We start from the raw sequence: 54645 nt of genomic DNA, 5'->3' as shown, positions 1-54645 counted from the left end.
CGGCGCCCTCGCGCACCAGCAGCAGGGCGCTTTCGAACTTGCCATAGCGCACCGCCATCATCAGGGGCGTGGTGCCGTTGGGGCTGGCCGCGTCGATGAATGCATGCTGCCTGAGCAGCAGGGCCACCATTTCGGGCGCTTCGTCGGTGATGCACGAGGCGGCGTAGTGCAGCGGCGTCCAGCCCTCCTGGTTCACGTCGGCATCGCGGGCGATCAGGGCGCGGGCGGCCTCCAGGTTGCCGCGCAGCGCGGCCATCATCAGGGCCGTCTCGCCCTTGGCGTTACGGGCGTTCACCTTCAGGCCGCGCGCGCCGATCAGCAGCTGCGCCGACTGGGGCGACTCGCCATGCAGGGCCAGCACCAGCGCCGGCTGGCCGCGCGTGTCGCGCGCGTTGGGGTCGAACCCGCGGCGCAGCAGGGCTGACACGGCCTGCACGTTGTCCACCTCGATCGCACGGAAGAAATCGGCGTGGGCGCCGCCGGCCGCGCAGGCCGCCGTGGGGCCGGCCAACACCAGCGCTGAAAGAAGGGTGCGACGCGCGATCATGGGGCGGTTCCATTCAAGAAAAGTTGCTCGAAGTTGCGGCTGGTTGCATCTGCCACCTGCTCCAGCGGCAGCCCCTTGACCTGGGCGACCTGCTGCGCGACGAAGGGCACGTAAGCCGGGCTGTTGACCTTGCCGCGATACGGCACGGGGGCAAGATAGGGGCTGTCGGTTTCGATCAGCAGGCGCTCCAGCGGCACGAAGGCCGCCACGTCGCGCAGGTCCTGGGCGTTCTTGAAGGTGAGGATGCCGGAGAACGAGACGTAGTAACCCAGGTCGAGCGCCGCGCGCGCCACCTCGGCCGTTTCGGTGAAGCAGTGAAACACCCCGCCCGCCCGGTTGCCGGCGCCGTCCTCGCCCTCTTCGCGCAGGATGGCCAGGGTGTCGGCGGCGGCGCTGCGCGTGTGGATCACCAGCGGCCGCGCCGTCTCACGGGCCGCGCGGATGTGCGTGCGAAAACGCTCGCGCTGCCACTGCAGGTCGGCGATGCTGCGCCCGCCCTTGCGGTCCTCCATGCCGTAGTAATCGAGCCCGGTCTCGCCGATGGCGACCACGCGCGGCAGGCGGGCGCGGCGCACCAGGTCCTCGACCGTAGGCTCGGCCATGCCTTCGTTGTCGGGGTGCACGCCCACGGTGGCCCAGAAGTTGTCATGCGCCAGGGCCAGGGCGTGGACGTCGTCGAACTCCTCCAGCGTGGTGCAGATGCACAGGGCGCGGTCCACCTGCGCCTGCGCCATGGCCTCGCGGATCTCCGGCACGCGTGCGCGCAGCTCGGGAAAGTTCAGGTGGCAATGCGAATCGACGAACATGGGTGCTTGAACAATGAAATGTGGCTCCGCGGCGGCCGCCCGGCGAGGCGGATGGGTGCGCGCGGGACGCGGCACGTAGCCAGGTCAGATGGTCTGCGTGGGCCGCTCTGACTGCAGGCTGCTGCCCAGGATCTCCTCGATGCGGCGGCGCAGCTGGCGCGACGCCTCGTCCCGCGGAAACTGCACCCCCACGCCCTGCGTGCGGTTGCCCGCCGCGCGTGCCGGCGTGATCCAGGCCACCTGCCCCGCGACGGGGTAGCGGCCCTCATCCTCGGGTAGGGTCAGCAGCAGGTAGACATCATCGCCCAGGCGGTATTCGCGCGTGGTCGGCACAAAGATGCCACCCTGCTCGAAGAACGGAATGTAGGCGGCGTACAGCGCGGCTTTTTCCCGGATATTCAGCTGGATGACGCCCGGGCGCGGGGGGGTCTGCTCGGTGCTGGTGGCCATGGCTGCCTTTCGTTTCAGCGCCGTCAGCGGCGCGGCGCCAGGGCCTGCTGCGCCTGCGCGGCCAGCGCCTCGCGCATCAGCCCGGCGTTGAAGGGGTGCTCGGCCGTGCGCGCGTGCTGCACCAGCGCCCGCGACCAGCGCGTGAGCACGGCAAACCCGGGCAGACCCTCGGCCGGCGGCAGGTCCTGCGGCGCGAAGTAGCGCGGCGCGGCGCCCGCCCTCACGGCCAGCGCGTCGTGGCAGACTTTTTGCAGCACCTGCACCGCCTCGGCCGGCTCGAATTCGGCCAGGGCAGCGGCGTCGCCCTGCGCCACAGCCCGCGGGATCAGCGCCCAGGCGGCGGGGCTGCGGCCCGCGCGCGCCAGGGCCAGCGCCTCGTGCGGGCGCCCGCCCGCGGCGCGCAGCAGCGCGTCGGCCGCCTTGGCGTCCACCCCCTGCTGCTGCAGCCAGGGCTGCATCTGGCCCTGCGCCGGCCAAGCCATGGTGTGCGCCAGGCAGCGGCTGCGGATCGTCGGCAACAGCTCGTGCGCGGCCTCGGTGGCCAGCACGAAGCGCGCGTCGCCCGGCGGCTCCTCCAGCGTCTTGAGCAGGGCGTTGGCGGTGATGTGGTTCATCTGCTCGGCCGGATAGACCAGCACCGCCTTGCCCCGGCCGCGGCTGCTGGTGCGCTGCGTGAACTCCACGGCATCGCGCATGGCGTCCACACGGATTTCGCGGCTCGGCTTGCGCTTCTTGTCGTCGATCTCGGTCTGGGCCTTCTCCGGCAGCGGCCAGCCCAGCGCGAGCATGCGCGTCTCGGGCATCAGCACGTACAGGTCAGGGTGGGTGCGCACGGCGATGCCGTGGCAGCTCGCGCAGGCGCCGCACGCGCCCGGCGCGCCCGGGTGGTCGCACAGCCAGGCGCGCACCAGCTCCAGTGCCAGCTCGTACTGCCCCAGGCCCGAGGGGCCCTGCAGCAGCCAGGCATGGCCGCGCTGGGCCAGCAGCCGGGCGCGCTGCGCGGCGATCCAGGGCGCTGCGGACTCAGCCATGCACACCGCCCCCACCACCGAGCCAGCCGCGCGCGGCAACCTGCGCCAGCACCTCGGCGGCGACCTGCTCGCGTGCCCGGGCCGCGTCGATGCGGGCAAAGCGCGCCGGCGCCTCGGCCATGCGCTGGGCGTAGCCGCCCGCCACGCGGCGAAAAAATTCGACCGGCTGGGCCTCGAACCGGTCGGGCGCGCGGGCGGCGGCCAGGCGCGCGGCCGCCACCTCGGGGGCCACGTCGAACCACAGCGTCAGGTCGGGGTTGCGGACCGAATCGGGGTTTTGCCCAGATCCCGCCTGGACAGTGTGCTCCAATTGCGATAGCAAACCGGCATCGACGCCGCGCCCCGCGCCCTGGTAGGCAAAGGTCGCGTCGGTGAAGCGATCACACAGCACCACCTCGCCGCGCGCCAGCGCCGGCTCGATGACGCAGCGCAGGTGGTCGCGCCGCCCGGCAAAGGCCAGCAGTGCCTCGGTCAGCGCGTCCATGGGCTGGTGCAGCAGCAGCTCGCGCAGCCGCTCGGCCAGCGGCGTGCCACCGGGCTCGCGCGTGAGCGTCACGGTGCGCCCGGCGGCGCCAAAGGCCTGGGCCAGCGCCTCGATGTGCGAGGACTTGCCCGCGCCGTCGATGCCCTCGAAGGTGATGAACAGGCCGTGCTGCATGGTCGCCGCCGTCATTTCTGGCCGCGCTGGTAGCGGTTGACCGCGCGGTTGTGCTCGTCGAGCGTGCTGCTGAAGTGGCTGGAGCCGTCGCCGCGCGCCACGAAGTACAGCGATTGGGTTTCGGCCGGCTGCACGGCCGCCAGCAGCGAGGCCTTGCCGGGCATGGCGATCGGCGTGGGCGGCAGGCCGGCGCGGGTGTAGGTGTTGAAGGGCGTGTCGGTGGTCAGGTCGCGCCGGCGCAGGTTGCCGTCGAACTTCTCGCCCAGGCCGTAGATCACCGTGGGGTCGGTCTGCAGCAGCATGCCCACGCGCAGGCGGTTGGCAAAGACGCCGGCCACCAGGGCGCGGTCCTCGGCGCGGCCGGTCTCCTTCTCGACGATGCTCGCCAGGATCAGCGCCTCGTCGGCGCTCTTGAGCGGCGTGCGCGCGTCGCGCTGCGCCCAGGCGGCCTCCAGGCGCCGGTCCATGGCGTGCAGGGCCCGGCGCAGCACGGCCAGGTCACTGCTGCCCTTGGCGTAGGTGTAGGTGTCGGGGAAGAACCGCCCCTCGGCGGGCACGCCCGCGCGGCCCAGCGCCGCCATGATGGCCTCGTCGCTCTGGCCCGCGGTGTCGGCGCGCAGCTGCTCGGCGCGCGCCAGCGCCTGGCGCACCTGGCGAAAATTCCAGCCCTCGACCAGGGTGACGGCGCGCAGCGCCTCTTCGCCGCGCACCAGTTTTTGCAGCAGCGCCTGCGGCGTGGTGCCGGGCGGGATCTCGTAGTTGCCGGCGCGGATGCCCCGGTCCTGGCCCGAGAGCCGGAACCACCAGTACAGCAGGTCGGCATTCACGTCCAAGCCCGCCTGCACGGCCGCGCGGGCCACGCCGCGCGGCGTGGTGCCCGGCTCGATGGCCAGCTCCAGCGGCTGGCCGGCCAGCGCCGCGCCGGGGCGCTGCGGCAGTGGCGCCTGCAGCCACCAGGCGGCGGCCGCACCCGCGGCGACCACGAGGACGAGCAACAGGAGAAAGAGACGACGCACGGGCGATAAAGGCAGCAGCGGCAGGGCGGAAAGAAGCCGGCCATGATAATTCACGCATGACCGATTCCACGCCTTTCCCCACCGGGCCGGAGAGCCGCCCGCCCCTGCCGTCCGGCGCCGCCGCCCTGGCCCACCTGGGCGTCATCCGCGTGGCGGGCGAGGACGCCGCCACCTTCCTGCATGGCCAGCTAAGCCAGGATTTTGCCCTGCTGGACCCGCACCATGCGCGCCTGGCCGCCCTGCTCAACCCCAAGGGGCGCATGCTGGCCAGCTTCATCGGCTTCAAGCGCGGCGACGCCGAGGTGCTGCTGCTGTGTTCGCGCGACCTGCTGGCGCCCACGCTCAGGCGCCTGTCCATGTTCGTGCTGCGCGCCAAGGCGCGGCTCACGGACGCCAGCGCCGACTACCAGCTGCACGGCCTGCTGGGCGAGGCTGCTGAAGCCGCCCTGCCCGCCGACGCCGCGCCCTGGACGCTGGCGCAGCAGGGCGAGGCCAGCGTGGTCGCCCTGTACCCGGCCGACGGCCAGCCGCGCGCGCTGCGCATCGCACCCGCCGGCAGCCTGCCGCCCGAGGCGCCGGCGCTTGCGCCCGCGCTGTGGGACTGGAGCGAGGTGCGCAGCGGCGTGGCCACGCTCACCGCGCCGCTGGCCGAGGCCTTCGTGCCGCAGATGCTCAACTACGAATCGGTGGGCGGCGTGAACTTCAAGAAGGGCTGCTATCCGGGCCAGGAGGTGGTGGCGCGCAGCCAGTTCCGCGGCGCCATCAAGCGGCGCACCTTCCTGGCACACGCGCCCGCGTCCGTGGCGCCCGGCGCGGAAGTCTTTGCCCAGGACGACGCCGAGCAGCCCGTGGGCCTGGTGGTGCAGGCGGCGCCGGCGCCGGGCGGCGGCGTGGACGCGCTGGTGTCGCTGCAGATCGCGGCCGCGGGTGGCGCGTTGCAGGTGGCGGGCGTACCGCTGGAGCTGCAGCCGCTGCCCTATGCCTTGCTGGAAGACATTTGAGCCAGCACCTCAAAAAACACGCCAAAAACGGGTTTTGGCGTTGCCAGTCATGGGCCTACAGCTATCGATACGATAGTCAATCGAGCGGCTGGCGCATGGCGATGTGCGCGATGCCTGCCTCTTCGAACGGCTCGCCCTCGGCCGTGAAGCCGGCGCGGCGGTAGAAATCCTCCGCGCTGCGCTGGGCGTGCAGGCTCACGCAGCGTGCGCCGCGCTCGCGGGCCGCACGCACCAGCGCGTCGAGCACCTGCCGGCCCAGGCGCTGGCCGCGCAGGCTGCGCTGCACCGCCATGCGGCCAATGCGCAGCTCATCCTGCGCGGCGCCGGCCAGCAGCCGGCCGGTGGCCACGGGCAGGCCCAGGCGGTTGTAGGCAACGGCGTGCAGGGCGCCGGCGTCGTGCTCGTCGATTTCGATCTGCGGGTCGATGCGCTGCTCCTCGACGAAGACCGCCATGCGCAGCGCCGAGGCATCGCCCTGCAGCGCAGACCAGTCACCGGTGCGCAGCTCGACCATCTCGCCGCCCGCCTCGAAGTGCTCGATCACGGCGCGCAGCGCGGGCGGCACACTCTTCTTGGCCTGCGCGGCGGGGTCGGCAAAGACGTAGAGCAGCGCCACCGAGGCCAGCAGCCGATCGCCCGCGAAGATGCCGCACTCGAACGCCATGGAGCTGTCACCGAATCCCGTGCAGCGCAGGCCCACGTCCAGCAGGTCGTCGAGGCGGGCCGGGGCGTGGTATTGCACCTCGGCCTTTTTCAGGAAGACGTCGCCGCCCAGCACGCGCATGCTGTCCTCGTAGGGCAGCGCCAGCGCGCGCCAGTAGTCGGCCATGGCGCAGTCGGCATAGGTCAGGTAGTGGGCGTTGAAGACGATCTTCTGCGGGTCCACCTCGGACCAGCGCACGCGCAGGCGCGTGCGGCTGCGGAAATCGGAAAGTTGCATGGTGCCTGTCAATCCAGCGGGAAAAGGGCCGCGCGCAAGGCGGCGGCCGCGTCGTGGTGGAACTGGCGCGCCTCGGGGATGGCACGGCCCATCTTGATGAATTCGTGCGTCACGCCCCGGTAGATCTCCAGCTGCACCGGCACGCCCGCCATGCGCAGGCGGTCGGCATAGGCGATGCCTTCGTCCACCAGCGGATCGCACTCGGCCAGGCCCACCCACGCGGGGGCCACGCCCTCCAGGTCGGGAGCGAGCAGCGGGGCAAAGCGCCAGTCCTCGCGCGCCGGCCCGGGGGCGATGTACTGGTCGAAGAACCAGGCGATGGCGCTGGCCTCCAGCACCAGTCCCTGGCCGTAGCGCTGGTGCGAGGGCGTGTCCTGGTGGGCCGTGGTGCCGGGGTAGATCAGCAGCTGCAGCGCCAGCGCCAGACCGGCGTCGCGCGCCTGCAGCGCCGCCACGGCGGCCAGCGTGCCGCCGGCGCTGTCGCCGCCCACGGCCAGGCGCGCGGGGTCGGCGCCCAGGCTCGCCGCATGCTCGGCCAGCCACTGCAGCGCATCCCAGGTGTCGTGCACCGCCGTCGGAAAGCAGTGTTCGGGCGCAAGCCGGTAGCCGAGCGAGACAACCATGCAGCCCGCAAGCCGCGCCAGCTCGCGGCACAGTACATCGTGGGTGTCGATGCTGCCGATGGTGAAGCCCCCGCCGTGCAGATACAAAAGCAGCGGCAGGCCGGCGTCCCGGGTGGGCGCGTACAGGCGCGCGGGCAGGCACTCGCCGTCCCGCGCGGGCAGCTGCAGCTCCTGCACGCGCGCCAGCTCGGCGCGCGGCACCTCCAGCACGTCGGCGCCGGCGGCGTAGAGTGCGCGCGCCTCGCCAGGCGTCAGGGTATGCAGGGCGGGCCGCGCGGCGCGGGCCATGCGTTCGAGCACGCCTGCCATCTGCGGCGTCAGCCGCGCGTGGGAGTGAAAGGGTGGGTTGGCTGTCATGGCGGGTGGGGTGCCCCGTGCGGCTGCCCGGCTGTCGCCCGGGCGACGCACGGCGGCGCCGGATGCGGGTTGGCTGTCTGGTCAGGGGCTGCGCGCCGTTGTAGGGTGGCGGTCGATCGTAACGGCAACCTCTGCAACCCGCTCGCATGGCCCTCATCCAGTACCTCACCCAGATCCAGTTCGACTTTGGCGCCGTGCGCCTGCTGGCGCAGGAATGCGCGCGCGTGGGCATCACGCGGCCGCTGGTCGTCACCGATGCGGGCGTTCGCGCCGCGGGCGTGCTGCAGCCGGCGCTGCAGGCGCTGGCGCCCCTGCCGGTGGCGGTGTTCGACCAGACGCCGGCCAACCCGACCGAGGCCGCGGTGCGCGCCGCCGTGGCGCTGTACCGCGAGCACGGCTGCGACGGCCTGGTCGCCGTGGGCGGTGGCTCGGCCATCGACTGCGCCAAGGGCATCGCCATTGCCGCGACCCACGCCGGGCCGCTCACCACCTACGCCACCATTGAGGGCGGCTCGCCGCGGATCACCGAAGCGGTGGCGCCGCTGATCGCCGTGCCGACCACCAGCGGCACGGGCAGCGAGGTGGCGCGCGGGGCCATCCTGATCGTCGAGGACGGACGCAAACTGGGCTTTCATTCCTGGCACCTGATGCCGCGCGCCGCGCTGTGCGACCCCGAGCTGACCCTGGGCCTGCCGCCGCAGCTCACCGCGGCCACCGGCATGGACGCCATCGCCCACTGCATGGAGACCTTCATGTCGGCGGCCTTCAACCCGCCGGCCGACGGCATCGCGCTCGACGGCCTGGAGCGCGGCTGGCGCCACATCGAGGCGGCCACGCGCGACGGCGGCGACCGCAACGCGCGCCTGCACATGATGAGCGCCAGCATGCAGGGCGCCATGGCCTTCCAGAAAGGGCTGGGTTGCGTGCACTCGCTCAGCCACAGCCTCGGCGGCCTGGCGCCGCGGCTGCACCACGGCACGCTGAACGCCATCTTCCTGCCGGCGGTGATCCGCTTCAACGCCGAGGCCGAGTCCATGCAGGCCGAGCGCCGCCTGGAGCGCATGGCCCGCGCCATGGGCCTGGCCAGCGGCGACGAGGTGGCCCCGGCCGTGCACGCCCTGAGCGAGCGCCTGGGCCTGCCAACCGGTCTGGCCGCGCTGGGCGTGGACGCCTCGCTGTTCGACGCCGTGATCCGGGGCGCCTTGGCCGACCACTGCCACAAGACCAATCCGCGCCAGGCCAGCGCCGAGGACTACCGGCGCATGCTGGCCGAATCGATGTGAGGGCCGCTCAGGCGCCGCTTTTGAGGTGGCGCTGGAAGGTCTTGCGGAATTTCTCCACCTTGGGGGCGATCACGAAGGCGCAATAACCCTGCTGCGGGTTGGCGGTGTAGTAGTCCTCGTGGTAGGCCTCGGCCGGCCAGAAGCTGCGCAGCGGCGCAAGCTCGGTGACCAGGGGCGCGCCGAACATCCGTTCCTGCTCCATGCTGTGCATCAGCTCCTCGGCCGCCTCGCGGTGCTCGGGGCGGCTGTAGTAGATGGCGCTGCGGTACTGCGGGCCGACGTCGTTGCCCTGGCGGTCGGGCGTGGTCGGGTCGTGCGTGGCAAAGAAGATCTCCAGGATTTCGCGCACGTCGATCTCCTCAGGGTCGAACTCCACGCGCACCACCTCGGCGTGCCCGGTGCTGCCCGTGCAGACCTGCTGGTAGGTGGGCTGCGGCACATGCCCGTTGGCATAGCCGCTCTGCACCGCGGTGACGCCGCGCACGCGGCGGAAAATGGCGTCGACGCACCAGAAGCACCCCCCGCCCAGGACGATGGTTTCGGTGTTCGCTTCGGCATTGCTCATGAAAGTTTCTCCCGCCCGACGGGTGTGATCGCGGGCCGCCGCCATCATAGGAAGGGCCGAGGCACCCCCCTTGCCGGACAACAGCGCCAGTGCACCGTGCGGGCGGCCTAAAATCGGCCGTTTTGTCCGTCTTCACCGCGTCCCGCACCGGAGTGCTTCATGAATCTGCCCCTGAACACGCTTGCCAACGTGCAAGACCCCATCGCGCATGCGCGCTTCAACATGATCGAGCAGCAGATCCGCCCCTGGAATGTGCTCGATGACGGGGTGCTGGACACGCTGGCCGCCGTGCGGCGCGAGGCTTTCGTGCCGCAGGCCTGCCAGGGCATGGCCTTTGCCGACGTGGAAATCCCCCTGACCGAGCCCGTCGAGGAGGCCAGCCGCCTGGGGCAGATCATGCTCGCGCCGCGCGTGGAGGCGCGCATGCTGCAGGACCTGCAGGTGCGCCCGACCGACCGGGTGCTGGAGATCGGTGCCGGCTCGGGCTACATGGCGGCGCTGCTGGCCTACCAGGCCGAGCATGTGGTGTCGCTGGAGATCGTGCCCGGCCTGGTCGAATTCGCGCGCGAGAACCTGAAGGCCGCCGGGGTGCGCAACGCCGACGTGCGCCAGGCCGACGGCGCCCTCGATCCCATCAACGACGGGCCGTTCGACGTCATCGTGCTCAGCGGCTCGGTGGCCGAAGTGCCGCACCGCCTGCTGGGCCTGCTGCGCGACGGCGGCCGCCTGGGTGCCATCGTCGGGGTCGAGCCCATGATGCGCGCGACCATCGTGCGCAAGGTGGGCCATGGCCTGGAGACCACCCAGCCCTGGGACGTGATCGCCCCGCGCCTGCGCAACTTCCCCGAGCCCTCGCCTTTCCGCTTCTGACGCATGTTCGAACAGCTGCGGCCCTCCGAGCTGGACGCCTGGCTGCAGGAACACGCCGGCGAACGGCCCATGGTGCTGGACGTGCGCGAGCCCTGGGAGCTGCAGGTGGCCAGCGTGCGCCCAGCGCCTGCCTTCGAGCTGGTGGCCATCCCCATGGGCGAAGTGCCTGCGCGCCTGAACGAACTGGAGCCCGAGCGCCCGGTGGCCTGCCTGTGCCACCACGGCGCGCGCAGCCTGCGCGTGGCGGCCTACCTGGCGCAACAGGGCTTTGGCGCCGTAGCCAACGTGGCGGGCGGCATCGACGCCTGGTCGGCCGAGCGCGACCCGGCCGTGCCGCGCTACTAGCCGCCGGCGGCTACAGCAGCGTTCCGCTCAGCAGCAGCGCCGCGACCGAGAAATAGATCACCAGGCCCAGCACATCCACCAGCGTCGCCACCAGCGGCGCCGAGGCGCTGGCCGGGTCCAGCCCCACGCGCTGCAGCAGGAACGGCAGCATGGAGCCGATGCTGGAGCCGAAGCAGACGATGCCGACCAGTGACAGCCAGATGGTGAAGGCGATCAGCAGGTAGTGCTCGCCGTAGTCGTAGAAGCCCGCGTGCTGCCACACCAGGATGCGGGTAAAGCCGATGGCCCCCAGGCCGGCGCCCAGCACGAGGCTGGTGGGCAGTTCGCGCAGGATGACGCGCCACCAGTCGCGCAACCGCACCTCGCCCAGCGCCAGGCCGCGGATCAGCAGCGACGTAGCCTGCGAGCCCGAGTTGCCGCCTGAGCTCATGATGAGCGGAATGAACATGGCCAGCACCACGGCCTTTTCCAGCTGCATCTCATAGTGCTGCATGGCGCTGGCGGTGAGCATCTCGCCGAGAAACAGAATGGCCAGCCAGCCGCCGCGCTTCTTGAGCATGGTGCCGAAGCCCACCTCCAGGTAGGGCGCGCCCATGTGTTCGCCGCCGCCGAAGCGGCCGATGTCCTCCTGGGCCTCCTCGATCAGGGCGTCGATGACGTCGTCCACGGTGACGATGCCGAGCACCCGCCGCTCCTCGTCAACCACCGGCAGCGCGAGGAAGTCGTGGCGCCGGATGATGCGGGCCACTTCCTCGCGGTCCACCTCGGGCGCGACGGTGATGGCCTCGCTGCCGCCCCACAGCGCCTCCAGCGGCTGGGCCGGCTCGGCGCAGACCAGCTGGCGCAGTGACAGCACGAAGCGCAGACGCTGTGCGTCGTCCACCACGTAGATGGCGTACACGGTCTCGTGCATGCCCTCGGTCTCGCGGATGTGCTGCAGCGTGCGCGCCACCGTCCAGGCCAGGGGCACCTGCAGGAACTCCGTGGTCATGATGCTGCCGGCCGTGCCCTGCGGGTAGGCCATCAGCCGCTGCACCGAGGTGCGGGATGCGGGGGTCAGCAGGCGCAGCGCCTGGTCGCGTTCTTCCGGGTGCAGATTGCTCAGCAGGTCGGCCAGGCGGTCCTCGGCCATGTGTTCGAGCACTTCGCCGCGGCCGGCCGCGGCGGCCTTTTCGATGAACAGCGGGCCGCAGCGCAGGTCCGGGCTTTCCAGCAGGCGGACGAGATCGTTCGCTGCCAGCTTCTCGGTCAGCCCTAGGGCAGTATCGAGTTCGAGCGAATTGACGTGGCTGACGGCATCGGCCAGGTGGCCGTGCGACAGCAATTTCTGCAGGGTGTCCTTCATGCGGGCTTCCTCACGAGCGCGCGCGATTGTGCGGCAAAGAGCGCTGCTCCACCGCCAGTGCGCGCGCCTTCAGCCGGCGCGGGCGGCGTCAGCCAGCTGCTGTGCGCAGCGATTGGCCAGGGCGGCGTCGCGCGCCTCGACCATCACCCGCAAGAGCGGCTCGGTGCCGCTGGCGCGCACCAGCACGCGGCCGCCATCGCCCAGAGTGTCCTGCACCGCGCGGGTAGCCTCGGCCAGCCGGGTGTTGCGCTGCCAGTCCTGCTGCGGGCCCAGGCGCACGTTGAGCAGCACCTGCGGGAACAGCTCCATGCCCTGCAGCAGCTGGGCCAGTGTCTTGCCGCTGCCCACGCAGGCCTGCAGCACCTGCAGGGCGCTGACCAGGCCGTCGCCGGTGGTGTGCCGGTCCAGCGCCAGCAGATGGCCCGAGCCCTCGCCGCCGAGCAGCCAGCGGCGCCGCGTCAGCTCTTCGAGCACGTAGCGGTCACCCACCTTGGCGCGCACGAACTGCACGCCGCGGCGCGACAGGGCCTCCTCGACCGCCAGGTTGGTCATGAGCGTGCCCACCGCGCCGGGCACCTGCTCTCCGCGCGCCAGGCGGTCGGCGACCATGAGGTAGAGCAGCTCGTCGCCGTTGTAGAGGCGCCCGGCGCCGTCCACGATTTGCAGGCGGTCGGCGTCCCCGTCCAGCGCGATGCCGAAGTCGGCGTGGTTGGCGCGCACGGCGCGCACCAGGGCCTCGGGGTGGGTCGCGCCCACCTCGTGGTTGATGTTCAGGCCGTCGGGCGCGCAGCCGATGGCGATGACGTCGGCGCCCAGCTCATGGAAGACCTTGGGCGCGATGTGGTAGGCCGCGCCGTGGGCGGCATCCACCACGATGCGCAGGCCGCGCAGCGACAGCTCGTGCGCGAAGGTGCTCTTGCAGAACTCGATGTAGCGGCCGGCCGCGTCGTCCAGGCGCTGGGCGCGGCCCAGGCTGGCAGAATCGGCCCACTGCGGCGGCTGGGCGAGCGCCTGCTCCACCTCTTCCTCCCAGGCGTCGGACAGCTTGCTGCCCTGGGCGCTGAAGAACTTGATGCCGTTGTCGGGGTAAGGGTTGTGGCTGGCGCTGATGACCACGCCCAGGCTGGCGCGCTGCGCGCGCGTCAGGTAGGCCACGCCCGGCGTAGGCAGCGGCCCGAGCAGCACCACATCGACGCCGGCGGAGTTCAGCCCGGACTCCAGCGCGCTCTCCAGCATGTAGCCCGAGATGCGCGTGTCCTTGCCGATCAGCACCGTGGGGCGGTCCTCGGTACGGCGCAGCACGCGCCCGACGGCATGGCCGAGCTGCAGGACGAAGTCGGGGGTGATGGGGGCCTGGCCCACGGTGCCGCGGATGCCGTCGGTGCCGAAATACTTGCGCGTCATGGAGCGTCTTGTCGAAGTGGAGGAGAAAGGTTGGGTTGCGGCCGCGCCAGAGCGCCCTGCCGTTCGGCCGCCATGGCCGACCAGACCGCCAGCGCCGCCACGGTCTCGCGCACGTCGTGCACGCGCACAATGCGTGCGCCCTGCTCCACCGCCAGCACGGCGGCCGTGGTGCTGGGCACGAGGCGCCCGTCCACCGGCAGGCCGGTGACCGAGCCGAGCGAGGACTTGCGCGACCAGCCGGCCAGCAGCGGCAGGCCCGTGGCCAGCAGTTCGCCCTGGCGGGCCAGCAGCGCGAAATTCTGCGCCACGGTCTTGCCAAAGCCGATGCCGGGGTCGATCACGATGCGGCTCTTTTGCACGCCCAGCCCTTGCAGGGCAATGGATGTTTGCTGCAAAAATTGAAACACCTGCGGCACGGCGTCGCCCGCCATGGGGGTGGCCTGCATGGTGGCGGGCTCGCCGTGCATATGCATCAGGCAGACGCCGCAGCGCCCGTGCCCGGCCACCACCGCGGCGGCGCCCGGCTGGCGCAGCGCCCAGATGTCGTTGACGATGTCGGCGCCCAGGTCCAGCGCTGCCTGCATGACCTCGGCCTTGCAGGTATCGACCGAGACGGGCACGCCCAGGCGCACAGCGCCCCGCACCACGGGCAGGACGCGGGCAAGCTCTTCTTGCAGCGGCACCTGGGGGCTGCCCGGGCGGGTGGACTCGCCACCGATGTCCAGCAGGTCGGCACCCTCCTTCAGAAGCTGCTCGCAGTGGCGCAGCGCCTGCGCAGCGCTGGCGTGGCGCCCGCCGTCGGAGAACGAGTCCGGTGTGGCGTTGACGATGCCCATGACCTGCGGGCGGGACAGGTCAACGGCAAAGCGGGTGGTCTGCCAAAGCATGGGGCGAGAAAAAGCGGCTGGCGCGGGATGTGAAAAAGCGGGGCGCTCGCGCCCCGCTCTGGTCTCTGGTCTTTCGCCGCTCAGGCCGCCGAAGGGGCCGGGTCGGGATTGACGGCCGGCGTGCCGCCGGAGCCGTCACCCCCCGAGGGTGGGCGGCGCGGCGTCCAGTCCTTGGGCGGACGGGGTTCGCGCCCGGCCATGATGTCGTCGAGCTGCTCGGCGTCGATGGTCTCCCACTCGAGCATGGCGCGGGCCATGGCGTGCATCTTGTCCTGGTTCTCCTCGATGAGGTTGCGCGCCAGGGCGTATTGCTCGTCGATGATGCGGCGCACCTCGGCATCGACCTTCTGCATGGTCTCCTCCGAGATGTTGGTGGTCTTGGTGACCGAGCGGCCCAGGAACACCTCGCCTTCGTTCTCCGCATAGACCATGGGGCCCAGCGCCTCGCTCATGCCATAGCGCATGACCATGTCGCGCGCGATCGACGTGGCGCGCTCGAAGTCGTTGGAGGCGCCGGTGGTCATCTGGTTCATGAACACCTCCTCCGCGATGCGGCCGCCGAACAGCATGGCGATCTGGTTCAGCATGTACTCCTTGTCATAGGAGTAGCGGTCCTTCTCGGGCAGGCTCATGGTCACGCCCAGAGCGCGGCCGCGCGGGATGATGGTGACCTTGTGCACCGGGTCGCACTTGGGCAGCAGCTTGCCGATCAGCGCGTGGCCGGCCTCGTGATAGGCGGTGTTGCGCCGCTCCTCCTCGGGCATGACCATGGACTTGCGCTCGGGGCCCATCAGGATCTTGTCCTTGGCCTTCTCGAAGTCCTGCATCTCGACCACACGCGCGTTGCGACGCGCGGCCATCAGCGCGGCCTCGTTGCACAGGTTGGCCAGGTCGGCGCCGCTCATGCCGGGCGTGCCGCGGGCGATGATCGCCGGGTTGACGTCCTGCCCTGCGGGGATCTTGCGCATGTGCACGTTCAGGATCTGCTCGCGGCCGCGGATGTCGGGCAGCGTCACGTAGACCTGGCGGTCGAAGCGGCCCGGGCGCAGCAGGGCCGCGTCCAGGATGTCGGGGCGGTTGGTGGCGGCGACCACGATCACGCCCAGATTGGTCTCGAAGCCGTCCATCTCGACCAGCATCTGGTTCAGCGTCTGTTCGCGCTCGTCGTTGCCGCCGCCCAGGCCCGCGCCACGCTGGCGACCCACGGCGTCGATTTCGTCGATGAAGATGATGCAGGGGGCGTTCTTCTTGGCGTTCTCGAACATGTCGCGCACACGCGCCGCGCCCACACCGACGAACATCTCGACGAAGTCGGAGCCGGAGATGCTGAAGAACGGCACCTTGGCCTCGCCGGCGATCGACTTGGCCAGCAGCGTCTTGCCGGTGCCGGGCGGGCCGACCAGCAGCAGGCCGCGCGGGATGCGACCGCCGAGTTTCTGGAACTTGTTTGGGTCCTTCAGGAAGTCCACCACTTCCTTGACCTCTTCCTTGGCCTCGTCGCAGCCGGCCACGTCGGCAAACGTGACGGTGTTGTTGTTCTCGTCGAGCATGCGCGCCTTGGACTTGCCGAAGCTGAACGCCCCGCCCTTGCCGCCGCCCTGCATCTGCCGCATGAAGTACACCCACACGCCGATCAGCAGCAGCATCGGGCCCCAGCTGACCAGCAGCGTCATGAGGAGCGAGCCCTCCTCGCGCGGCTTGACGTCGAACTTGACGTTGTTGTTGATCAGGTCGCCCACCAGGCCGCGGTCGAGGTAGGTGGCGGTGGTGCGCACCTTGCGCTCATCGTTGGTCAAGGCCACGATTTCGGTGCCGCCGGGGCCCTCCTGAATGGTGGCGCTCTTGATGCGGCCGCCACGCACGTCCTCCAGGAAGGCGGAGTAGCCGATGGTGCCTGCGCTCGCGCCGGCCCGGGTGTCAAACTGTTTGAACACCGTGAACAGCACCATGGCGATGACCAGCCAGACGGCGACTTTAGAAAACCACTGATTGTTCAAGCGGAACTCCAGATACGGAAAAAAGAGGGACGGCCGCATCCGGGTTCGGAGGCCGTCCAGGCGCATGTGGGGCGGATTTTAGGCGTTTCAACCCGGCGCGCCGACGCATTAACCCCGCCCTGCCACAAGGTCACCGCCGCGTCAGCGCAACCCAGGCTTGGGCCGCAGGCCGACGAGGAAGGTCTCGGACGAGCGGTCGCGCGAGGCCTTGGGCTTGACTGTCTTGACGACCTGGAAGGTGTCGCGAAACAGCTGCACCAGCTGGGTGTAGCCGCTGCCGTGAAAGAGCTTGACCACCAGCGCGCCCTCGGGCCTGAGGTGCTGCAAGGCAAAGTCCACCGCCAGCTCGATCAGGTGGGCGATACGCACGGCATCGACCGACTCCACGCCCGACAGGTTGGGCGCCATGTCCGAGACCACCACGTCCACCGCCCGGCCACCCAGCGCCTGCTGCAGCCGTTCGAGCACGTCCTCCTCTCGAAAGTCTCCCTGCAGGAACAGCACGCCCTCGATGGGCTCCATGGGCAGAAGATCCAGCGAAACGATGGTGCCGGCCAGCTGCCCCGTGGCCGCCCCCTGCGGCGCCAGCCGGCGGCGCACATACTGGCTCCAGGCGCCGGGGGCGCTGCCCAGGTCCACCACCACCTGGCCGGGCCGGATCAGGCCCAGCTGCTCGTCGATCTCCTTGAGCTTGTAGGCGGCGCGCGCCCGGTAGCCCTCCTTTTGCGCGAGCTTGACGTACGGGTCGTTGACGTGGTCGTTCAACCACGCCTTGTTGACCTTCTTGCTTTTGGTCTGGGCTTTCATGCCTTGAAGAATAATACGGACCCATGCCCCAGATTGAACTGACGCCCGCCGAGCGGCGCGAACACCGCGCCAACGCGCACCACCTGCAACCCGTCGTGATGGTCGGCTCCGACGGCCTGACCGCCGGCGTGAAGAAAGAGGTCGACGCCGCCCTGTCGGCCCACGGCCTGATCAAGGTGCGCGTCTTCAGCGACGACCGCGCCACGCGCGAAGCCATCTACCACGAGCTGGCTGCCGAGCTGGGCGCCGCGCCCATCCAGCACATCGGCAAGCTGCTGGTGCTGTGGCGCCCGCTGCCGCGCAAGGACAAGGCGCTGGACGAAGACCGCAAGCCCGGCCCGCGCGACGTCAAGGTGCTCAAGTACGGCCGGCCCGGCCAGCGCCCCGAGGTCAAGCAGCTGCGCGTGCTGGGCAACCAGCGCCTGACGGCCGGCGGCCAGCTCAAGCGCGCCAAGCCCAAGCAGCAGTCGGTGAAGAAGCGCCAGGGCGGCTGATGGCGCCGCCGGCGGCGCCCGCGCGCCACATCCTGTGCATGAAGTGGGGCAGCAAGTACGGCCCCGAGTACGTCAACCGGCTCTACGCCATGGTGCGCCGGCACCTGAGCGGCGACTTCACCTTCGTCTGCCTGACCGACGACGTCACCGGCATCCGGGCGGAGGTGCTGTGCCGGCCCATCCCGGCGCTGCAGCTGCCCGCGGGCATTCCCGAGCGCGGCTGGAACAAGCTGGCCACCTTCAGCGCCGACCTGCACGGGCTGCGCGGCACGGCGCTGTTTCTCGACGTGGACGTGGTGGTGGTGGGGCCGCTGGATGATTTCTTCACCCAGCCGGGTGAATTTCTCATCATCCACGACTACAAGCGGCCGTGGCGCATCACCGGCAACTCCTCGGTCTATCGCTTCGAACTGGGCGCGCACGCCGACGTGCTGGAGCACTTTCGCAGCCATGTCGAGGAGGTGCGGCGGCGCTTTCGCAACGAGCAGGCCTATCTGTCGGACTTCATGCATGCCCAGGGCCGGCTGGCCTACTGGCCGGCCGCCTGGTGCCCGAGCTTCAAGTACCACAGCATCCCGCGCTGGCCGAGCAACTACTGGCGCGCGCCCTTCATTCCGCCGGACGCGCGCGTCGTCGTCTTCCACGGCGAATGCAATCCGCCGGACGCACTGGCCGGCCGGCGCAACCGGCGTTTTCGCCACATCGAGCCCGCCACCTGGGTGGCCGAGCACTGGCGCGAGTGAGCTTCAGCGCCGCGCCGTGCGCCACAGCACGGCCAGCGCGCACAGCCACTGCAGGGCGTACATCACGCTGCCCAGACCGTGCCAGAGCCTGAGGTTCTGCCGCGCCACGATGCGCGGCGCCACGCCGAACTGGACCAGCAGCGCGAGCAGCATGCCGCCCAGTATGAAAACCGTAGCACTGCGTCCCCATGCCGTCTGGGTTTCGGCATGTTTGTCCTTAGAAAGGACCAACAGGCCAAGACCACACGCTATTGAAATAATAGCTTGCGCCTCGAACAGCCGCGCCGCCGTGTTGCCCGCCAGCGCCGGGCTGGGCAGGTGCATGAACAAGAGTGGCACGGCCACGAAGCCGATGGTGCCAAGGCTGCCCCACCACAGCGCAGCCAGCAGCACGGGCAGACGTTCGCGCATGGTGGCGCTCAGAGATAGCTGACGGTGACGATCTCGTAGCGGCGCACGCCGCCCGGGGCCTGCACCTCGGCGGTGTCGCCCTCTTCCTTGCCGATCAGCGCGCGCGCGATGGGGCTGCCCACGTTGATCAGGCCCAGCTTCAGGTCGGCCTCGTCCTCGCCGACGATCTGGTACTTGACGGGCTCGCCCGAGTCCTCATCCTCCAGCTCCACCGTGGCACCGAAGACCACGCGCCCGCCGGCGTCCAGGCTCGCGGGGTCGATGACCTGGGCCGCAGCCAGCTTGCCCTCGACCTCGGCGATGCGCCCTTCGATGAAGCCCTGGCGGTCCTTGGCAGCCTCGTACTCGGCGTTCTCGCTCAGGTCGCCCTGGGCGCGCGCCTCGGCGATGGCGTTGATCACCGCGGGCCGCTCGATGGTCTTCAGGCGGTGCAACTCGGCCTTCAGCTGCTCGGCGCCGCGCTTGGTGATGGGGATGGTGGCCATGGGTCGTTCAGTCTCCGTGGAAGCTCAAACAAAAAAGACAAAAAGCAAACCGCCGCGCGTTGCCGCGCGGCGGTCTCGTGACAGGTCAGCGCCGATTATGCCGCCTTTGCGGCGCGGCGCATCAGGCCTGCTGGTTCAGCTGCGCGTGCATCTCCTGCACCGAGATGACGCCCAGCTGGTCCATGAACTTCAGCCCCTCGACGGCGGCTTCGGCGCCGAAGATGGTGGTGAAGGTGGTGACGCGGGCGGCCAGCGAGCTGGTGCGGATGGCGCGCGAGTCGGCGATGGCGTTGCGGCGCTCTTCCACCGTGTTGATGACCATGGCGATTTCCTCGTTCTTGATCATGTCCACGATGTGCGGGCGCCCTTCGGTGACCTTGTTGACCACCTGCACCTTGACGCCAGCCTCGGCGATCGCCGCGGCCGTACCCTTGGTGGCCAGCAGCTCGAAACCCATGGCCGCCAGGTCGCGCGCGACCGGCACCACGCGCGACTTGTCGGCGTTCTTCACCGTGAGGAAGACCTTGCCCGAGCGTGGCAGGCGCGTGCCGGCGCCCAGCTGGCTCTTGACGAAAGCCTCGCCAAAGGTCTTGCCCACGCCCATGACCTCGCCCGTGGACTTCATCTCGGGGCCGAGGATGGTGTCCACGCCGGGGAACTTGACGAAGGGGAAGACGGCCTCCTTGACGCTGAAGTACGGCGGGGTGACTTCGCGCGTCACGCCCTGCTGCGCCAGCGTCTGGCCGGCCATGCAGCGCGCCGCGACCTTGGCCAGCTGGATGCCGGTGGCCTTGGACACGAACGGCACGGTGCGGCTGGCGCGCGGGTTCACCTCCAGCACGTAGATCACGTCGCGCTTGTCCGCGCCCTCGCCCACTTCCTGGATGGCGAACTGCACGTTCATCAGGCCGACCACGTTCAGGCCTTCGGCCATGGCAGCCGTCTGGCGCTTGATCTCGGCCACCGTCTCGGCCGACAGGTAGTACGGCGGCAGCGAGCAGGCCGAGTCGCCCGAGTGCACGCCCGCCTGCTCGATGTGCTCCATCACGCCGCCGATGAAGACGGCGCCGGTGTGGTCACGCACGCAGTCCACGTCGCACTCGATGGCGTTGGACAGGAAGCGGTCCAGCAGCACGGGCGAGTCGTTGGAGACCTTCACGGCCTCGCGCATGTAGCGCTCCAGGTCGCGCTGCTCGTGTACGATCTCCATGGCGCGCCCGCCCAGCACGTAGCTCGGGCGCACGACCAGCGGATAGCCGAGGGTGGCGGCCTTCTCCAGCGCCTCGGCCTCGGTGCGGGCGGTGGCATTGGGCGGCTGGCGCAGCTTGAGCTCACCCAGCAGCTTCTGGAAGCGCTCGCGGTCTTCGGCCGCGTCGATCATGTCGGGGCTGGTGCCGATGATGGGCACGCCTTCCCGCTCCAGGCCCAGCGCAAGTTTGAGCGGCGTCTGGCCGCCGTACTGCACGATCACGCCCTCGGGCTTTTCCAGGTCGACGATCTCCAGCACGTCCTCCAGCGTCAGCGGCTCGAAATACAGGCGGTCGGAGGTGTCGTAGTCGGTCGAGACCGTCTCGGGATTGCAGTTGACCATGATGGTCTCGTAGCCGTCCTCGCGCATGGCCAGCGCCGCGTGCACGCAGCAGTAGTCGAACTCGATGCCCTGGCCGATGCGGTTGGGCCCGCCGCCCAGCACCATGATCTTTTTGCGGTCCGTGGGACGCGCCTCGCACTCTTCCTCATAGGTCGAATACATGTAGGCGGTGTCGGTCGGAAACTCGGCGGCGCAGGTGTCCACGCGCTTGTAGACCGGGCGCACGCCGGCGGCGCGGCGCGCCTCGCGCACGGCCTTCTCGTTCGTCTTGAGCAGCTTGGCCAGGCGTCGGTCGGAAAAGCCCTTCCTCTTGAGTTCGAGCAGCGTGGCCTTGTCCAGGCTGGCCAGCGCCTGCTCGCCCTTGTCGGCAGTGAGCTGGTCCAGCTCCAGCTCGATCTTGACGATCTGCTCGATCTGCACCAGGAACCACCGGTCGATCTTCGTGAGGTCGTGCACCTCGTCCACGGTCAGGCCCATGGCGAAGGCGTCGCCCACGTACCAGATGCGCTCGGGGCCGGGTTCGCCCAGCTCCTTTTCCAGAAGCTCGCGGTCCTGGGTCTTCTCGTTCATGCCGTCCACACCCACTTCCAGGCCGCGCAGGGCCTTCTGGAAGGACTCCTGGAAGGTGCGGCCCATGGCCATGACCTCGCCCACGCTCTTCATCTGCGTGGTCAGGCGCGAGTCGGCCATGGGGAACTTTTCGAACGCAAAGCGCGGGATCTTGGTGACCACGTAGTCGATGGTCGGCTCGAAGCTGGCCGGCGTGGCGCCACCGGTGATCTCGTTCTTGAGCTCGTCGAGCGTGTAGCCCACGGCCAGCTTGGCGGCTATTTTTGCGATCGGGAAGCCCGTGGCCTTGGAGGCCAGCGCCGAGGAGCGCGACACGCGCGGGTTCATCTCGATCACGATCATGCGGCCGTCGGCAGGGTTGACGGCGAACTGCACGTTGGAGCCGCCCGTGTCCACGCCGATCTCGCGCAGCACCGCCAGGCTGGCGTTGCGCATGATCTGGTATTCCTTGTCGGTCAGCGTCTGCGCCGGCGCCACGGTGATGGAATCGCCCGTATGTACGCCCATGGGGTCCAGGTTCTCGATGGAGCACACGATGATGCAGTTGTCCGCCTTGTCGCGGATGACCTCCATCTCGAACTCCTTCCAGCCCAGCAGCGACTCCTCGATCAGCAGTTCGCTGGTGGGTGAAGCCTCCAGGCCGCGCTTGGCGATGGTCTCGAACTCCTCGGAGTTGTAGGCGATGCCACCACCCGTGCCGCCCAGCGTAAAGCTGGGGCGAATGACGGTGGGAAAGCCCACGCGCTTTTGCACGGCCCAGGCTTCGTCCATGCTGTGGGCAATGCCCGAACGCGCCGACTCCAGGCCGATGCGCGTCATCGCGTCCTTGAACTTCAGGCGGTCCTCGGCCTTGTCGATGGCCTCGGGCTTGGCGCCGATCAGCTCCACGCGGTACTTGTTGAGCACGCCGTGCTTCCACAGGTCCAGCGCGCAGTTCAGCGCGGTCTGGCCGCCCATGGTGGGCAGGATGGCGTCGGGGCGCTCCTTGGCGATGATCTTCTCGACAGTCTGCCAGGTGATGGGCTCGATGTAGGTGACGTCGGCCGTGGCCGGGTCGGTCATGATCGTCGCGGGGTTGCTGTTGATCAGGATGACGCGGTAGCCCTCCTCGCGCAGCGCCTTGCAGGCCTGCACGCCGGAGTAGTCGAATTCGCAGGCCTGCCCAATGATGATGGGGCCGGCGCCGATGATGAGGATGCTTTTGAGATCTGTGCGTTTTGGCATGGTGTGTGCGTGGGCGGGGGCCCGCTCAGGCGGCGGCTTTCTGCGCCTGGGCGGCGTGCATCAGCTCGGTGAAGCGGTCGAACAGGTGGGCGATGTCGTGCGGGCCGGACGAGGCCTCGGGGTGGCCCTGGAAGGAGAACGCCGGCTTGTCGGTGAACTCCAGGCCCTGCAGCGTGCCGTCGAACAGGCTCAGGTGCGTGGCGCGCAGGTGGTCCGGCATGGTGCCCAGGTCCACCGCGAAGCCGTGGTTCTGGCTGGTGATGCTGACGCGCCCGCTGTCCACGCCCTTGACCGGGTGGTTACAGCCGTGGTGGCTGTTGTCCATCTTGAAGGTGCTGGCGCCGGCGGCCAGCGCCATGATCTGGTGGCCCAGGCAGATGCCGAAGGTGGGCACGCCCGCGTCCACGATCTCGCGCACCGCGGCAATGGCGTAGTCGCAGGCGGCCGGGTCGCCCGGGCCGTTGGACAGGAAGACCCCGTCCGGCTTCATGGCCAGCACCTCGGCGGCGGGCGTGTCGGCCGGCACCACGGTGAGCTTGCAGCCGCGGCTGGCCAGCATGCGCAGGATGTTGCGCTTGACGCCGAAGTCATAGGCCACGACGTGGAACTGCGGCGCATCGAGCCTGCCGAAGCCCCGGCCCAGTTCCCACTCGGTCTCGTCCCAGGTGTAGGGCGCGCGCGTGCTGACGACGCGTGCCAGGTCCAGGCCCTGCATGGCGGGCGCGCCACGCGCGGCCGCCAGGGCCTCGTCGATGCGCTGCTGCGTCACCTCTTCGCCCTCGGCCAGGGCGACGATGGCGCCGTTCTGCGCGCCTCCGCCCTGCAGCAGGCGCGTGAGGCGGCGCGTGTCCACGTCGGCGATGGCCACGCAGCCCTGGGCCTTCAGATAGGCCGACAGGTCCTGGGTGCTGCGGAAGTTGCTCGTGGTGAGCGGCAGGTCGCGGATGACGAGGCCGGCGGCATGGACCCTGTCGGCCTCTACGTCCTCGTCGTTGACGCCATAGTTGCCGATGTGCGGATACGTGAGCGTCACGATCTGCTGGCAATAGCTGGGGTCGGTGAGGATTTCCTGGTAGCCGGTCAGCGAGGTGTTGAAGACCACCTCGCCCACCGTGGTGCCGCTGGCACCGATGGACTGGCCGATAAGGACTGTGCCGTCTGCCAGCGCCAGGATGGCGGGCGGGAAGGATCCCTTGAGAGACAAGAGCACTGGGTTCTCCGAAAAAATGCGGGTCGCCCGGTAGCCTGCAGGAGGGCGCTCGGTGAAGCGTCCTGCGGGCTGCTGCTCAGGGGGGAAATGCTTTGTTGCGGCCGGGCGACAATTTGGCGGGAAAGCCCTGCATTGTAGCGCGAGGGCTTGCGCTGCACGGGCGCGCGGGCCACGTTTTTGTTGCAGCGCGCGCCCCGGCGGAGCGTCGTCAGCGCCGGCGCGCCGAGCGCACGCCGGGCACGCCGGCGACGATGGCCAGCACCTTGTTCAGGCGCCCGGCGTCGGCGATCTCCACGGTGAAGGTCATCCAGGCCGTGCCGCGCACGGACTGCGTCTGCACGCCGACGACGTTGGTCTTCTCGCGCGCGAAGACGTCGGAGATGTCGCGCAGCAGGCCCTGGCGGTCGGTGGCCTCCACGGCCACGTCCACCGGATAGACGGCGGCCTTGCCCGGACGCACCGCGGCCTCGCCCCACTGCACTTCGATCACGCGCTCGGCGTTCCTGGCCATCATTTCGCGGAAGTTGCGGCAATCGCTGCGGTGCACGCTCACGCCCTTGCCGCGCGTGACGAAGCCGCTGATGGGGTCGGGCGGCGCAGGGCGGCAGCACTTGGCCAGCTGCGTCATGAGCGAGTCGATGCCCACCACCAGCACCGCGCCCTTGTGTCCGCCCTCGGCGGCGCGCGGCTTCTTAAGGGCCAGCTCGGGCTCGGCCGGCGCAGCCTCGGCGGGCGGGCGCAGCAGCGTCTCGATGGAGCGCAGGGAAAACTCGTCCTTGCCCACCACCTCGAACAGGGCGTCGGCCGTCTTGAAGCCCAGCTGCGCCGCCAGCTCGTCGAGCTTGACGGCGGTCTTACCCTCGCGCTGCAGCAGCTTTTCCACCGCCTCGCGGCCGCGGGCCACGGTGGCGTGCGTGGCCTGGGCGTTGAACCAGGCGCGCACCTTGGCGCGGGCGCGGCTGCTGTTCAGGTAGCCCAGCTCGGGGTTGAGCCAGTCGCGCGAGGGCCGGCCCTCCTTGACGGTGCTGATCTCCACCGTCTGGCCGTTGTGCAGCGGCGTGTTGAGCGGCACCATCACCCCGTCGACCCGCGCGCCCCGGCAGCGGTGGCCGACATTGGTGTGCACGGCATAGGCGAAATCCAGCGGCGTCGCGCCCTGGGGCAGCTCGACCACGGCCGCGCCCGGCGTCAGCACGTAGATGCGGTCTTCAAACAGGCCCCGGCCGGCGGCGCCCGACAGGTCGCGCTCCCACTCCAGCAGCTGGCGCAGCACGGCTATCTTTGCGTCGTACTCGCTGCTGGCGGACACGCCGGCGTAGCCCTTGGCGCCCGCCTCCTTGTAGGCCCAGTGCGCCGCCACGCCGCTTTCGGCGTGGTCGTGCATGGCCTGGGTGCGGATCTGGATCTCGATGGCACGCCCGGCCTCGTCGCGCACCACGGTGTGCAGCGACTGGTAGCCGTTGGGCTTGGGCCGGGCGATGTAGTCGTCGAACTCGGCCTGGATGGGCTCGAACTGGCTGTGCACCCAGCTGAGCGCCGCATAGCAGTCCTTGACGCTGGGCACGATGACGCGCAGCGCGCGGATATCGAAGACCTGGTCGAAAGGCAGCGACTTGCCGCGCATCTTCTTGACGATGCTGTAGATGTGCTTGGGCCGGCCCGACACCGTGGCGCTGATGCTGTGCGCGCGCAGTGCGGATTCGAGCCGGCTGCGCAGCTGCTGCATGTAGTGCTCGCGCTCGGTGCGCTTCTCGTCGAGCAGCCGAGCGATCTCGCGGTAGGTCTCGGGCTCGAGGAAGCGGAACGCCAGGTCTTCCAGCTCCCACTTGATCTGCCAGATGCCCAGGCGGTTGGCCAGCGGCGCGAAGACCTGCAGCGCCTCGCGCGCCAGCGCCGGCGAGACGGGCCGCTTGCTCGCGGCGTAGTAGCGCAACGTTTGCAGGCGCGACGCCAGGCGCAGCATGACCACGCGCAGGTCGCGCGAGAAGGCCAGCAGCATCTTGCGCACGTTCTCGGTCTGCGTCGCCGCGTCGTCCGTGGGATGGCCGGCGACCTGCGCGTCGCGCGCCTGGCGCTGCACCAGCATGAGCTTGGTGGTCTCCATCGCCAGCGCCGCCAGGCTGTCGCCAAAGGCCTTGGCGATCACCTCCTGGGGCCGGTTCAGGTGCGAGCAGGCCAGCACCAGGTAGGCGGCCGCCTGCATGATCTCCGAGCCACCCAGGTGGCGCAGGATGGCGCACACGCCATGGGCGTGGACCAGCGCGTTCTCGCCCGTCTCCATGGTCTCGCCGGCCAGCAGGGGTTCGGCGAAGACCCGCGCGCGCTCCAGCGCCCCGACCTGCCCGGGCGGCACCTGGGCCGTGGCGGCCAGCACCTGGGGCACGCCCTCGGGCCGCACAGCCGCGGACTGCGCCGGCAGGGCGGCGGGCGTGTTGCTCTTCATGGACGGGCGGCGTCGCCGAGGAGAAAGTCCGTGACCGCCGCGACCTGCGCACCATCCACCAGCGTGGGCGCGTGGCCCACGCCGGCGAACTCGACCAGGCGCGCACGCGGGCCGCGCTCGCCCATCTGCCGCGCCGTCTCGCGCGACAGCAGGTCCGAGTCCTGTCCGCGCAGCAGCAGCACCTCGGCGCCGATCTGGTCGTAGAGCTGCCACAGCTGGGCCGCGCCCGCCTCGGCCTGCTCGCGCGTCAGCCCGCGCAGCGGCTGGGCGATGGCCGGGTCGTAGTGCAGCATGAAGCCGCCGCCGGGGGCTGGCCGCAGCATCGGGCGCGACAGCGCCAGCCATTCCTGCTCGCTGTGCGGGCCGAAGCTCGACGAGATCTCCCACAACGCCCGCGCGCCCTGCTCCACGCTGTCGAAGCGCAGGGGCTGGCCCACGTAGCGGCCGATACGCTCGAGCGCCTGCCACTCCAGGGCCGGGCCCACGTCGTTGAGCACCATGCGCCGCACGGGCGCGGGCAGCGCCAGCAGGTCCTGCCCGGCCACGGCCATGCCGATCAGCCCGCCCATGCTGGTGCCGACCCAGTCGAGCCGCCGGATCGGCTCCTCGCCGTGCAGCTGCGCCAGCAGGGCCAGCATGTCGGCGGCATAGACGGGGACCTGGTAGAGCGCCGGGTTGGCCAGCCAGTCGCTGTGGCCGCGGCCGGCCACGTCGGGGCAGACCACGCGCGCGTGTGGCGCCAGTGCACGCGCCAGCACGTCGAAGTCGCGCCCCTGGCGCGACAGGCCGTGCACGCAGACGACGACGTGGCCGCGCGCTGCGGCATCGCCCGGCCCCCATTCCCAGTAGGCCATGCGGTGGCCGGACGCCCCCTGCTGCGCGCCGCCGGCAGCGGGCACCCCGGGGCACGGTACGTAGTTCAGCGTAGGTTCAATCATGGAATCGGCCGGGCCGGCGGCCTCGGATAATGTCTGCGTTGCATCGTAATTCATTCGGAGACCCCCTCATGCTCAACGGCAAGACCGCCCTCGTCACCGGCTCCACCAGCGGCATCGGCCTTGGCATCGCCAAGGCCCTGGCGCGCCAGGGCGCCCATATCGTGCTCAACGGCTTCGGCGACGTGGACAGCCCGCGCGCCGAGGTGCTGGCCGCAGGCCGGCATGCCGGCGTGCGCGTGAGCCACCACGGCGCCGACATGAGCCGCCCGGCCGAGATCGAGGCCCTGATGGCGCACGCGGCGGCGGAGTTCGGCCGCGTGGACATCCTGGTCAACAACGCCGGCATCCAGCACGTGGCGCCGGTGCAGGACTTCCCGCCCGAGAAGTGGGATGCCATCCTGGCCATCAACCTGACCAGCGCCTTCCACACCACGCGCCTGGCGCTGCCGGCCATGCTGGAGGCGAACTGGGGCCGCGTCATCAACGTAGCCTCGGTGCATGGCCTGGTGGCGTCAGCGCAGAAGTCGGCCTACGTGGCGGCCAAGCACGGCATCGTGGGCCTGACCAAGGTCACGGCGCTGGAGACCGCCACCACCGGCGTGACCTGCAACGCCATCTGCCCGGGCTGGGTGCTCACGCCCCTGGTGCAGAAGCAGGTGGACGCCCGGGCCGAGCAGCACGGCGTGTCCGATGAAGAAGCCCGTCGCCTGCTGCTGGGCGAGAAGGAGCCCTCCATGCAGTTCACCACGCCCGAGGAGCTGGGCGAGCTGGCGGTGTTCTTCTGCTCGCCCGCCGGCAACAACGTGCGCGGCGTGGCCTGGAACATGGACGGCGGCTGGGTCGCGCAATAACTTCGCGATAAATTTTTTTGATAGCATAACCTCCAGCACCAGCCAGGGCTGGAGGGCCAAAACACCAAAAACCCTGGCCGTTCAGCGCAGCTGCACCGAACCCGAGATGGTCACCACCACCTGGGTCTTGCCCGCCTCCACCGGCACCGGCTCGGCCTCGAGGTTGTCGGCGCGCGCGGCCATGGCCATCATGCGCGGCCGCGGGCCGGGGCCTGCCTCGTGGCTGTTGACGCTGACCTCGCGCAGGGCGTAGCCGCCAAAGCCGAACCCGCGCGCGAGCTGCGTTGCCCGTGCCTTGAAGGCCTCCACCGCCTGCGCCTGGGCTTCGGCCTCGACCCGCGTGCGCGCCTCGCGCGACAGATCGAATGCCACGCGTGAGACCGTCAGCGCCTGGATGCGCCCTGCCGCGGCGCTGATGCGCGCGAAGTCGCGGCCCTGCAGGATCAGCTCGGCGCGGCCCTGCCAGCCGCTGATCCGGCCCTCCTTGGCGTAGCGCGGCTGGATGCTGAAGGCGCCCGTGCTCACGTCCATGCGGCCGGGCTCGGCATTGCGCCGGGCCTCGGGCAGCGCGCTGTCAAGAGCCTGGCGCAGCTCGGCCTGCACCGAGGCGGCGTCCGCGCCCTCGCGCGTGGTGGCCAGGGTCATGACCAGCAGGTCCTGCTGCACCTCCACCTGGCCCGTGGCCGACAGCTGCAGCACGTTGTGCGGTGTCTCAGGCCCGGAATTTTGGGCAAAAGCGCCGATAGCCGTTGCCATGAGGGCACCTGCAGCTATGATTTTAATAGTGTTTCGCATGAATTTCCTTTCCGTTGGAAGCCGTGGCACAGCCGTTTGCGCTGTTCTCCGACAGAGAAACTAACCGGCCCGTGGCAGCTGAAACATGAATCGCCGGTAATGTCATTGCACACCGCCGAAAAACTTGTAACAGTTGGTCAGACCGTTGCGGCGGCCGCGGTTTTCCGGGGCCAAGCTGGTCAGAATCCCCCTCTGTTACAAATTTCGGCCTGGAGAAGAAAGTATGGCTTCCACAACCAACCGGACGGACAAGGTACTCGTGGTGGACGACGACGCGCGCATCCGAGACCTGCTGCGCCGCTATCTCACGCAGGAAGGCTTCGAAGTCATGGTTGCGGAAGATGGCAAGGCGCTCAACCGCATCCTGCTGCGCGAGACCGTGGACCTCATCGTGCTCGACCTGATGATGCCCGGCGAGGACGGCCTGTCCATCTGCCGGCGCCTGCGCGCCGCCAACGACCGCACACCCATCATCATGCTCACCGCCAAGGGCGAGGACGTGGACCGCATCGTCGGCCTGGAGGTCGGCGCGGACGACTATCTGGGCAAGCCCTTCAACCCGCGCGAGCTGCTGGCGCGCATCCACGCCGTGCTGCGCCGCCGCCCGCCGCAAGAGGCACCGGGCGCACCCTCGGGCGACAACGAGGTGGTCACCTTCGGCCCCTTCACCTTCGACCTGGGCACCCGTGCGCTGCAAAGGAACGGCGAGGAGCTGCCGCTGACCACCGGCGAATTCGCCATGCTCAAGGCCCTGGTGCGCCACCCGCGCCAGCCGCTGTCGCGCGAAAAGCTCGCTCTGCTGGCGCGCGGGCGCGAGTTCGAGCCCTTCGACCGCAGCCTGGACGTGCAGATCTCGCGCCTGCGCAAGCTGGTGGAGGTGGACGCCGCCCAGCCGCGCTACATCCAGACCGTCTGGGGTGTAGGCTACGTGTTCGTGCCGGACGGAGCGAACTGAGGTTCCTCAAGCGTGTCCCGCCCCGGATACGCCTCCAGCACGCCGAAGGCCGGCGTGCCTGGGGCCTGCCGCCCTCCCCTCGGGCCTTTGCCGCGATGCGCCGCGCGGCGCCTGCGATCCGACGTTCATGAGTGACCTTCCCCCAGACCCGCGCAGCGCGAGCAGCTCCCCGCGCTCCGCCGGCGCCCGGGCCCGACACCGGGCGCCTCGCGCGCGGGTCGGCCTCAATCTTTTCTGGCGCACCTTCTTCCTGCTGTCGCTGCTGCTGCTGGGCAGCATCCTGGCGTGGCTGCAGACCCTGCGCACGCTGGAGTTCGAGCCGCGCACGCTGCAGTCGGCGCAGCAGATCGCCTCGCTGGTCAACCTGAGCCGCGCGGCACTGGTGCATGCCGACGCCATCGCGCGCGTGTCGCTCCTGAAGACCATGGCCGACCAGGAAGGGGTGCGCATCCTGCCGCGCGAGCCGGCCGACCGGTTCGAGCCGCTGGCACCCTCGGCACTGGGCGCGCGCCTGACGCAGGAGCTCACCCAACGACTGGGCCCGGGCACCATCGTGGCCGGCAGCGTCAACGGCGAGCCGGGGCTGTGGATCGGCTTCACCATCAGCGGCGACAGCAACTGGCTGCGCATGGACCGCTCGCGCCTGGACAGCGCCAGCGGCGCGACCTGGCTGATCTGGCTGCTGATGGCCGCTGCCCTGTCGCTGGCCGGCGCGGCGGCGATCGCGCGGCTCATCAACCGGCCGCTCAAGCAGCTGTCGTACGCGGCCAACCGCGTGCGCGACGGCGACTTCGCGGCCAGCCAGCTCGACGAGGGCGTGGTGACCAACGAGATCCGCGAGGTCAACATCGGCTTCAACCGCATGGCGCAAAAGCTCGCCAAGCTGGAGCAGGACCGCGCCGTCATGCTGGCCGGCATCTCGCACGACCTGCGCACCCCGCTGGCGCGCCTGCGCCTGGAGACCGAGATGAGCGTGCTCGACGACGTGGCGCGCCAGCACATGGTGGCCGACATCGTGCAGCTGGACGCCACCATCGACAAGTTCCTCGACTACGCCCGCCCCGAGGCCGTGGCGCTCACGCCGGTCAACCTGCACGCCGTGGTGTCCTCGTGCGTCTATGCCGTGCAGGACCACCGCGAGCTGGCCATCACCATGCAGGTGCCCGAGGACCTCAACGCCCTGGCCGACGAGGTGGAGCTGGCGCGCGTCATCTCCAACCTGCTGGAGAACGCGCGCCGCTACGCCAAGGACCCGCAGACGGGCATCACCACGGTGGACATCACCGCGCGCGGCAACGCGCAGTGGGTGGTGCTCAGGCTGCACGACCACGGGCCGGGCGCCCCGGCCGACCAGCTGTCCAGCCTGACCAAGCCGTTCTTTCGCGGCGACGCCGCCCGCACGGCAGCCGCCGGCGCGGGCCTGGGCCTGTCCATCGTGGATAAGACCATCCAGCGCCTGGGGGGCTCGTTCACGCTGGCCAACGCGCCCGACGGCGGCCTGGTGGCCCATGTGCAGCTGCAGCGCGCCCCCGACCTGCCCGACGGCAAGGACCCCAAGCCCCGCCTGCGCCGCCCCATGATCAAGCGCCACCTGCCGCAGCGGCCGGCGCGCAGCCCGCGTTCGCAGTGATCGCCGTGCGCACCAGGCGCGGCCTCAGCCGCGCAGCAGCAGCACCACGGCCCGCGCCTCCATGGCCAGGCCCTGCCCCACGGAGCCCAGGCGCTCGGCGGTCTTGGCCTTGACGTTGACCTGACCGGGTGCCAGCGCCAGGGCCGCGGCGATGCGCTCGCGCATGGCCGCGATGTGCGGTGCCAGCCGCGGTGCCTGGGCGATGACGGTGCTGTCGAGGTTGGCCACGCGCCAGCCCCCGGCCGCCACACGCCGCCCGGCCTCGGCCAGCAGCACGCCGGAGTCGGCGCCGCGAAAGCGCTCGTCCGTGTCGGGAAAGTGGGTGCCGATGTCGCCCAGCCCGGCCGCGCCCAGCAGCGCGTCGGTGATGGCGTGCAGCAGCACGTCGGCGTCCGAATGGCCCAGCAGGCCCATGCGGTGCGCGATCTCGACGCCGCCGATCACCAGCGGCCGTCCCGGCACCAGGGCGTGCACGTCCCAGCCCTCGCCAATCCTCAGTTCCATGTCTTTCCTTGTGTTCGGGTGCGGGTCAGCGCAGCGGCCGCGCGAAGAACACGGCCGTGTCCGCACCGCTGGCCGCCTCCCCCAGCGCGCCGCCGAAACGCTCGACCGTGGCGCCGTGCAGGCGCTGCGCCAGCACAGCCTCGGCCAGGGCGAAGTCCTCCGGCCAGGTGACCTTGAAGTTCTGCGCCCCGCCCTCGACCAGACGCGGGCGCAGGCCCGCGGCCTCCATGGCGCTGGCCTCGTCGGTGGCGCTGCTGCCCGCCTGCTCCAGCGCCTGGCGCAGCGCCCCCAGGCGGAACATCTGCGGCGTCTGCGCCAGCCACTTGTCGCTGCGGTCCACGGTGGCGAGCACGCGCACGCCGCCGGGGCCGTCGCTGGCGGTCTTGAGGGTGTCGGCCAGCTTGTGCGCCAGCAGCCCGCCCACGCTGTCGTGCAGGCAGACGTCGATCAGCCGGTCGATCAGCGCCGTCGTCACCAGGCAGCGCGCGGCGTCGTGCACCAGCACCCAGTCGGCGTCCTGCGCGCCGCGCTGCGCCAGCGTGCACAGGCCGCCCAGGACCGTGTCGGCCCGGGTCGCGCCCCCGCAGGGCACGGCAAAGCTGCCAGGGTGCAGGGGCGGGTGGCGCTCGAAGAAATCATCGCCCGGCGCCACCGCCACCAGCGTGCCGGCCAGGCGCGCCACGCCGGCAAAAGCCGCCAGAGTGTGCCGCACCAGCGGCTGGCCAGCCACCGGCTGGTATTGCTTGGCCGCCGCCGCGCCCGCCCCGGGGGCCAGGGCCCGCGTGCCGCTGCCGGCGCAGGGAATCAGCGCCCACAGCCGCGCCCCGGGCGACAAGGCGGGGCGGGCATCGGGCTGACCCGGCAGGGCGCCAAAAGCGGACGATTCGGTCATGGGTGGCATTCTAGAATCGCCCTCCGCCGTCCATACGCTGCCCACCCCGGGCCCAGCCTGCTTCAGACGTCCGGCGGCGCTCTCTGCATGGATCTGCCCAAACTCTCTCCCGGAAAACGTCACGCCCTGCCCCGCCCCGTGGGCAGCGGCGACGCCCTGCTGCTGGCCCGCCTGGGCGAGCGTGAAAAAACCGCCGGCCGCCTGAGCGCCATCATCACCGCCGATGCCACCGACGCCCGGCGCCTGATCGATGAGCTGGCCTTCTTCGCACCCGACCTGCGCTGCGCGCTGTTCCCGGACTGGGAGACGCTGCCCTACGACAGCTTCTCGCCGCACCAGGACCTGATCAGCGAGCGCCTGGCCACGCTGTGGCGCATCTCGCAGGGCGAAGCCGATGTGGTGCTGGTGCCCGCGACCACGGCGCTGTACCGCCTGGCGCCGCAGTCGTTCCTGGCGGCCTACACCTTCCACTTCAAGACTGGGCAGAAGCTCGACGAGGCCCGGCTGCGCGCGCAGCTGACGCTGGCGGGCTACCAGCACGTGTCGCAGGTGGTCAGCCATGGCGAATACGCCGTGCGTGGCGGCCTGATCGACCTGTTTCCCATGGGTGCGGACGAGCCCTATCGGGTGGACCTGTTCGACGACGAGATCGACTCCATCCGCACCTTCGACCCGGACACGCAGCGCAGCCTGCACCCGGTGCAGGAAATCCGCCTGCTGCCCGGGCGCGAATTCCCGATGGACGACGCGGCACGCTCGCGCTTTCGCCAGCACTGGCGCGAGCTGCTGGAGGGCGACCCGACCAAAAGCCGCGTCTACAAGGACATGGGCGCGGGCATCGCCACCGCCGGCATCGAGTACTACCTGCCGCTGTTCTTCGAGCACACGGCCACCGTGTTCGACTACCTCGGCAGCGGCGCCACGCTGGTGCTGCACGGCGACCTGGAGGAGGCCTTCCAGCGCTTCTGGCAGGACACGCGCGAGCGCTACCGGCTGATCCAGGGCGACCCGGAGCACCCGGCGCTGCCACCGGAGGCGCTGTTTCTCACCGCCGAGCAGTTCTACGTGCAGGCCAGGCCGCACGCGCAGCTGGCCCTGCGCCCGGATGTGCCCGACGTGGAGGATAGCGCCTGGTTCCGGCCCCTGCCGCCGCTGGCCGTGGTGCGCGGGGCCGAGGACCCGCTGGCGCGGCTGCAGGCGCACATCGTCATGGACGGTCAGCGCATCCTGCTGCTGGCCGAGAGCGCCGGGCGGCGCGAGAGCCTGCTGGACTTCCTGCGCGCCTCGGGCCTGAACCCGCCGGCGTTCGACGGCCTGGCCGAGTTCCAGGCCGCGCCTGACGAGCGCGTGGGCATCGCCACCGGGGCGCTGGCCCAGGGCTTTGCCTGGGTGGGCGGCGGCATCGACTTCGTCACCGAGACCGAGCTGTTCGCTGCCACCGGCACCACGCGCCGGCGCAGAAAGCAGGAGCAGGCCAGCGACCTGGAGGCGCTGATCAAGGACCTGTCGGAGCTGAAGGTGGGCGACCCCGTGGTGCACACCCAGCACGGCATCGGCCGCTATCTGGGCCTGGTCAACATGGACGTGGGCCAGAAGAACCCCGACGGCACGCCGGCCCTGCAGGAATTTTTGCACCTGGAATACGCCGACAAGGCCGCGCTGTACGTGCCGGTGAGCCAGCTGCAGCTGATCGGCCGCTACACCGGCGTCTCCAGCGACGAGGCGCCGCTGCACAAGCTGGGCGGCAGCCAGTGGGAAAAGGCCCGGCGCAAGGCGGCCGAGCAGGTGCGCGACACCGCCGCCGAGCTGCTCAACATCTACGCCCGCCGCGCCGCGCGCCAGGGCCATGCCTTCCGCTTTCCGGCGCAGGACTACGAAGAGTTCGTGAGCGACTTCGGCTTCGAGGAAACGGCCGACCAGAGGGCCGCCATCACCGCCGTGGTGCAGGACATGATCAGCCCGCAGCCCATGGACCGGCTGGTCTGCGGCGACGTGGGTTTTGGCAAGACGGAAGTGGCACTGCGTGCCTGCTTCGTCGCCGTGGCGGGTGGCAGGCAGGTGGCCTTCCTCGCGCCGACGACGCTCTTGGCCGAGCAGCACTACCGCACGCTGGTGGACCGCTTCTCCAAGTGGCCGGTCAAGATCGCCGAGGTCTCGCGCTTTCGCTCGGGCAAGGAGATCACCGCGGCCGTCAAGGGCATTGCCGACGGCACGGTGGACATCGTCGTGGGCACGCACAAGCTGCTGTCCCAGTCCACGCAGTTCAAGAACCTGGGCCTGCTCATCATCGACGAGGAGCATCGCTTCGGCGTGCGCCACAAGGAGGCCATGAAGGCGCTGCGCGCCGAGGTGGACGTGCTGACGCTCACCGCCACGCCGATTCCGCGCACCATGGGCATGGCGCTGGAGGGGCTGCGCGACCTGAGCGTGATCGCCACCGCCCCGCAGCGGCGCCTGGCCATCAAGACCTTCGTGCGCAGCGAGAACAACGGCGTGATCCGCGAAGCCGTGCTGCGCGAATTGAAGCGCGGCGGCCAGTGCTACTTCCTGCACAACGAGGTCGAGACCATCGAGAACCGCCGCCAGGCGCTGGAGAAGATCCTGCCCGAGGCGCGCATCGCCATCGCCCACGGCCAGATGCCCGAGCGCGAGCTGGAACGCGTGATGCGCGACTTCGTGGCGCAGCGCTTCAATGTGCTCTTGTGCTCGACCATCATCGAGACCGGCATCGACGTGCCCTCGGCCAACACCATCGTGATTGCCCGCGCCGACAAGTTCGGCCTGGCGCAGCTGCACCAGTTGCGCGGGCGCGTCGGGCGCAGCCACCACCAGGCGTACGCCTACCTGCTGGTGCCCGACCTGGAGAGCCTGACCAAGCAGGCCGCGCAGCGCCTGGAGGCGATCCAGCAGATGGAGGAACTGGGCAGCGGCTTCTACCTGGCCATGCACGATCTGGAGATCCGCGGCGCCGGCGAGGTGCTGGGCGAGAACCAGAGCGGCAACATGCTGGAGGTGGGCTTCCAGCTCTACAACGAGATGCTGTCCGAGGCCGTGCGCAGCCTGAAGGCCGGCAAGGAGCCCGACCTGCTGTCGCCCATGCAGGCCGCCACCGACATCAACCTGCACGCGCCGGCCCTGCTGCCCGAGGACTATTGCGGCGACGTGCACCTGCGCCTGTCGTTCTACAAGAAGCTCGCCACCGCCAGAACCGGCGAGCAGATCGACGCGCTGCTGGAGGAGCTCGTGGACCGCTTCGGCAAGCTGCCGCCGCAGGCGCAGACACTGGTCGACGTGCACCGCCTGCGCGTCTTGAGTCAGGCCTACGGCGTGGCCAAGGTCGATGCCGCGCCGGGCGTCATTACCATCACCTTCAAGCCCCAGCCGCCGGTGGACCCGATGGCCATCATCCACCTGATCCAGAAGAACAAGCACATCAAGCTGGCCGGCAACGAGAAACTGCGCATCGAGCGCGAACTGTCCGAGGCGCGCGACCGTGCGCAGATGGTGCGCGACGTGCTGCGCAGCCTGGGCCGGCCGCTGACCGAAGAGGCCGTCGCTTGATGCATGGCAGGCGCGGGGCCCGGGGCGGCGTGACAATAGACCCCGCCCCTGCCCGCCCCGTATCACCATGAAAATCGCCCCAAACCCGCGCCACGCCTGGATAGTGCGCAGCATTTTTTGTAGCAAACCGCGTCATGGAGCTTGAAATCGCCCTCGCCCTGGCGGCGCTGGTCTTCGCGCTGGTGGCGCGGCCCTGGCGCATGCTGGCCAGCCGCCGCCCGCTGGTGCACGAAAAGCACGGCGCCCCGGCCGCGCTGTGGACGCCGCTGCTGGCCACGCTGGCCATCCTGCCCTGGGCCTGGGCGCTGCCCACCCTGCACCACATGCCGCTGCAGCTGCAGTGGTCGGGCGCTTGCCTGGTGCTTTTGATGCTGGGCTGGCCGCTGGCCGTACCCACGCTGCTGGCGGTGGGGGCGCTGGCCTGCCTGTTCTCACCCGGCCTGCCGTGGCCCGAGGCCCTGGGCCTGGCGGTCTGGTCGGGCGTGGTGCCGGCCACGCTGGCCATGCTGCTCGGGGTGCTGGTGCGCCGCCTGATGGGCGAGCGCAGCTTCGGCGGCGCGCGCGTGTTCATCTACGTGCTGGGGCGGGGCTTTCTCGGCACGGCGCTGTGCATGTTCATCGCCGGCACCCTGGCGCAGTGGACGGGCCACGTGTTGCCCAGCGTGGGCGAGGGCCTGTCGCTGGTGGCCCGCTGGCTCATGGCCTGGGGCGACGCCTTCGTCACCGGCATGCTCAGCGCCGTGTTCGTCGCCTTCAAGCCGCAGTGGCTGGCGACCTGGTCGGACGAGATCTACCTGCGCAAGCGGTGAGGCTGCTCCAGCTGCGCGGCAACGCCGAGCGGTTGTGGAAGATCGACTCGTGTCGCCTTGGCGTGCCAGATAATCGCCGCCCATGACATCCGCCTCCACCGAATTCGCCCCCGGCCTCGTCATCCAGGGCATTACGCCGCCGCTGAAACTGGCCGACTTCCGGCTCATCGCTTTCGATATGGACTCGACCCTGATCACCATCGAGTGCATCGACGAGATCGCCGACGCCGCCGGCAAGAAGGCCGAAGTGGCCGCCATTACCGAGGCGGCGATGCAGGGCGTCATCACCGACTTCAAGGAGAGCCTGCGCCAGCGCGTGGCCCTGCTCCGGGGCGTGCCGGTGGCGCACCTGGAGCGCGTGTACACCGAGCGCCTGCGCCTGTCGCCCGGCGCGCGCGAGCTGATCGACGCGGCCCGGGCAGCCGGCCTGGCGACGCTGCTGGTCTCGGGTGGCTTCACCTTCTTTGCCGACCGCGTCAAGGCGCAGCTGGGCATCGATTTCTCCCGCGCCAACGTGCTGCAGGCCGAGGATGGGCGGCTCACCGGCCGCCTGGTGGACCAGCCTTGGGGCGACATCTGCGACGGCGCCGAGAAGCGGCGCACGCTGCTGGAGGTGGCCTCGCTCATGGGCATCGACCCGCGCCAGGCCATCGCCGTGGGCGACGGCGCCAACGACCTGCCCATGATGGGCGCGGCCGGCCTGTCGGTGGCCTACCACGCCAAGCCGGCCGTGCGCGCCCAGGCCCAGGTGGCCATCAACAGCGGCGGGCTGGACCGGCTGCTGCAAGTGCTGCGCTGACGCGCCAGCGGCCTCTCTCCCCGATCCCCTTTTAATAGCATCACGCCCTTGCATGGCAAGGGCTGGGGACGTTTTTCGCTTCTATATCAGCGCATGAGAAGTCGAATCCATATATGGATATGAAAATAAAAACGTCTGGCGGGCGCCGGGCCGCGCTTACACTCGCGCCCTGGCAATTGCCCCCTTGTCCTGGCGGGCGTTGTCTGCTAGTCAACCCCAAGAAAAGGAACCACTACCCATGCTGAAGAAGACCCTCACGGCCATCGCCCTCGCTGCCGCCGCCCTGGGCGCCCACGCGGCCGACGCCGTGTTGAAGGTGGCCGCCACTGCCGTGCCGCACGCCGAGATCCTGAACTTCGTCAAGCCCCAGCTCAAGGCCCAGGGCGTGGATCTGCAGGTGCGCGAGTTCAGCGACTACGTGCAGCCCAACGCCGCCGTGCAGGACAAGCAGCTCGATGCCAACTTCTTCCAGCACCAGCCCTACCTGGACAGCTACAACCGCGACCGCAAGAGCGACCTGATCATGGTGCCGGGCGGCAAGGTGCACGTGGAGCCCTTCGGCGCCTATTCCAGGAAGATCAAGAACGTGAAGGACCTGAAGGACGGCGCCACCATCGCCATCCCGAACGACCCGTCCAACGGCGGCCGCGCCCTGCTGCTGCTGGCCAAGCAGGGTCTGATCGAGCTCAAGGACCCCAAGAGCCTCACGCCCACGCCGCTGGACGTGGCCAAGAATCCGAAGAAACTCAAGTTCAAGGAGCTGGAGGCGCCCCTGCTGCCCCGCGCCCTGGCGGACGTGGACCTGGCGCTGATCAACACCAACTACGCCATCGAGGCCAAGCTCAACCCCACTCAGGACGCGCTGTTCATCGAAGGCGCGGACTCGCCCTACACCAACATCGTCGCCGCGCGCGCCGACCGCGCCAGTGACCCGGCGATCGCCAAGCTGGTGAACGCGTTGCACACGCCCGAGACGAAAAAGTTCATCCAGGACAAGTACAAGGGCGCGGTCGTTCCGGCGTTCTGACGCCGGCCGGGCGCAGGCCCGCAACCGTCGTCCAGTCCAGGCGCCACCCACGGGTGGCGCTTTGTTTTTGCCCGTCTCGCGCCCTTCAGCCCTCAAAGCGCGTCAACCCATGTCGATTTCCGCGGCTTGCCATATCCAGGGCGAGCGCTGCAGGCAACAATCGGAGGGCTTGCCGACACGATGCCCCGGGTTCCTTATCCGATGACTGCCCTGCCTTCCCCGACCACCGCTTCCCGCGCCTCGCCGGCCCCCGACCTGCGCGCCCAAGCCCTGCTGGGCGACCGCATCATGCTGGCCGCCATCGTGCTCAGCAGCATCGCGGCGGTGGCGCTGGGCGCGGGCTTCGTCGAATCCGGCCTGGCGTGGACGGCCTCCGCCGTGCTGCTGGCGCTGGCGCTGGGCGTGCATGCCGCAGCGCGCGGCACGCTGGCGTCGCGCCTGGTCCTGGCCTTCGTGCAGATGAGCTTCGTGGCGCTGCACATCCAGCTGGCCCAGGGCCGGGTGGAATACCACTTCGGCGTGTTCGTCACGCTGGCCCTGCTGCTGGTCTATCTGGACTGGCGCCCCATCGTCTTCGCCGCCGTGGTCATCGCCCTGCACCACGTGCTCTTCGACCGGCTGCAGGCGGCGGGCTTCGGCCTGTACTGCCTGAGCCGGCCGGATTTCTCCATCATCCTGCTGCACGCCGCGTACGTCGTGATCCAGACCGCGCTGGAGGTGGTGCTGGCCGTGTCCACGCGCCGCGTGGTGCGCGAGGGCCTGGAGCTCGAGCAGCTGGTGGCCGCGGTAAACCGCAAGCATGGCGTGGCCCTGGCCGCCGCCCAGCAGGTGCTCGTGCGGTCGCCGCGCGCGCAGCTGCTGCAGTCCCTGCTGGCGCGCATGGCCGGGGCCGTGGCCGCGGTGCGCGGCTCGGCCGGCCAGATGGAGCTGGCCTGCAGCGAGATCGCCGCCGGCAACCAGGACCTGTCGGCGCGCACCGAACGCCAGTCCAGCGCGCTGCAGCAGACCACCACCGCCATGGAACAGCTCGACGCCCGGGTGCAGCAGAACGCCGACAACGCCCTGCAGGCCGACCGCGTGGCGCAGCAGGCCAGCGCGGTGGCAGCGCAGGGCGGCACAGTCGTGGCCGAGGTGGTGCAGACCATGCGCGGCATCCACGACAGCGCGCAGCAGATCCACGACATCATCTCGGTCATCGACTCGATCGCCTTCCAGACCAACATCCTGGCGCTGAACGCGGCCGTGGAGGCGGCGCGCGCGGGCGAGGCGGGGCTTTGCCGTGGTGGCCTCCGAGGTGCGTTCGCTGGCCGGACGCTCGGCCGAAGCGGCACGCGAGATCAAGCGGCTCATCACCGACAGCGTCGAGCGGGTCGAGCGCGGCAACGCGCTGGTCGACCAGGCCGGCAGCACCATGGAAGAAGTGGTGGACAGCATCCGGCGCGTGAGCGCGCTGGTGGCCGAGATCAGTGCCGCCAGCCGCGAGCAGAGCCAGGGCGTGGCGCATGTGGGCAGCGCCGTGGTGCAGATCGACCAGGGCACGCAGCAAAACGCGGCGCTGGTCGAGCAGATGGCCGCCGCCGCCACCAGCCTGCGCAACCAGGCGGCGGACCTGGTGCAGGCCGTCAGCGTCTTCCAGGAGGGTGCAGCCGCCGGGCCGGCGTCGCCCGCGGCCCGGCTGGCGCACGCCGCGTAAGCCGGCGCTCGCTCAAGCGCCCTGCCAGACCCACCACGCCAGCGCCAGCATCATGGCGCCGGTGAGGGCGTCCAGCACGCGCCAAGCACGCGGGTCGGCGAACAGGCGCCGCAGGCGCCGGCCGGCCAGGGCCAGCGCGACGAACCAGGCCAGGCTGGCCGAGGCGGCGCCGAGCACGAACACGGCCTTGAGCCAGCCGTCCTGGCGCGCGCCGATGGAGCCGATCAACACCACCGTATCCAGATAGACGTGCGGGTTGAGCAGCGTGATGACGGCCAGGCCGCCGATCACGCCCAGCAGCCCGCGCGCCACGCGCTCGCCCGGCGCCTGCAGCCCCGCCGGCGGGGCCAGCAGGGCGCGGTGCCAGGCAAAGAGGCCGTAGGCCAGCAGGAAGGCCGCCCCGCCCCACTGCAGGGCGCGCGCCAGGGCCGGCGAGCTGCCCAGCAGCTGCGCCATGCCGGCCACGCCCAGGGCCACCAGCAGCGCATCGCTGGCCACGCACCAGGCCACGCAGGCACGCACGTGCCGGCCCTGTACCGCCTGGCGCAGCACGTAGAGGTTCTGCGCGCCGATGGAGGCGATGAGCGACAGGCAGACGGTGAAACCCATGAGCCAGGAGGACGAGGCGGCTGCGGTGGTGAAGGACATGGGGGCTGATCGTAGGTGGGCAGGCGCTCGCCGTACACTTCATTTTTCTGAAGCAAGTGAAGGAACGCTAATGCTGGACTACGCCGGGCTGGAGGCCCTGGCGGCCGTGCTGCGAGAAGGCAGCTTCGAGCGCGCGGCGCGCCGCCTGCACGTCACGCCCTCGGCCGTTTCGCAGCGCATCAGGCAGCTGGAGGAGCGCGCCGGCCAGGTGCTGGTGCAGCGCGGCAGCCCCTGCACCGGCACCGAGGCCGGGCGCCGCCTGTGCCTGCATCTGGAGCAGGTGCAGCTGCTGGAGAACGAGCTGCGCCGCACCAACCCCGACCTGCTGGCCGGCAGCGGCAGCGCGCCGGCGCCCACGCTCAAGCTGGCGGTCAATGCCGACTCGCTGTCCACCTGGTTCATGGATGCCATGGCTGCGTTCACCGCCGGCGGCAACGAGCTGCTGGACCTGCGCATCGACGACCAGGAGCACACGGGCGAGCGCCTGCGCGAGGGCGAGGTGATCGCCGCGGTCACCGCCAGCGGCACGCAGATCGCCGGCTGCAACACTTGGCCGCTGGGCACCATGCGCTACGTGGCGGCGGCCAGCCCGGCCTTTGTGCAACGGCATTTCGCCGCCGGCGTCACGGCCGCGGCGCTGGCGCGCGCGCCGATGATGACCTATGACCGCAAGGACCGCCTGCAGGAGCAATGGCTGCACGCCCAGGGACTGGCATCGCGCACGCACGCACCGCGGCACTTCCTGCCGTCCAACTTCGGCTATGTGCGCGCCTGCGAGACCGGCATGGGCTGGGGCATGCACCCGACGGCGCTGATCGCCGGGCAGCTGGCGGCCGGCACGCTGGTGGAGCTGCTGCCGGGCGCGCCCCTGGACGTGCCGCTGTTCTGGGCCCACCCGCGCAGCGCCCAGCCTTCGCTGGCGCGGCTGACCGGTTGCGTGATGGCGGCGGCGCGGCGCTGCCTGGTCAGCCCGGGCGCTTCATGAACCATAGCTGGAGGCCCAGGACTGGCGCGGGTTTCGGGCGTTTTTAACGCCTGATCAGGCCGGCAGTGGCGGGCTTGGAAGGCCGGGCAGGCCGGGCAGGAAGCGCACCACCCGCGCGGGCGAGACCTCCTCGCCCGCGGGCGGCACCAGGTCGGCCAGCGTGACCTCGTCGAGCACCGCCAGGAACGCCAGCGTGGCGCGCGAGAGCAGCCCGCGGATGCTGCAGTGGCTGCTCATGCGGCAGGTGTTGGTCTCGGCGTTGAAGCACTCGACCAGGTCGAAGTCGGTCTCGGTCTCGCGCACCACGGCGCCGATGTTGATCTCCGCGGCCGGCCGCATCAGCCGCATACCGCCGCCGCGCCCGCGCGTGGTGTCCAGCAGCCCCTTGGCGGCAAGCTGCTGCACGATCTTCGTCAGGTGGCTGCGCGAGATGCCGTGCGCCTGCGCCACCTCGGTGATGGTCACCGGCTGCGCCCGCCCCTGGCAGGCGGCGCAATACATCAGCACGCGCAGCGTGTAGTCGGTCCATTGGGTCAGTCGCATGGTCGGGCCTTCGCAGGACAAAAAGATTCAGTCTTCATGAATTTTAAAGATTTAAAATATTCAGGTCACATTCGCTTTCAAGGACCCTTCGCCATGCATGCCATTGCCCCTGCCGCCATCGACCCAGGCCAGGCCATCGGCCAGATCGCCGTGGAGCTGCCCGGCGCCACGGCGGTGCTGCGCCGCCTGAAGCTCGACTTCTGCTGCGGCGGCCAGACCAGCCTGCGCCAGGCCAGCGCCGAGAAGGGCCTGGACCTGGACGCGGTGGTGCGGGAGCTGTCGGCCCTGCAGCGCAGCGACAGCGTCCCCCAGGCAGCCACGCCCGCCGAGCTGATCGGCCACATCGTCTCGCGCTACCACGAGGTGCACCGCGCGCAGCTGCCCGAGCTGATCCGCATGGCGCGCCGGGTCGAGGCCGTGCACCGGGGCAACCCGCACGTGCCGGCGGGCCTGGCCGACGCGCTGGAGGCCATGCACGAGGAGCTGCTCTCGCACATGCGCAAGGAGGAGGCCATCCTGTTCCCGATGCTGGCGCGCGGCGGCAACAGCTTTGCCGCCCAGCCCATCGGCGTGATGCGCGCCGAGCACAACGAGCATGGCCAGTCGCTCGAACACCTGGCACGCCTGACCAACGACATGACCCCGCCGCCCGGCGCGTGCAACACCTGGCGCGCGCTCTACTCGGGCCTGGCGCAGCTGGCCGACGACCTGGTCAACCACATCCACCTGGAGAACAACGTGCTGTTCCCAGCCTTCGAGCCCGCCTCGCAGGGCTGCGGCAGCGGCACGGCCTGCGGCTGCGCCTGATGCTTTGCCGCCCCGCGCGGCGGCGGGGCAGCGGCCTCAGCCGCCCACGCCGCCGTAGCGGAAGCTGATCCCCGTCAGCACGAAGCCCACCCCCAGCAGCGTGATGGCGGCCACGTGCCAGGCCATCAGCGGCAGCGTCTCGGCGCGCAGCTGGGGAATGACGCGCGAGCGCGCATGCGCGGCCACCAGCGCCGTCAGCGCCAGCAAAAGCAGCTTGACCGAGACGGCGCGCTCCAGGCCGCCGTCGGGGCTGAACCACCGACCCCAGTCCGGCACCAGCTGCAGCGCCATCCACAGGCCCGTGGCCACCTGCACGGCCAGCGCCCCCATGCCCACGTGTTCATAGGCCTGCTCGAACTGCAGCAGCGTCTCGGGCGAGCGCGCGCGCAGCGCCCGGGGCAGCACGGTCAGCGCCAGCACCAGATGGCCCCCGGTCCAGATGGTGGCGGCCAGCACGTGCAGGGCGAAAAGGATGGGGTACATGGGCGTGCGCCCGGCGCCGGCCGGCGTCGGATCGGGGTCAGGTCAATAGTGTGGCGGCAGTTCGTCGCGCAGGCTGCGCGGCGCGGCCGCGCCTTCGGGCACCTGGCGGCGCAGGTCGGCCAGCTCGGCCTGCAGCTGGTCGATGCATTGCTGCTGCCGAAACAGCGCGAGGTTGAGCTGGTCGAGCAGGTCCTCGGCCCAGGCGGCCTTGATCTCCAGCGCCTCCAGGCGCGCCTGTGTGTCGGCCATGAGGCTCAGGCCTCCTGCAGCGCAGGCGCGGCGTGCAGCGCCCGGCCCAGGCGTGCGACGCCCTCGCGGATCCGGTCCACGTCGGCCGTGGCGAACGACAGGCGCAGCGTGGCGTGGTCGGGTTCGGCGCAGAAGAACGGCGTGCCGGGCACGAAGGCCACGCCCTGCCCGATGGCGCGCCGCGCGAACTCGCGCCCGTCGGCCACGCCGCCGTCCGCGCCCGTCAGGCGGGCCCAGACGAACAGGCCGCCGCGCGGCTGCACGAAGTCGATGGCCGCGCCGAGCTCGCCGCGCAGCGCGTCACCCATGGCCCGCGCGCGCTCGGCATAGACGGCGCGCACGTGGGCGAGCGTTGCCGGCATGCGGCCGGCCTGCAGATACTGCGCGGCCGTGGCCTGGGCGAAGGTGCTGGTGTGCGCGTCCGAGAACTGCTTGCACATGGTGGCGCGCGCCAGCAGCTCGGGCGGCGCAACCAGCCAGCCCACGCGCAGGCCCGGCGCCAGCACCTTGCTCAGGGAGCCGCAGTGCACCAGCCAGTCGCGGCTGCCCGGCACCTCGTGCGACAGCGCCAGCAGGCTGGGGGGCGGCGCCTCGCCGAAATACAGGTCGCCGTAGGGGTCGTCCTCGACGACCACGGTCTGGTAGCGGGCGGCCAGCTCCAGGACGCGCCGGCGCCGCGCCAGGCTCAGGGTGGCGCCGCTGGGGTTGCCGAAGGTGGGGATCAGGTACACCAGCTTGGGCCGGTGCTGCTGGATCAGCTGCTCGAGCCGGTCCACCTGCACGCCGTCCGCATCGATGGGCGCGCTGACCAGCTCGGCACCATAGAGGCGAAAGCACTGGATGGTGGCGAGGAAGGTCGGCCCCTCGACGATGACCTTGTCGCCCGGGTCGATCAGCGTCTTGCCGATCAGGTCCAGCGCCTGCTGGCTGCCGGTGGTGACGATCAGACCCTCGGGCGCCACGTCCTGGGCACCCTTGTGCGCCATGAAGCGCGCCAGCTGCTCGCGCAGGGGCTGGTAGCCCTCGGTCGCGCCGTACTGCAGGGCGGCGCCGGGCTCGTGCCTGAGCGCCGCCTCGCTGGCCTGGCACAGGCCCTCCACGTCGAACATGGCACTGTCGGGGAAGCCGCCGGCAAAGCTGATGATGCCGGGCTTGCCCAGCAGCTTGAACAGTTCGCGGATGGCGGAGGTCTCCACCTGGTCGAGACGCTTGGCAAAGGGGATGGACATGGGCGGGGTATCTCGCAAGTTCTACAGGGCCGTTGGGTGCAGCGCGCATTGTCGCCAATTGCCGCGCCCTGCCACGCACGCCGGACGCATCCGCGCACAATCGCATGCCATGAAAGACCGAGACATCGCGCCCTTCTTCGCCGCGCTGCAGGCGGGCAACCCCCATCCGACGACGGAGCTGGAATACACCACCGTGTTCGAGCTGCTCGCCGCCGTGCTGCTGTCGGCGCAGGCCACCGACGTGGGCGTGAACCGCGCGACGCGGCGGCTGTTCCCGGTGGCCAACACGCCGCAGGCCATCCTGGCGCTGGGGCAGGAGACGCTGGAGGGCTACCTGTCCAGCCTCAACCTCTACCGCACCAAGACGCGCCACCTGCTGGCCACCTGCCAGATCCTGCTGGAGCGCCACGGCGGACAGGTCCCGCGCACGCGCGAAGGGCTGGAGGAACTGCCCGGCGTGGGCCGCAAGACGGCCAACGTGGTGCTCAACACCGCGTTTGGCGAGAACACGGTGGCCGTGGACACGCACATCCTGCGCGTGGCCAACCGCACCGGCCTGGCGCTGGGCGCGACGCCCCTGGCGGTGGAGCGCGGCCTGGTCGCGCGCGTTCCGGACGAATACCTGCCCAACGCGCACCACTGGCTGCTGCTGCACGGGCGCTATGTCTGCCAGGCGCGCAAGCCGCGTTGCTGGGAGTGCGTGGTGGCACGCTGGTGCGACTACCAGCCCAAGACACCGCCGCCACGGTGAACCCAGGGCAGCCGCCCTACACTGGCGTGTTCCACAAGCTGCCGGCAGTGCCTGATCCATGAACTCCCTCGACCCCCGTTCGCTGATCATCATGGCCAATTTCATGACCCTGGTGATGGGCGCGGTGCTGGGGTTCATGCAGCAGCACTACCCCAGCAATATCCGCGGCCTGCGCCAGTGGGCGTTCGTGCCGGTGGTCTGGAGCGTCGCGGCAGTGGCGCACCTGGCGCCCCCGGGGAGCGGCTTGCAGCTGCCGCTGCTGCTGGCCAACGCCTGCGTGCTGGCCGGGTTCGTGCTGTTTCACCTCGGCTGCCAGCGCTTTCTGGAGCAGCCGCGCATGCAGAGGACACTGATCACGACGTCCCTGGCGCTGCTCCTGTCGCTGGCCTGGTTCGTCTGGGTCGTGCCGTCCTACCCCACGCGCCTGGTGCTGGTCACCGCGACCATCAGCGCGCTGCACATCTGGACGTTCCTGTTGCTGTCGCGCCATGGCCCGCCGCGCTTTCCCACGCGCCTGGTGCAGATCGCGCTGCTGGCGCACGTGGCCGTGCTGCTGGTGCGCCTTGTGACGGCAGCGTCCGCCGAGAGCGCGGGCGGGCTGCTGGAGCCGTCGGAAGTGCAGACCTTCTACATCGGCGCCTACGTCATGACCGTGCTGATGCTGTGTATCGGCGCCGTGCTCATGGCCACCGACCGGGTGCGCACCGAATTCGAGCACATGGCCACACACGATGGGCTGACCGGGGCGCTGAACCGCCGCGCCATCCTCGCCCTGTGCCACGATGAACACAAGCGCAGCCAGCGCCAGCCGCGCCCTTTCAGCCTGATGATGCTGGACCTGGACCATTTCAAGACCATCAACGACACCCACGGCCACCAGCATGGCGACCGGGTGCTGGTGCACTTTGCCGACCGCATGCGTGCGGTGCTGCGCGGCACTGACCGGCTGGGCCGCTACGGCGGCGAGGAGTTTCTGGTGCTCCTGCCGGAGACCGACGCCCGGGCGGCCAGCGCCCTGGCCCAGCGCATCCACGCCGCACTGGCGTGCGGCCATGCGCTGGACTGCCAGGTCAGCATCGGCGTGGCCGACTGGCAGGGGCCGGGCGACTCGGTCGATGCCCTGCTCGGGCGCGCCGATGCAGCGCTGTACCGCGCCAAGGCCCAGGGGCGCAGCCAGACCTGCACCGGCTGACCGGCCCCTGCCTCCGGGGCGGTCACGAACGCTGGGCCACCCCCGCCGACTCGAAGCTGGCCATCTCGCGCAATATCGCGCAGGCCGAGACCAGCAGCGGCCACGCCAGCGCCGCGCCCGAGCCCTCGCCCAGGCGCAGATCCAGGTCCAGCAGCGGCTCGGCCTGCAGCTCGGCCAGCATGCGCGCGTGCCCCGGCTCGTGCGAGCGGTGGGCGAACACGCAACGCTCGAGCACCGCGGGCGCCAGGCGCGCGGCCACCAGCACGGCCGCGCTGGTGATGAAGCCATCGACCACGACCACGCGCCGCTCGTGCGCTGCCTGCAGCACCGCCCCGACCAGCGTGGCGATCTCGAAACCGCCCAGCGCGGCCAGGGCCTGCAGGGGCTCGCGGGCCTCGGGGTTGGCGGCCAGCGCCTGGCGCAGCACGGCGATCTTGCGCGCCAGGCCCTCGTCGTCCAGGCCGGTGCCGCGGCCGGCGCAATCGGCCACGTCGGCGCCGGTCAGGCGCGCCAGCAGCAGCGCCGCGGCCGAGGTGTTGCCAATGCCCATCTCGCCCAGCAGCAGCGCGTTGCCGGGCAGGGCGCGCACCACCTCGCGGCCGTTGGCCATCGCGGCAGCGCACTGCTCGGCCGTCATGGCCGGGCCGCTGCTGCAGTCCTGCGTGCCGGGGGCCACTTTGCGCACCACCAGGCCCGGGTAGGGCGCGAAGTCGTGGCGCACGCCGCAGTCCACCACCGTCAGGCTCAAGGCCTGCTGGCGCGCCAGCACGCTCACGGCGGCGCCGCCGGTGACGAAGTTGTGCACCATCTGCCAGGTCACGTCGCTCGGGAACGCGGAGACGCCGCGTGCCGCCAGGCCGTGGTCGGCCGCGCAGACCAGCACCTGCGGCGACCGCAGCACGGGCGCCTCGCTGCCCAGGATCAGCCCGATGCGCAGCGCCAGCGGCTCCAGCCGGCCGAGCGAGCCCAGGGGCTTGGTCTTGTGGTCGATGAGGGACTGCAGCCGCGCGGCCAGCGCCTCGTCGGCGATCGAAGGAATCTCGGAAAAGCTCATTTTTACTCTGGGTTTGATAGCTTTTCGTCCAAGCCCAGCAAGGGCTCAGACCTGTTTTCATTCATATTTTCAGGGCCTGGGGATCGAACCACTGCCCCACCCCCTCGGCCATGCGCTCGAAGGCGGCATCCAGCGTCTGCGCGCTGCCACCCAGCAGGGCCTGCAGCACGCCGGCATTCTCGAACAGGCCGTGCAGGTACACACCCAGCACGTTGCCCGCCACGTTCTGCCAGGCCAGGCCCGGGATCAGCTCGCGCGCCACGTCGCCCTTGGCGGCCATGGCCGGGTGCTGGGCGGTCTGGCCGTGGTGAATTTCGTAGCCCAGCACCTCCACGCCGGCAAGCGCCTGCCACGCGCCCTGCACATCACCGAAGCGCGCATGGGTGCTGCGCACGGTCTTCTTTTCCTCGAAGCTGGTGACCAGCGGCAGCAGGCCCAGGCCCGGGCCGTTGCCGTCCACGCCGACGGTGTCGATCAGCGCCTCGCCCAGCATCTGCAGCCCGCCGCAGACGCCCAGCACGCGCCGGCCGGCGGCGGCATGGCGGGCGATGGCAGCGTCCAGCCCCTGCGCGCGCAGCCACAGCAGGTCGGCCGCGGTGGCCTTGCTGCCGGGCAGGATGATCCAGTCCACCCCTTCCAGCTCGGCGGGTGAGCGCACCCAGGTCACGGCCACGCCGCCGGCCGACTGCAGCGGCGCGAACTCGTCCAGGTTGCTGCCGCGCGGGCAGGCCACGATGGCCACGCGCGTATGCACGCGCCCTGCCCCGGCCGCGGCGCGCAGGCTGCCTTCGTACAGGCCGTCCTCCTCGGGCAGGCCGTGACCGTACTGCATGGGCACGGTGGCGACCACGGGCACGCCGGTGCGCTCCTCGAGCATCTGCGGCGCGGGGGCCAGCAGCGCCGCGTCGCCGCGGAACTTGTTCAGCACGAAGCCCCGGATCAGCGCCCGGTCTTCTTCGGGCAACAGTGCCCAGGTGCCGTAGAGGTGGGCAAAGGCCCCGCCCCGGTCGATGTCGGCCACCAGCAGGCAGCGCGCATCGGCGTGCCGCGCCACGCGCAGGTTGACCACATCGCTGGCCGAAAGGTTGATCTCGGCGGGCGAGCCCGCGCCTTCGATGACGACCACGTCGTTCTCGGCGCGCAGTTCATCGAGCGCCTGGGCGATCACGGGCCACACCCGCTGGCTGCGCCCGCGCCAGGGCAGCTGCGACAGCTCGCGGCTGACCCGACCCAGCAGCACGACCTGGCTATGCGTATCGGCCTCGGGCTTGAGCAGCAGCGGGTTCATGCGCACCTCGGGCGTGGCGCGCGCGGCCAGGGCCTGGAAGTACTGGGCGCTGCCGATCTCGCCGTATTCGCCCTCCGGGGTGGCGACGACGCGGGCGTTGTTGCTCATGTTCTGCGCCTTGAAGGGCGCCACTTTCAGGCCCTGGTTGGCATACCAGCGGCACAGCGCCGTGGCCAGCCAGCTTTTGCCGGCGCCACTGCTGGTGCCCAGGACCATGATGCAGCGGGCGGTCATGCGGGTGTCCTCTCAGGCGTTGGCTCGGGTGCGCGCCGGGGCAGGGGGCGCACCATGCAGTCCATCAGGTGCTCCAGGGCGGCGCCAGCATCGTCGCACCAGCCGGTGTGCACGGGCGAGGTCTGGATGATGCCGCTGCGCCGCGCCGTCAGCCAGTGAAAGCGCGCGCGGTGCGGCAGCCGGGCGATCGGTCCGCCGGCAGCGTCGCCCGCGCAGATGGCAGCCAGGGCCTGCAGGTGGCGGCGCACCAGCGCCACGTCGGCCCAAGGGTCGAGCGCGTGCAGGCGCGCCTCGTCCAGCTCCACCGCGGCCTGCAGAAAGCCCGTGCGCTGGCACGAGACGATGGCACCGACGTTGATGAATTCCTCGCGCTCCACGCGCGGCACCACGCGCACGATGGCGTAGTCGTACAGCTCACGCGCGCGCATCGATCGCCCCCTGCAGCCAGCGGCCGCGCCCGGCCAGGCGCGCCTCGAAATACTCCACGTACGCCTGGCGGTGGCGCGCCGGGTCGGCCAGCACCTCGTTGCCCGGCTCGGCCGCCTGCGCGAGAAAGCCGTCGGGCACGGCGGCCAGGCAGTCCCGCAGCACGGCGGGAGTGAGGCGCGCGGCCAGCGGCCCATCGACCTCGGCCAGGCGGCTGGCCTGCGGCAGCAGGACGTGGTCGGCGATGGGGGCGAAGGGCCGGGCCGGGTCGGCCACCACGCCGCTCCAGGCGTGGTGGAAGGTCAGGCAGGCGCCGTGGTCGATCAGCCAGGGCTGGCCGTGCCAGACCAGCAAATTGGTGTTGCGCGCCGTGCGGTCCACGTTGCTGACCAGCGTGTCGAACCAGACCAGGCGCGAGGCGAAGTCGTCGCTGACGGTGTCGGCGGCCGGGTCGAAGTTGGCCGCGCCGGGCAGGTAGTCCAACCCCACGTTCAGCCCGCCGCTGGCACGGATCAGATCCTGGATCTCGGGGTCGGGCTCGGTGCGGGCCAGCTCGGGATCGAGTTCGGCCAGCACGATCTCGGGCAGAGGCAGGCCCAGCGCCCGCGCCAGCCCGCCGCAGATGATCTCGGCCATCAGCGCGCGCACGCCCTGGCCGGCGCCGCGGAACTTGAGCACGTACAGGCCCAGGTCGTCCGCCTCGACCACGGCCGGCATGGATCCGCCCTCGCGCAGCGGGGTGACATAGCGCCTCACCTCGACGTGGCGCAGGGATGGCAATGCGTGGGTCATGCCGGATGGTAGCCGTGCCCCGGGGCACCGCCCGCGCTCCAGACTTGCCAAGCCTGCCGCAGCGCGTGCTGCGACGCCGGTGGGAGCACGCCCAGGCGCACATGCCCCGGCAGGCCGAACGAGGCGCAGTCGCGCAGCTTGACGCCGTGCGCGCGCAGGGCCGGCAGCAGCGCCCCGGCGGGCACGCCCTGCGACAGGCGCGCGGTGAAGAAGTTGGCCCGGCTGCCGGGCACCACCTGCCAGCCCAAAGCCTGGCACAGCGCCAGCTGCTGCGCCTTCCAGTCACGCAGGGTGGCCAGCGACAGGGCCAGCCAGCGCTGGGCCTCCTCGCCCACCCAGGTGGCGAGCAGCGCCACGCCGTCGGCCCCCACCGGCCACGAGGGCGCCAGTGCCCGCAGCCGCGCGGCCGCTCCGTCAGCCACCGTCGCCTGCGGCGCGATGGCATAGGCCGCGCGCACCCCCGTGAGGCCCAGCGCCTTGTTGGGCGACATCAGCTGCCAGGCACCCTCCGGCGGCGGGCGGGCCGGGCCGTGCAACTGCAGCGGCGCATAGGCACGGTCGAGCACGCGCCACGCTGCACCGGGCGCCCCGGCCCAGGCATCCAGCGCGGCGTCCTCCGCGCCCAGGGGGCTGGACGGCTCGCAGGCCCAGTGCAGGCGGGCAGCGCCATGGTGGCCCTGCAGCCGGTCTGGATCGGCGGTGTGCTCGACCCGCAGTCCCCACACTTCGGCCGCGCGCGCATAGTCGCCATAGCCATGCGCCGGCAGCAGCGCCTGCGGCACTCCACGTTGCCGCGCCAGTGCCGTGATGCGGTGGATGAACTCGCTGGCGCTGGCCGCCAGCACGATGCGGTCTGGCGCCACGCCATGGAAGGCCGCCAGCGCCCCGGTCAGCGCGGTGTAGGCCGGGTCGGGATAGCGGCTGCGGTCGGCCTGGGCCAAGGCCGCCAGCGCCGCCGGGCACGGCCCGCAGGCGTTGGCGTTGGTGGAAAAGTCATGCAGCGGCACGCCCAGCGCGTCGGGGCCGCCGTGCAGCGGGAAGGCAGGCACCAGGCTCATGAAAGAAAAGAAAAAATCATAGCTGCAAGCCCAGCCACGGCAAGGATAAACACCACATTTTGTCCATAACGCAGGGCCCGGGCCACGTGCGCCGCCTGCGGTGCCTGACCTTGCGGATGGAGCACATACACCCCTGGCTTGCCCAGCCGCACCCCCAGCAGCCGGGCCATGGCGCCCATGGGCCATCCACCGTTGGGCGACGGCGTGGCGCGGGCGTCGCGCCACAGACCCAGTGGACTGACCGCGCCAAAGCCGCGCACGCCCCCGCCCAGCAGCAGGAGCAGCGCGGTCAGCCGCGCGGGCAGCCAGCTCAGCACGTCGTCGGCCCGGGCCGCCCATTTGCCCGCCCACTGCCAGTGGCGCCGCGCCGCGCCCTCGCCGCGCCAGCCGGGGTAGCCCCACATGGCGTCCGCCGTGTTGGCCAGCCGGTACAGCGCAGCGCCGGGCAAGCCCAGCAGGGCGAACCACAGCAGGGGCGCGACCACCGAATCGCACAGGTTTTCGGCCAGGGTCTCGATGGCGCTTTCGCGCACCTGGGCGGCGTCGAGCCGCGCCGTGTCGCGGCTGACCAGCCACGACAGCCGCTCGCGGCCGGCGTGCAGCGACTGCGCCAGCTGCTGCTCGACCGCGGCAACCTCGCTGCGCAGCATGCGCCAGGCCAGCAGCGGCTTGAGCGCCAGGCCCAGCACCAACGCCGCGGCCCAGCCCGGCAGAAAGCACAGCACCAGCGCCTGCAGCGCCCACGCCGCTATCCAGACGATAGCTGCAAGCCCGCACCAGGCAAGGGCTGCAAGCCAAAAAGTCTTCCAATCCTGCGCCCTTTCGCCCGGCGGCGCTAGGTGCGCGCCCAACGCCCCGAGCGCGCGCCCCATCCACACCACCGGGTGCAGCGACGCAGGCGGCTCGCCCCATAGGGCATCGACCACGAGTGCGACCACCAGCGCGCCGGCCAGCCATCCCGCCGCGCCCTGCCCGCCTGCCGCCCCGCCCCCGCCCCAGATCCATGTCCCCATGCGCCAAGCCTACCGTGCCTGCAGCCACCAACCCGCGTGCAAGCGCCCGGAAAGACGAAAAAACGCTGCTACAATCGCGGGCTTCGGAGAGGTGGATGAGCGGTTTAAGTCGCACGCCTGGAAAGCGTGTGTAGGTTAATAGCCTACCGAGGGTTCGAATCCCTCCCTCTCCGCCAGAAATGGCCCAAGCCCTTGATGTTCAAGGGCTTTTTTTCTTCTGCAGGTCAAGCGCGCCCCGGCTCACACCAGCGCCGGCGCCCGCACCCGGCCTTCCAGCGCCAGCAGCGCCTGCTTGCGCGGCAGCCCGCCGCCGAAGCCGGTCAGGCTGCCGTCGCTGCCGATCACGCGGTGGCACGGCACGACGATGGAGACCTTGTTGCAGCCGTTGGCCGCCGCCACCGCGCGAGTGGCCGTGGGCTGGCCGATGTGGCGCGCCTGTTCGGCGTAGCTGCGCGTCTGGCCGAAGGGAATGGCCAGCAGGGCCTGCCAGGTCTTGAGCTGGAACGGCGTGCCCACCAGGTCCAGCGGCACGGCAAAGTCCTGCCGCTCGCCGGCGAAATATTCCTGCAGCTGCTGCCGCACCTGATCCAGGATGGCGTTGCTGCCCTGCACCGCCGGCCCGCCGCGCGCGGCCTCGACCTGCGCCAGCTCGCGCTCCACGCCCTTCTGGCCGACGAACTCCAGCAGGCACAGGCCCTGCGGCGAGGCCACGGCGAGCATGTCGCCCAGGGGCGTGGGGATGTGGGTCGAGACGAGCGGCATGGCGATCTCCTGGGTAAAAAAAGGGATGGCGCCATTGTGCCCATGGGGCCCGGGCCGTGCTGTTTCAGTCCTCGATGCCGCGCTGCGCCGGGATGCCGGCCTGGAAGGCGTGCTTGATGAGCTTCATCTCGGTCACCGTATCGGCCACGTCGATGATTTCCTGCGGACAGCGCCGCCCCGTCAGGCACACGTGCACGTCGCGCGGACGCTGCGCCAGGGTGTCCAGCACGTCCTGCAGCGGCAGCCAGCCGTAGATCAGCGGATAGGTGACCTCGTCGAGCACCACCAGGAAATACTGGCCCGACAGGATGGCCTCGCGCGCCTTGGCCCAGCCATCGCGCGCCAGCTGGGCGGACTGCTCCAGGTCACGGCTTTTCCACGAAAAACCGTCGCCCAGGCCCTCCACGGGCAGCCCCACCTGCTCGGCCAGACGGTGCTCGCCGAAGCGCGCCGTGGGCACCTTCATGAACTGGAACACCTTGACGGCCTTGCCCCGGCCGGTGGCGCGGAACGCCAGGCCGAAGGCGGCCGTGCTCTTGCCCTTGCCGTCGCCGGTGTTGACGATGACCAGGCC

General features: G+C 70.6%; 53 protein-coding genes, 1 tRNA gene and 1 pseudogene (1 of these 55 only partly in view). 19 read left to right on the top strand and 36 right to left on the bottom strand.

The genetic code is table 11. The annotated features are described in order from the left end of the window. The 6 genes from RT051_RS01360 to mltG form a co-directional block, all read right to left on the bottom strand. Positions 1 to 547, bottom strand: the 5' portion of a protein-coding gene (locus RT051_RS01360; protein WP_313070226.1) for an ankyrin repeat domain-containing protein. It extends 128 nt beyond the left edge of the window; the window shows 547 of its 675 coding nt (coding positions 1-547); the start codon lies at positions 545 to 547; its stop codon lies beyond the left edge, outside the window. After that, the gene (locus tag RT051_RS01355; protein WP_313070224.1) at positions 544 to 1353 is read right to left on the bottom strand and encodes a TatD family hydrolase; all 810 of its coding nucleotides are present in this window, start codon (positions 1351 to 1353) and stop codon (positions 544 to 546) included. Before RT051_RS01355 ends, RT051_RS01360 begins: the two co-directional genes overlap by 4 nt. Positions 1354 to 1437: 84 nt before the next feature. After that, the gene (locus RT051_RS01350; RefSeq protein WP_313070221.1) at positions 1438 to 1803 is read right to left on the bottom strand and encodes a PilZ domain-containing protein; all 366 of its coding nucleotides are present in this window, start codon (positions 1801 to 1803) and stop codon (positions 1438 to 1440) included. A gap of 23 nt (positions 1804 to 1826) precedes the next feature. Next, positions 1827 to 2834, bottom strand: a complete 1008-nt coding sequence (locus RT051_RS01345; protein WP_313070220.1) for a DNA polymerase III subunit delta' — start codon at positions 2832 to 2834, stop codon at positions 1827 to 1829. Then, positions 2827 to 3492, bottom strand: coding sequence for a dTMP kinase (tmk, locus tag RT051_RS01340; RefSeq protein ID WP_313070306.1), 666 nt, complete (start codon positions 3490 to 3492; stop codon positions 2827 to 2829). The genes RT051_RS01345 and tmk overlap by 8 nt, the downstream gene beginning before the upstream one ends. 11 nt (positions 3493 to 3503) lie before the next feature. Continuing rightward, positions 3504 to 4508 carry an endolytic transglycosylase MltG gene (gene mltG / locus RT051_RS01335; RefSeq protein WP_313070218.1) on the bottom strand — a complete coding sequence of 335 codons (1005 nt, stop codon included), beginning with the start codon at positions 4506 to 4508 and terminating at the stop codon, positions 3504 to 3506. Positions 4509 to 4564: 56 nt separating this feature from the next. On the opposite strand from mltG, the gene RT051_RS01330 reads away from it, so the two are divergent. After that, positions 4565 to 5509 (top strand): folate-binding protein, encoded by a 945-nt coding sequence (locus tag RT051_RS01330; protein ID WP_313070217.1) that lies wholly within the window; start codon positions 4565 to 4567, stop codon positions 5507 to 5509. 76 nt (positions 5510 to 5585) lie between these two features. Here the strand turns inward: RT051_RS01330 and RT051_RS01325 are convergent, their stop codons facing one another. Together RT051_RS01325 and RT051_RS01320 are read right to left on the bottom strand one after the other, a co-directional pair. Beyond that, the gene (locus tag RT051_RS01325; protein ID WP_313070215.1) at positions 5586 to 6449 is read right to left on the bottom strand and encodes a YbgC/FadM family acyl-CoA thioesterase; all 864 of its coding nucleotides are present in this window, start codon (positions 6447 to 6449) and stop codon (positions 5586 to 5588) included. An 8-nt stretch (positions 6450 to 6457) separates the two neighbouring features. After that, positions 6458 to 7429 carry an alpha/beta hydrolase gene (locus RT051_RS01320; RefSeq protein WP_313070213.1) on the bottom strand — a complete coding sequence of 324 codons (972 nt, stop codon included), beginning with the start codon at positions 7427 to 7429 and terminating at the stop codon, positions 6458 to 6460. A gap of 146 nt (positions 7430 to 7575) precedes the next feature. Between RT051_RS01320 and RT051_RS01315 the strand changes: the two genes are divergently transcribed. Next, the gene (locus RT051_RS01315; protein ID WP_313070211.1) at positions 7576 to 8712 is read left to right on the top strand and encodes an iron-containing alcohol dehydrogenase; all 1137 of its coding nucleotides are present in this window, start codon (positions 7576 to 7578) and stop codon (positions 8710 to 8712) included. Positions 8713 to 8719: 7 nt separating this feature from the next. Here the strand turns inward: RT051_RS01315 and msrA are convergent, their stop codons facing one another. Further along, positions 8720 to 9277: a peptide-methionine (S)-S-oxide reductase MsrA gene (msrA, locus tag RT051_RS01310; RefSeq protein WP_313070206.1), complete on the bottom strand. Its 558-nt coding sequence runs from the start codon at positions 9275 to 9277 to the stop codon at positions 8720 to 8722. A gap of 159 nt (positions 9278 to 9436) precedes the next feature. Between msrA and RT051_RS01305 the strand changes: the two genes are divergently transcribed. Then, a complete protein-coding gene (locus tag RT051_RS01305; protein ID WP_313070203.1) occupies positions 9437 to 10147 on the top strand; it encodes a protein-L-isoaspartate O-methyltransferase in 711 nt (236 codons plus the stop codon). 3 nt (positions 10148 to 10150) lie between these two features. Further along, a complete protein-coding gene (locus tag RT051_RS01300) occupies positions 10151 to 10492 on the top strand; it encodes a rhodanese-like domain-containing protein (protein WP_313070200.1) in 342 nt (113 codons plus the stop codon). Between the two features lie 10 nt (positions 10493 to 10502). On the opposite strand, the gene mgtE is transcribed toward RT051_RS01300, so the two are convergent. The 5 genes from mgtE to RT051_RS01275 all read right to left on the bottom strand — a co-directional run bounded on the left by mgtE (position 10503) and on the right by RT051_RS01275 (position 16932). Beyond that, complete coding sequence (mgtE, locus tag RT051_RS01295; RefSeq protein WP_313070197.1) at positions 10503 to 11837, bottom strand: magnesium transporter; 1335 nt, start codon at positions 11835 to 11837, stop codon at positions 10503 to 10505. Between the two features lie 69 nt (positions 11838 to 11906). Then, a complete protein-coding gene (glmM, locus tag RT051_RS01290; RefSeq protein ID WP_313070193.1) occupies positions 11907 to 13241 on the bottom strand; it encodes a phosphoglucosamine mutase in 1335 nt (444 codons plus the stop codon). Then, positions 13238 to 14128, bottom strand: coding sequence for a dihydropteroate synthase (gene folP, locus RT051_RS01285; protein WP_313070190.1), 891 nt, complete (start codon positions 14126 to 14128; stop codon positions 13238 to 13240). The genes glmM and folP overlap by 4 nt, the downstream gene beginning before the upstream one ends. Positions 14129 to 14208: 80 nt before the next feature. Beyond that, a complete protein-coding gene (gene ftsH / locus RT051_RS01280; protein WP_313070187.1) occupies positions 14209 to 16125 on the bottom strand; it encodes an ATP-dependent zinc metalloprotease FtsH in 1917 nt (638 codons plus the stop codon). A 141-nt stretch (positions 16126 to 16266) separates the two neighbouring features. Beyond that, a complete protein-coding gene (locus RT051_RS01275) occupies positions 16267 to 16932 on the bottom strand; it encodes an RlmE family RNA methyltransferase (protein ID WP_313070185.1) in 666 nt (221 codons plus the stop codon). A gap of 23 nt (positions 16933 to 16955) precedes the next feature. Between RT051_RS01275 and RT051_RS01270 the strand changes: the two genes are divergently transcribed. Together RT051_RS01270 and RT051_RS01265 are read left to right on the top strand one after the other, a co-directional pair. After that, a complete protein-coding gene (locus RT051_RS01270) occupies positions 16956 to 17426 on the top strand; it encodes a YhbY family RNA-binding protein (protein WP_313070183.1) in 471 nt (156 codons plus the stop codon). Continuing rightward, positions 17426 to 18169 carry a glycosyltransferase gene (locus RT051_RS01265; protein WP_313070180.1) on the top strand — a complete coding sequence of 248 codons (744 nt, stop codon included), beginning with the start codon at positions 17426 to 17428 and terminating at the stop codon, positions 18167 to 18169. Before RT051_RS01270 ends, RT051_RS01265 begins: the two co-directional genes overlap by 1 nt. Positions 18170 to 18172: 3 nt before the next feature. Here the strand turns inward: RT051_RS01265 and RT051_RS01260 are convergent, their stop codons facing one another. From RT051_RS01260 to RT051_RS01235, 6 genes are all read right to left on the bottom strand, one after another. After that, the gene (locus RT051_RS01260; RefSeq protein WP_313070178.1) at positions 18173 to 18580 is read right to left on the bottom strand and encodes a DUF4149 domain-containing protein; all 408 of its coding nucleotides are present in this window, start codon (positions 18578 to 18580) and stop codon (positions 18173 to 18175) included. An 8-nt stretch (positions 18581 to 18588) separates the two neighbouring features. Next, positions 18589 to 19065, bottom strand: a complete 477-nt coding sequence (gene greA, locus RT051_RS01255) for a transcription elongation factor GreA (protein WP_313070176.1) — start codon at positions 19063 to 19065, stop codon at positions 18589 to 18591. Positions 19066 to 19186: 121 nt separating this feature from the next. Further along, complete coding sequence (gene carB / locus RT051_RS01250) at positions 19187 to 22450, bottom strand: carbamoyl-phosphate synthase large subunit (RefSeq protein WP_313070175.1); 3264 nt, start codon at positions 22448 to 22450, stop codon at positions 19187 to 19189. A 25-nt stretch (positions 22451 to 22475) separates the two neighbouring features. Next, on the bottom strand, positions 22476 to 23660 hold the full coding sequence (gene carA / locus RT051_RS01245) for a glutamine-hydrolyzing carbamoyl-phosphate synthase small subunit (RefSeq protein ID WP_313070174.1): 1185 nt from the start codon (positions 23658 to 23660) through the stop codon (positions 22476 to 22478). A 208-nt stretch (positions 23661 to 23868) separates the two neighbouring features. Beyond that, positions 23869 to 26103, bottom strand: a complete 2235-nt coding sequence (locus tag RT051_RS01240) for a bifunctional (p)ppGpp synthetase/guanosine-3',5'-bis(diphosphate) 3'-pyrophosphohydrolase (RefSeq protein ID WP_313070173.1) — start codon at positions 26101 to 26103, stop codon at positions 23869 to 23871. Then, positions 26100 to 27041 (bottom strand): alpha/beta hydrolase, encoded by a 942-nt coding sequence (locus RT051_RS01235; RefSeq protein ID WP_313070303.1) that lies wholly within the window; start codon positions 27039 to 27041, stop codon positions 26100 to 26102. The genes RT051_RS01240 and RT051_RS01235 overlap by 4 nt, the downstream gene beginning before the upstream one ends. 68 nt (positions 27042 to 27109) lie before the next feature. Between RT051_RS01235 and RT051_RS01230 the strand changes: the two genes are divergently transcribed. Further along, positions 27110 to 27892 carry a 3-hydroxybutyrate dehydrogenase gene (locus tag RT051_RS01230; RefSeq protein WP_313070172.1) on the top strand — a complete coding sequence of 261 codons (783 nt, stop codon included), beginning with the start codon at positions 27110 to 27112 and terminating at the stop codon, positions 27890 to 27892. 81 nt (positions 27893 to 27973) lie between these two features. On the opposite strand, the gene RT051_RS01225 is transcribed toward RT051_RS01230, so the two are convergent. Beyond that, positions 27974 to 28687 carry an SIMPL domain-containing protein gene (locus RT051_RS01225; RefSeq protein ID WP_313070171.1) on the bottom strand — a complete coding sequence of 238 codons (714 nt, stop codon included), beginning with the start codon at positions 28685 to 28687 and terminating at the stop codon, positions 27974 to 27976. A gap of 223 nt (positions 28688 to 28910) precedes the next feature. On the opposite strand from RT051_RS01225, the gene ompR reads away from it, so the two are divergent. Next, the gene (gene ompR / locus RT051_RS01220; protein WP_313070170.1) at positions 28911 to 29642 is read left to right on the top strand and encodes a two-component system response regulator OmpR; all 732 of its coding nucleotides are present in this window, start codon (positions 28911 to 28913) and stop codon (positions 29640 to 29642) included. Positions 29643 to 29769: 127 nt separating this feature from the next. Continuing rightward, positions 29770 to 31272: a sensor histidine kinase gene (locus RT051_RS01215; RefSeq protein WP_313070169.1), complete on the top strand. Its 1503-nt coding sequence runs from the start codon at positions 29770 to 29772 to the stop codon at positions 31270 to 31272. 24 nt (positions 31273 to 31296) lie between these two features. Here RT051_RS01215 and ispF read toward each other — a convergent pair whose 3' ends face one another. After that, complete coding sequence (gene ispF / locus RT051_RS01210; RefSeq protein WP_313070166.1) at positions 31297 to 31776, bottom strand: 2-C-methyl-D-erythritol 2,4-cyclodiphosphate synthase; 480 nt, start codon at positions 31774 to 31776, stop codon at positions 31297 to 31299. Between the two features lie 25 nt (positions 31777 to 31801). Next, complete coding sequence (gene ispD / locus RT051_RS01205) at positions 31802 to 32668, bottom strand: 2-C-methyl-D-erythritol 4-phosphate cytidylyltransferase (protein WP_313070164.1); 867 nt, start codon at positions 32666 to 32668, stop codon at positions 31802 to 31804. Positions 32669 to 32755: 87 nt separating this feature from the next. On the opposite strand from ispD, the gene mfd reads away from it, so the two are divergent. From mfd to RT051_RS01180, 5 genes and pseudogenes are all read left to right on the top strand, one after another. Beyond that, on the top strand, positions 32756 to 36229 hold the full coding sequence (gene mfd, locus RT051_RS01200) for a transcription-repair coupling factor (protein WP_313070162.1): 3474 nt from the start codon (positions 32756 to 32758) through the stop codon (positions 36227 to 36229). A gap of 134 nt (positions 36230 to 36363) precedes the next feature. Further along, a complete protein-coding gene (locus RT051_RS01195) occupies positions 36364 to 37038 on the top strand; it encodes a hypothetical protein (RefSeq protein ID WP_313070159.1) in 675 nt (224 codons plus the stop codon). Positions 37039 to 37120: 82 nt separating this feature from the next. Beyond that, a complete protein-coding gene (gene serB / locus RT051_RS01190) occupies positions 37121 to 37837 on the top strand; it encodes a phosphoserine phosphatase SerB (protein WP_313070157.1) in 717 nt (238 codons plus the stop codon). Positions 37838 to 38075: 238 nt separating this feature from the next. Continuing rightward, positions 38076 to 38864 (top strand): MetQ/NlpA family ABC transporter substrate-binding protein, encoded by a 789-nt coding sequence (locus RT051_RS01185; protein WP_313070154.1) that lies wholly within the window; start codon positions 38076 to 38078, stop codon positions 38862 to 38864. Between the two features lie 852 nt (positions 38865 to 39716). Beyond that, positions 39717 to 40557: pseudogene (locus RT051_RS01180) on the top strand (methyl-accepting chemotaxis protein); the annotation flags it as partial. A 12-nt stretch (positions 40558 to 40569) separates the two neighbouring features. On the opposite strand, the gene RT051_RS01175 reads toward RT051_RS01180, so the two are convergent. Next, positions 40570 to 41205, bottom strand: a complete 636-nt coding sequence (locus RT051_RS01175) for a LysE family transporter (protein ID WP_313070152.1) — start codon at positions 41203 to 41205, stop codon at positions 40570 to 40572. Positions 41206 to 41275: 70 nt separating this feature from the next. Here RT051_RS01175 and RT051_RS01170 point away from each other — a divergent pair, with 70 nt between their 5' ends. After that, positions 41276 to 42190, top strand: coding sequence for an HTH-type transcriptional regulator ArgP (locus RT051_RS01170; RefSeq protein WP_313070145.1), 915 nt, complete (start codon positions 41276 to 41278; stop codon positions 42188 to 42190). 54 nt (positions 42191 to 42244) lie between these two features. Here the strand turns inward: RT051_RS01170 and RT051_RS01165 are convergent, their stop codons facing one another. After that, on the bottom strand, positions 42245 to 42733 hold the full coding sequence (locus tag RT051_RS01165) for an Rrf2 family transcriptional regulator (protein WP_313070141.1): 489 nt from the start codon (positions 42731 to 42733) through the stop codon (positions 42245 to 42247). A gap of 93 nt (positions 42734 to 42826) precedes the next feature. On the opposite strand from RT051_RS01165, the gene ytfE reads away from it, so the two are divergent. Beyond that, entirely contained in the window at positions 42827 to 43540 is a 714-nt protein-coding gene (ytfE, locus tag RT051_RS01160) for an iron-sulfur cluster repair protein YtfE (RefSeq protein WP_313070135.1), read from the top strand. A 36-nt stretch (positions 43541 to 43576) separates the two neighbouring features. Here the strand turns inward: ytfE and RT051_RS01155 are convergent, their stop codons facing one another. Genes RT051_RS01155 through RT051_RS01145 form a run of 3 tightly spaced genes read right to left on the bottom strand, consistent with a single transcriptional unit; the run spans position 43577 to position 45495 of the window. Continuing rightward, a complete protein-coding gene (locus RT051_RS01155) occupies positions 43577 to 44023 on the bottom strand; it encodes a CopD family protein (protein ID WP_313070134.1) in 447 nt (148 codons plus the stop codon). Between the two features lie 42 nt (positions 44024 to 44065). Continuing rightward, positions 44066 to 44272, bottom strand: coding sequence for a SlyX family protein (locus RT051_RS01150; RefSeq protein ID WP_313070132.1), 207 nt, complete (start codon positions 44270 to 44272; stop codon positions 44066 to 44068). A 5-nt stretch (positions 44273 to 44277) separates the two neighbouring features. Continuing rightward, the gene (locus RT051_RS01145) at positions 44278 to 45495 is read right to left on the bottom strand and encodes a PLP-dependent aminotransferase family protein (protein ID WP_313070301.1); all 1218 of its coding nucleotides are present in this window, start codon (positions 45493 to 45495) and stop codon (positions 44278 to 44280) included. Positions 45496 to 45610: 115 nt separating this feature from the next. On the opposite strand from RT051_RS01145, the gene nth reads away from it, so the two are divergent. Continuing rightward, the gene (gene nth / locus RT051_RS01140; RefSeq protein WP_313070130.1) at positions 45611 to 46252 is read left to right on the top strand and encodes an endonuclease III; all 642 of its coding nucleotides are present in this window, start codon (positions 45611 to 45613) and stop codon (positions 46250 to 46252) included. A gap of 58 nt (positions 46253 to 46310) precedes the next feature. Continuing rightward, positions 46311 to 47444: a GGDEF domain-containing protein gene (locus RT051_RS01135; protein ID WP_313070127.1), complete on the top strand. Its 1134-nt coding sequence runs from the start codon at positions 46311 to 46313 to the stop codon at positions 47442 to 47444. Between the two features lie 22 nt (positions 47445 to 47466). On the opposite strand, the gene cobT is transcribed toward RT051_RS01135, so the two are convergent. From cobT to cbiB, 6 genes are all read right to left on the bottom strand, one after another. Further along, complete coding sequence (gene cobT / locus RT051_RS01130) at positions 47467 to 48498, bottom strand: nicotinate-nucleotide--dimethylbenzimidazole phosphoribosyltransferase (protein WP_313070124.1); 1032 nt, start codon at positions 48496 to 48498, stop codon at positions 47467 to 47469. A 61-nt stretch (positions 48499 to 48559) separates the two neighbouring features. Next, on the bottom strand, positions 48560 to 50020 hold the full coding sequence (locus RT051_RS01125) for a cobyric acid synthase (RefSeq protein ID WP_313070121.1): 1461 nt from the start codon (positions 50018 to 50020) through the stop codon (positions 48560 to 48562). Continuing rightward, positions 50017 to 50448: a DUF3037 domain-containing protein gene (locus RT051_RS01120; protein WP_313070119.1), complete on the bottom strand. Its 432-nt coding sequence runs from the start codon at positions 50446 to 50448 to the stop codon at positions 50017 to 50019. The genes RT051_RS01125 and RT051_RS01120 overlap by 4 nt, the downstream gene beginning before the upstream one ends. After that, the gene (locus RT051_RS01115; RefSeq protein ID WP_409520513.1) at positions 50435 to 51238 is read right to left on the bottom strand and encodes a HipA family kinase; all 804 of its coding nucleotides are present in this window, start codon (positions 51236 to 51238) and stop codon (positions 50435 to 50437) included. Before RT051_RS01115 ends, RT051_RS01120 begins: the two co-directional genes overlap by 14 nt. Continuing rightward, the gene (locus RT051_RS01110) at positions 51235 to 52296 is read right to left on the bottom strand and encodes an aminotransferase class I/II-fold pyridoxal phosphate-dependent enzyme (protein ID WP_313070117.1); all 1062 of its coding nucleotides are present in this window, start codon (positions 52294 to 52296) and stop codon (positions 51235 to 51237) included. The genes RT051_RS01115 and RT051_RS01110 overlap by 4 nt, the downstream gene beginning before the upstream one ends. After that, entirely contained in the window at positions 52293 to 53309 is a 1017-nt protein-coding gene (gene cbiB, locus RT051_RS01105; RefSeq protein ID WP_313070114.1) for an adenosylcobinamide-phosphate synthase CbiB, read from the bottom strand. Before cbiB ends, RT051_RS01110 begins: the two co-directional genes overlap by 4 nt. An 85-nt stretch (positions 53310 to 53394) precedes the next feature. Here cbiB and RT051_RS01100 point away from each other — a divergent pair. After that, positions 53395 to 53485 (top strand) — tRNA-Ser (locus tag RT051_RS01100). A 64-nt stretch (positions 53486 to 53549) separates the two neighbouring features. Here RT051_RS01100 and RT051_RS01095 read toward each other — a convergent pair. Both RT051_RS01095 and cobO read right to left on the bottom strand, forming a co-directional pair. After that, the gene (locus RT051_RS01095) at positions 53550 to 54071 is read right to left on the bottom strand and encodes a methylated-DNA--[protein]-cysteine S-methyltransferase (RefSeq protein WP_313070111.1); all 522 of its coding nucleotides are present in this window, start codon (positions 54069 to 54071) and stop codon (positions 53550 to 53552) included. Between the two features lie 64 nt (positions 54072 to 54135). Further along, positions 54136 to 54645 (bottom strand): cob(I)yrinic acid a,c-diamide adenosyltransferase (cobO, locus tag RT051_RS01090; RefSeq protein ID WP_313070108.1); only part of this gene is annotated, 510 nt, incomplete at its 5' end.

It is taken from the genome of Melaminivora sp. (assembly GCF_032059615.1).
In the GTDB taxonomy this organism is placed as follows: Bacteria; Pseudomonadota; Gammaproteobacteria; order Burkholderiales; family Burkholderiaceae_C; genus Melaminivora.
Note: the sequence above shows the minus strand (reverse complement) of the source record. Positions and strands in the feature narration are given on the sequence as shown.

Bases quoted from the DNA above. Each gene is read 5' to 3' on its own strand.
- RT051_RS01135 (WP_313070127.1), top strand. From the start codon at position 46,311: ATGAACTCCCTCGACCCCCGTTCGCTGATCATCATGGCCAATTTCATG.
- RT051_RS01235 (WP_313070303.1), bottom strand. From the start codon at position 27,041: ATGATTGAACCTACGCTGAACTACGTACCGTGCCCCGGGGTGCCCGCT.
- RT051_RS01225 (WP_313070171.1), bottom strand. From the start codon at position 28,687: ATGCGAAACACTATTAAAATCATAGCTGCAGGTGCCCTCATGGCAACG.
- RT051_RS01355 (WP_313070224.1), bottom strand. From the start codon at position 1,353: ATGTTCGTCGATTCGCATTGCCACCTGAACTTTCCCGAGCTGCGCGCA.
- RT051_RS01275 (WP_313070185.1), bottom strand. From the start codon at position 16,932: ATGAAAGCCCAGACCAAAAGCAAGAAGGTCAACAAGGCGTGGTTGAAC.
- RT051_RS01185 (WP_313070154.1), top strand. From the start codon at position 38,076: ATGCTGAAGAAGACCCTCACGGCCATCGCCCTCGCTGCCGCCGCCCTG.
- folP (WP_313070190.1), bottom strand. From the start codon at position 14,128: ATGCTTTGGCAGACCACCCGCTTTGCCGTTGACCTGTCCCGCCCGCAG.
- nth (WP_313070130.1), top strand. From the start codon at position 45,611: ATGAAAGACCGAGACATCGCGCCCTTCTTCGCCGCGCTGCAGGCGGGC.
- RT051_RS01095 (WP_313070111.1), bottom strand. From the start codon at position 54,071: ATGCCGCTCGTCTCGACCCACATCCCCACGCCCCTGGGCGACATGCTC.
- serB (WP_313070157.1), top strand. From the start codon at position 37,121: ATGACATCCGCCTCCACCGAATTCGCCCCCGGCCTCGTCATCCAGGGC.
- tmk (WP_313070306.1), bottom strand. From the start codon at position 3,492: ATGCAGCACGGCCTGTTCATCACCTTCGAGGGCATCGACGGCGCGGGC.
- msrA (WP_313070206.1), bottom strand. From the start codon at position 9,277: ATGAGCAATGCCGAAGCGAACACCGAAACCATCGTCCTGGGCGGGGGG.
- carB (WP_313070175.1), bottom strand. From the start codon at position 22,450: ATGCCAAAACGCACAGATCTCAAAAGCATCCTCATCATCGGCGCCGGC.
- RT051_RS01125 (WP_313070121.1), bottom strand. From the start codon at position 50,020: ATGACCGCCCGCTGCATCATGGTCCTGGGCACCAGCAGTGGCGCCGGC.
- RT051_RS01165 (WP_313070141.1), bottom strand. From the start codon at position 42,733: ATGCGACTGACCCAATGGACCGACTACACGCTGCGCGTGCTGATGTAT.
- RT051_RS01195 (WP_313070159.1), top strand. From the start codon at position 36,364: ATGGAGCTTGAAATCGCCCTCGCCCTGGCGGCGCTGGTCTTCGCGCTG.
- RT051_RS01300 (WP_313070200.1), top strand. From the start codon at position 10,151: ATGTTCGAACAGCTGCGGCCCTCCGAGCTGGACGCCTGGCTGCAGGAA.
- ompR (WP_313070170.1), top strand. From the start codon at position 28,911: ATGGCTTCCACAACCAACCGGACGGACAAGGTACTCGTGGTGGACGAC.
- RT051_RS01110 (WP_313070117.1), bottom strand. From the start codon at position 52,296: ATGAGCCTGGTGCCTGCCTTCCCGCTGCACGGCGGCCCCGACGCGCTG.
- RT051_RS01215 (WP_313070169.1), top strand. From the start codon at position 29,770: ATGAGTGACCTTCCCCCAGACCCGCGCAGCGCGAGCAGCTCCCCGCGC.
- RT051_RS01115 (WP_409520513.1), bottom strand. From the start codon at position 51,238: ATGACCCACGCATTGCCATCCCTGCGCCACGTCGAGGTGAGGCGCTAT.
- RT051_RS01155 (WP_313070134.1), bottom strand. From the start codon at position 44,023: ATGTACCCCATCCTTTTCGCCCTGCACGTGCTGGCCGCCACCATCTGG.
- RT051_RS01270 (WP_313070183.1), top strand. From the start codon at position 16,956: ATGCCCCAGATTGAACTGACGCCCGCCGAGCGGCGCGAACACCGCGCC.
- cbiB (WP_313070114.1), bottom strand. From the start codon at position 53,309: ATGGGGACATGGATCTGGGGCGGGGGCGGGGCGGCAGGCGGGCAGGGC.
- greA (WP_313070176.1), bottom strand. From the start codon at position 19,065: ATGGCCACCATCCCCATCACCAAGCGCGGCGCCGAGCAGCTGAAGGCC.
- RT051_RS01120 (WP_313070119.1), bottom strand. From the start codon at position 50,448: ATGCGCGCGCGTGAGCTGTACGACTACGCCATCGTGCGCGTGGTGCCG.
- glmM (WP_313070193.1), bottom strand. From the start codon at position 13,241: ATGACGCGCAAGTATTTCGGCACCGACGGCATCCGCGGCACCGTGGGC.
- ispF (WP_313070166.1), bottom strand. From the start codon at position 31,776: ATGGAACTGAGGATTGGCGAGGGCTGGGACGTGCACGCCCTGGTGCCG.
- RT051_RS01350 (WP_313070221.1), bottom strand. From the start codon at position 1,803: ATGGCCACCAGCACCGAGCAGACCCCCCCGCGCCCGGGCGTCATCCAG.
- RT051_RS01150 (WP_313070132.1), bottom strand. From the start codon at position 44,272: ATGGCCGACACACAGGCGCGCCTGGAGGCGCTGGAGATCAAGGCCGCC.
- mgtE (WP_313070197.1), bottom strand. From the start codon at position 11,837: ATGAAGGACACCCTGCAGAAATTGCTGTCGCACGGCCACCTGGCCGAT.
- RT051_RS01320 (WP_313070213.1), bottom strand. From the start codon at position 7,429: ATGACAGCCAACCCACCCTTTCACTCCCACGCGCGGCTGACGCCGCAG.
- RT051_RS01345 (WP_313070220.1), bottom strand. From the start codon at position 2,834: ATGGCTGAGTCCGCAGCGCCCTGGATCGCCGCGCAGCGCGCCCGGCTG.
- cobT (WP_313070124.1), bottom strand. From the start codon at position 48,498: ATGAGCTTTTCCGAGATTCCTTCGATCGCCGACGAGGCGCTGGCCGCG.
- RT051_RS01230 (WP_313070172.1), top strand. From the start codon at position 27,110: ATGCTCAACGGCAAGACCGCCCTCGTCACCGGCTCCACCAGCGGCATC.
- ispD (WP_313070164.1), bottom strand. From the start codon at position 32,668: ATGACCGAATCGTCCGCTTTTGGCGCCCTGCCGGGTCAGCCCGATGCC.
- RT051_RS01240 (WP_313070173.1), bottom strand. From the start codon at position 26,103: ATGAAGAGCAACACGCCCGCCGCCCTGCCGGCGCAGTCCGCGGCTGTG.
- ytfE (WP_313070135.1), top strand. From the start codon at position 42,827: ATGCATGCCATTGCCCCTGCCGCCATCGACCCAGGCCAGGCCATCGGC.
- RT051_RS01260 (WP_313070178.1), bottom strand. From the start codon at position 18,580: ATGCGCGAACGTCTGCCCGTGCTGCTGGCTGCGCTGTGGTGGGGCAGC.
- RT051_RS01330 (WP_313070217.1), top strand. From the start codon at position 4,565: ATGACCGATTCCACGCCTTTCCCCACCGGGCCGGAGAGCCGCCCGCCC.
- RT051_RS01305 (WP_313070203.1), top strand. From the start codon at position 9,437: ATGAATCTGCCCCTGAACACGCTTGCCAACGTGCAAGACCCCATCGCG.
- RT051_RS01170 (WP_313070145.1), top strand. From the start codon at position 41,276: ATGCTGGACTACGCCGGGCTGGAGGCCCTGGCGGCCGTGCTGCGAGAA.
- RT051_RS01175 (WP_313070152.1), bottom strand. From the start codon at position 41,205: ATGTCCTTCACCACCGCAGCCGCCTCGTCCTCCTGGCTCATGGGTTTC.
- RT051_RS01265 (WP_313070180.1), top strand. From the start codon at position 17,426: ATGGCGCCGCCGGCGGCGCCCGCGCGCCACATCCTGTGCATGAAGTGG.
- RT051_RS01325 (WP_313070215.1), bottom strand. From the start codon at position 6,449: ATGCAACTTTCCGATTTCCGCAGCCGCACGCGCCTGCGCGTGCGCTGG.
- mfd (WP_313070162.1), top strand. From the start codon at position 32,756: ATGGATCTGCCCAAACTCTCTCCCGGAAAACGTCACGCCCTGCCCCGC.
- RT051_RS01315 (WP_313070211.1), top strand. From the start codon at position 7,576: ATGGCCCTCATCCAGTACCTCACCCAGATCCAGTTCGACTTTGGCGCC.